The sequence below is a fragment of the Streptomyces sp. NPDC021115 genome, from assembly GCF_044333065.1.
GTDB lineage: Bacteria > Actinomycetota > Actinomycetes > Streptomycetales > Streptomycetaceae > Streptomyces.
Genome location: NZ_JBIRQF010000018.1, coordinates 115,343 through 171,868 on the forward strand (window position 1 = coordinate 115,343; position 56,526 = coordinate 171,868).

At 71.9% G+C, this 56,526-nt stretch carries 49 protein-coding genes and 1 pseudogene (2 of these 50 only partly in view); 27 read left to right on the forward strand and 23 right to left on the reverse strand.

Translation table 11 applies throughout. The features are described from left to right. The 4 genes in view from ACH4TL_RS36390 to ACH4TL_RS36405 are tightly spaced (each overlapping or abutting the next) and all read left to right on the forward strand, a layout consistent with a single transcriptional unit that may run on beyond the window. Positions 1 to 648, forward strand: partial view of a polyprenyl synthetase family protein gene (locus tag ACH4TL_RS36390; protein WP_398326697.1) — the 3' portion only. The gene continues 507 nt to the left of window position 1, outside the view; only the last 648 of its 1,155 coding nucleotides appear in the window; the start codon falls outside the window, past its left edge; the stop codon is at positions 646 to 648. Continuing rightward, a complete protein-coding gene (crtI, locus tag ACH4TL_RS36395; protein WP_398326700.1) occupies positions 645 to 2,180 on the forward strand; it encodes a phytoene desaturase family protein in 1,536 nt (511 codons plus the stop codon). Before ACH4TL_RS36390 ends, crtI begins: the two co-directional genes overlap by 4 nt. Beyond that, positions 2,177 to 3,157: a phytoene/squalene synthase family protein gene (locus ACH4TL_RS36400; RefSeq protein ID WP_398326703.1), complete on the forward strand. Its 981-nt coding sequence runs from the start codon at positions 2,177 to 2,179 to the stop codon at positions 3,155 to 3,157. The genes crtI and ACH4TL_RS36400 overlap by 4 nt, the downstream gene beginning before the upstream one ends. Beyond that, positions 3,154 to 4,149, forward strand: a complete 996-nt coding sequence (locus ACH4TL_RS36405) for a DUF5914 domain-containing protein (protein WP_398326706.1) — start codon at positions 3,154 to 3,156, stop codon at positions 4,147 to 4,149. Before ACH4TL_RS36400 ends, ACH4TL_RS36405 begins: the two co-directional genes overlap by 4 nt. Before the next feature lie 46 nt (positions 4,150 to 4,195). Here ACH4TL_RS36405 and ACH4TL_RS36410 read toward each other — a convergent pair whose 3' ends face one another. From ACH4TL_RS36410 to ACH4TL_RS36430, 5 genes and pseudogenes are all read right to left on the reverse strand, one after another. Beyond that, positions 4,196 to 5,713: an FAD-dependent oxidoreductase gene (locus ACH4TL_RS36410; RefSeq protein WP_398326868.1), complete on the reverse strand. Its 1,518-nt coding sequence runs from the start codon at positions 5,711 to 5,713 to the stop codon at positions 4,196 to 4,198. Between the two features lie 44 nt (positions 5,714 to 5,757). Beyond that, on the reverse strand, positions 5,758 to 6,480 hold the full coding sequence (locus ACH4TL_RS36415; protein WP_398326871.1) for a class I SAM-dependent methyltransferase: 723 nt from the start codon (positions 6,478 to 6,480) through the stop codon (positions 5,758 to 5,760). A 9-nt stretch (positions 6,481 to 6,489) separates the two neighbouring features. After that, a pseudogene (locus ACH4TL_RS36420) lies at positions 6,490 to 7,719 on the reverse strand (lycopene cyclase family protein); the annotation flags it as partial. A 214-nt stretch (positions 7,720 to 7,933) separates the two neighbouring features. Continuing rightward, entirely contained in the window at positions 7,934 to 8,416 is a 483-nt protein-coding gene (locus ACH4TL_RS36425; protein ID WP_398326709.1) for a sortase, read from the reverse strand. A 227-nt stretch (positions 8,417 to 8,643) separates the two neighbouring features. Beyond that, positions 8,644 to 9,213, reverse strand: coding sequence for a TetR/AcrR family transcriptional regulator (locus tag ACH4TL_RS36430; RefSeq protein ID WP_398326712.1), 570 nt, complete (start codon positions 9,211 to 9,213; stop codon positions 8,644 to 8,646). Between the two features lie 169 nt (positions 9,214 to 9,382). On the opposite strand from ACH4TL_RS36430, the gene ACH4TL_RS36435 reads away from it, so the two are divergent. Together ACH4TL_RS36435 and ACH4TL_RS36440 are read left to right on the forward strand one after the other, a co-directional pair. Beyond that, complete coding sequence (locus tag ACH4TL_RS36435; protein WP_398326715.1) at positions 9,383 to 10,846, forward strand: DUF1996 domain-containing protein; 1,464 nt, start codon at positions 9,383 to 9,385, stop codon at positions 10,844 to 10,846. A gap of 123 nt (positions 10,847 to 10,969) precedes the next feature. Then, positions 10,970 to 11,623, forward strand: coding sequence for a TetR/AcrR family transcriptional regulator (locus ACH4TL_RS36440; protein ID WP_398326874.1), 654 nt, complete (start codon positions 10,970 to 10,972; stop codon positions 11,621 to 11,623). Between the two features lie 21 nt (positions 11,624 to 11,644). Here the strand turns inward: ACH4TL_RS36440 and ACH4TL_RS36445 are convergent, their stop codons facing one another. From ACH4TL_RS36445 to ACH4TL_RS36465, 5 genes are read right to left on the reverse strand one after another with little or no spacing between them, the layout of a single operon-like run. Then, complete coding sequence (locus tag ACH4TL_RS36445) at positions 11,645 to 12,523, reverse strand: branched-chain amino acid aminotransferase (protein ID WP_398326718.1); 879 nt, start codon at positions 12,521 to 12,523, stop codon at positions 11,645 to 11,647. Further along, a complete protein-coding gene (locus tag ACH4TL_RS36450) occupies positions 12,520 to 13,800 on the reverse strand; it encodes an ATP-grasp domain-containing protein (RefSeq protein WP_398326721.1) in 1,281 nt (426 codons plus the stop codon). Before ACH4TL_RS36450 ends, ACH4TL_RS36445 begins: the two co-directional genes overlap by 4 nt. Continuing rightward, complete coding sequence (locus ACH4TL_RS36455) at positions 13,797 to 14,804, reverse strand: DMT family transporter (protein WP_398326724.1); 1,008 nt, start codon at positions 14,802 to 14,804, stop codon at positions 13,797 to 13,799. Before ACH4TL_RS36455 ends, ACH4TL_RS36450 begins: the two co-directional genes overlap by 4 nt. Then, the gene (locus tag ACH4TL_RS36460; RefSeq protein ID WP_398326727.1) at positions 14,801 to 16,069 is read right to left on the reverse strand and encodes a DUF6421 family protein; all 1,269 of its coding nucleotides are present in this window, start codon (positions 16,067 to 16,069) and stop codon (positions 14,801 to 14,803) included. The genes ACH4TL_RS36455 and ACH4TL_RS36460 overlap by 4 nt, the downstream gene beginning before the upstream one ends. Next, entirely contained in the window at positions 16,066 to 16,647 is a 582-nt protein-coding gene (locus ACH4TL_RS36465; protein WP_398326730.1) for a bacilysin biosynthesis protein BacA, read from the reverse strand. The genes ACH4TL_RS36460 and ACH4TL_RS36465 overlap by 4 nt, the downstream gene beginning before the upstream one ends. 320 nt (positions 16,648 to 16,967) lie before the next feature. Here ACH4TL_RS36465 and ACH4TL_RS36470 point away from each other — a divergent pair, with 320 nt between their 5' ends. The 7 genes from ACH4TL_RS36470 to ACH4TL_RS36500 all read left to right on the forward strand — a co-directional run bounded on the left by ACH4TL_RS36470 (position 16,968) and on the right by ACH4TL_RS36500 (position 25,846). After that, positions 16,968 to 17,471: a hypothetical protein gene (locus ACH4TL_RS36470; RefSeq protein ID WP_398326733.1), complete on the forward strand. Its 504-nt coding sequence runs from the start codon at positions 16,968 to 16,970 to the stop codon at positions 17,469 to 17,471. Next, positions 17,441 to 18,865 (forward strand): hypothetical protein, encoded by a 1,425-nt coding sequence (locus ACH4TL_RS36475; RefSeq protein WP_398326736.1) that lies wholly within the window; start codon positions 17,441 to 17,443, stop codon positions 18,863 to 18,865. Before ACH4TL_RS36470 ends, ACH4TL_RS36475 begins: the two co-directional genes overlap by 31 nt. After that, a complete protein-coding gene (locus ACH4TL_RS36480; protein WP_398326739.1) occupies positions 18,862 to 20,313 on the forward strand; it encodes a VWA domain-containing protein in 1,452 nt (483 codons plus the stop codon). The genes ACH4TL_RS36475 and ACH4TL_RS36480 overlap by 4 nt, the downstream gene beginning before the upstream one ends. Positions 20,314 to 20,361: 48 nt before the next feature. Beyond that, complete coding sequence (locus ACH4TL_RS36485) at positions 20,362 to 21,474, forward strand: AAA family ATPase (protein ID WP_398326742.1); 1,113 nt, start codon at positions 20,362 to 20,364, stop codon at positions 21,472 to 21,474. Then, positions 21,471 to 24,320 (forward strand): hypothetical protein, encoded by a 2,850-nt coding sequence (locus ACH4TL_RS36490; RefSeq protein ID WP_398326745.1) that lies wholly within the window; start codon positions 21,471 to 21,473, stop codon positions 24,318 to 24,320. The genes ACH4TL_RS36485 and ACH4TL_RS36490 overlap by 4 nt, the downstream gene beginning before the upstream one ends. A gap of 117 nt (positions 24,321 to 24,437) precedes the next feature. Next, positions 24,438 to 24,995, forward strand: a complete 558-nt coding sequence (locus ACH4TL_RS36495) for a carboxymuconolactone decarboxylase family protein (protein ID WP_398326748.1) — start codon at positions 24,438 to 24,440, stop codon at positions 24,993 to 24,995. Further along, positions 24,992 to 25,846 (forward strand): RNA polymerase sigma-70 factor, encoded by an 855-nt coding sequence (locus ACH4TL_RS36500; RefSeq protein WP_398326751.1) that lies wholly within the window; start codon positions 24,992 to 24,994, stop codon positions 25,844 to 25,846. Before ACH4TL_RS36495 ends, ACH4TL_RS36500 begins: the two co-directional genes overlap by 4 nt. 23 nt (positions 25,847 to 25,869) lie before the next feature. Here ACH4TL_RS36500 and ACH4TL_RS36505 read toward each other — a convergent pair whose 3' ends face one another. Beyond that, positions 25,870 to 26,757: a helix-turn-helix transcriptional regulator gene (locus ACH4TL_RS36505; protein ID WP_398326754.1), complete on the reverse strand. Its 888-nt coding sequence runs from the start codon at positions 26,755 to 26,757 to the stop codon at positions 25,870 to 25,872. Between the two features lie 388 nt (positions 26,758 to 27,145). Between ACH4TL_RS36505 and ACH4TL_RS36510 the strand changes: the two genes are divergently transcribed. Both ACH4TL_RS36510 and ACH4TL_RS36515 read left to right on the forward strand, forming a co-directional pair. Continuing rightward, positions 27,146 to 28,141 carry an MFS transporter gene (locus tag ACH4TL_RS36510; RefSeq protein ID WP_398326756.1) on the forward strand — a complete coding sequence of 332 codons (996 nt, stop codon included), beginning with the start codon at positions 27,146 to 27,148 and terminating at the stop codon, positions 28,139 to 28,141. A 50-nt stretch (positions 28,142 to 28,191) separates the two neighbouring features. After that, the gene (locus ACH4TL_RS36515) at positions 28,192 to 29,169 is read left to right on the forward strand and encodes a zinc-binding alcohol dehydrogenase family protein (protein WP_398326759.1); all 978 of its coding nucleotides are present in this window, start codon (positions 28,192 to 28,194) and stop codon (positions 29,167 to 29,169) included. A gap of 33 nt (positions 29,170 to 29,202) precedes the next feature. On the opposite strand, the gene ACH4TL_RS36520 is transcribed toward ACH4TL_RS36515, so the two are convergent. Beyond that, a complete protein-coding gene (locus tag ACH4TL_RS36520; protein WP_398326877.1) occupies positions 29,203 to 31,557 on the reverse strand; it encodes a transketolase-like TK C-terminal-containing protein in 2,355 nt (784 codons plus the stop codon). Positions 31,558 to 31,896: 339 nt separating this feature from the next. Here ACH4TL_RS36520 and ACH4TL_RS36525 point away from each other — a divergent pair, with 339 nt between their 5' ends. The 5 genes from ACH4TL_RS36525 to ACH4TL_RS36545 all read left to right on the forward strand — a co-directional run bounded on the left by ACH4TL_RS36525 (position 31,897) and on the right by ACH4TL_RS36545 (position 37,500). Further along, on the forward strand, positions 31,897 to 32,748 hold the full coding sequence (locus ACH4TL_RS36525; RefSeq protein WP_398326762.1) for a TetR family transcriptional regulator C-terminal domain-containing protein: 852 nt from the start codon (positions 31,897 to 31,899) through the stop codon (positions 32,746 to 32,748). A 50-nt stretch (positions 32,749 to 32,798) separates the two neighbouring features. Next, entirely contained in the window at positions 32,799 to 33,371 is a 573-nt protein-coding gene (locus ACH4TL_RS36530; protein ID WP_398326765.1) for a thioesterase family protein, read from the forward strand. Between the two features lie 70 nt (positions 33,372 to 33,441). Then, positions 33,442 to 34,614, forward strand: coding sequence for an acyl-CoA dehydrogenase family protein (locus ACH4TL_RS36535; protein ID WP_398326768.1), 1,173 nt, complete (start codon positions 33,442 to 33,444; stop codon positions 34,612 to 34,614). A 5-nt stretch (positions 34,615 to 34,619) separates the two neighbouring features. Next, positions 34,620 to 36,722, forward strand: coding sequence for an acetate--CoA ligase family protein (locus tag ACH4TL_RS36540; protein WP_398326771.1), 2,103 nt, complete (start codon positions 34,620 to 34,622; stop codon positions 36,720 to 36,722). Then, complete coding sequence (locus ACH4TL_RS36545) at positions 36,715 to 37,500, forward strand: enoyl-CoA hydratase-related protein (protein ID WP_398326774.1); 786 nt, start codon at positions 36,715 to 36,717, stop codon at positions 37,498 to 37,500. Before ACH4TL_RS36540 ends, ACH4TL_RS36545 begins: the two co-directional genes overlap by 8 nt. Positions 37,501 to 37,538: 38 nt before the next feature. On the opposite strand, the gene ACH4TL_RS36550 is transcribed toward ACH4TL_RS36545, so the two are convergent. Further along, a complete protein-coding gene (locus ACH4TL_RS36550) occupies positions 37,539 to 38,159 on the reverse strand; it encodes a hypothetical protein (protein ID WP_398326777.1) in 621 nt (206 codons plus the stop codon). A 9-nt stretch (positions 38,160 to 38,168) separates the two neighbouring features. Beyond that, positions 38,169 to 38,651, reverse strand: a complete 483-nt coding sequence (locus ACH4TL_RS36555) for a DUF3592 domain-containing protein (protein ID WP_398326780.1) — start codon at positions 38,649 to 38,651, stop codon at positions 38,169 to 38,171. 217 nt (positions 38,652 to 38,868) lie between these two features. Here ACH4TL_RS36555 and ACH4TL_RS36560 point away from each other — a divergent pair, with 217 nt between their 5' ends. The 4 genes from ACH4TL_RS36560 (at position 38,869) to ACH4TL_RS36575 (ending at position 43,802) form a co-directional block, all read left to right on the forward strand. Beyond that, positions 38,869 to 40,812, forward strand: a complete 1,944-nt coding sequence (locus ACH4TL_RS36560; protein WP_398326880.1) for an NAD-binding protein — start codon at positions 38,869 to 38,871, stop codon at positions 40,810 to 40,812. A gap of 160 nt (positions 40,813 to 40,972) precedes the next feature. Then, positions 40,973 to 42,274 (forward strand): DUF3500 domain-containing protein, encoded by a 1,302-nt coding sequence (locus ACH4TL_RS36565; protein ID WP_398326782.1) that lies wholly within the window; start codon positions 40,973 to 40,975, stop codon positions 42,272 to 42,274. 19 nt (positions 42,275 to 42,293) lie between these two features. Further along, positions 42,294 to 43,112 carry a GntR family transcriptional regulator gene (locus ACH4TL_RS36570; protein ID WP_398326785.1) on the forward strand — a complete coding sequence of 273 codons (819 nt, stop codon included), beginning with the start codon at positions 42,294 to 42,296 and terminating at the stop codon, positions 43,110 to 43,112. Between the two features lie 108 nt (positions 43,113 to 43,220). Continuing rightward, the gene (locus tag ACH4TL_RS36575; RefSeq protein WP_398326788.1) at positions 43,221 to 43,802 is read left to right on the forward strand and encodes a hypothetical protein; all 582 of its coding nucleotides are present in this window, start codon (positions 43,221 to 43,223) and stop codon (positions 43,800 to 43,802) included. Positions 43,803 to 43,808: 6 nt separating this feature from the next. On the opposite strand, the gene ACH4TL_RS36580 is transcribed toward ACH4TL_RS36575, so the two are convergent. Together ACH4TL_RS36580 and ACH4TL_RS36585 are read right to left on the reverse strand one after the other, a co-directional pair. Beyond that, a complete protein-coding gene (locus ACH4TL_RS36580; protein WP_398326791.1) occupies positions 43,809 to 45,314 on the reverse strand; it encodes a multicopper oxidase family protein in 1,506 nt (501 codons plus the stop codon). 66 nt (positions 45,315 to 45,380) lie between these two features. Continuing rightward, positions 45,381 to 45,794 carry a DUF6153 family protein gene (locus ACH4TL_RS36585; RefSeq protein ID WP_398326794.1) on the reverse strand — a complete coding sequence of 138 codons (414 nt, stop codon included), beginning with the start codon at positions 45,792 to 45,794 and terminating at the stop codon, positions 45,381 to 45,383. A 218-nt stretch (positions 45,795 to 46,012) separates the two neighbouring features. Between ACH4TL_RS36585 and ACH4TL_RS36590 the strand changes: the two genes are divergently transcribed. Next, complete coding sequence (locus ACH4TL_RS36590; RefSeq protein ID WP_398326797.1) at positions 46,013 to 46,828, forward strand: DUF5134 domain-containing protein; 816 nt, start codon at positions 46,013 to 46,015, stop codon at positions 46,826 to 46,828. 43 nt (positions 46,829 to 46,871) lie between these two features. On the opposite strand, the gene ACH4TL_RS36595 is transcribed toward ACH4TL_RS36590, so the two are convergent. Next, complete coding sequence (locus ACH4TL_RS36595) at positions 46,872 to 47,432, reverse strand: CGNR zinc finger domain-containing protein (protein ID WP_398326800.1); 561 nt, start codon at positions 47,430 to 47,432, stop codon at positions 46,872 to 46,874. A gap of 37 nt (positions 47,433 to 47,469) precedes the next feature. Further along, a complete protein-coding gene (locus tag ACH4TL_RS36600) occupies positions 47,470 to 48,489 on the reverse strand; it encodes an alpha/beta fold hydrolase (protein ID WP_398326803.1) in 1,020 nt (339 codons plus the stop codon). A gap of 524 nt (positions 48,490 to 49,013) precedes the next feature. Between ACH4TL_RS36600 and ACH4TL_RS36605 the strand changes: the two genes are divergently transcribed. Then, positions 49,014 to 50,198, forward strand: a complete 1,185-nt coding sequence (locus ACH4TL_RS36605) for an ROK family protein (protein ID WP_398326806.1) — start codon at positions 49,014 to 49,016, stop codon at positions 50,196 to 50,198. 71 nt (positions 50,199 to 50,269) lie between these two features. Here ACH4TL_RS36605 and ACH4TL_RS36610 read toward each other — a convergent pair whose 3' ends face one another. Together ACH4TL_RS36610 and ACH4TL_RS36615 are read right to left on the reverse strand one after the other, a co-directional pair. Beyond that, positions 50,270 to 52,231, reverse strand: coding sequence for a hypothetical protein (locus ACH4TL_RS36610; RefSeq protein WP_398326809.1), 1,962 nt, complete (start codon positions 52,229 to 52,231; stop codon positions 50,270 to 50,272). A 31-nt stretch (positions 52,232 to 52,262) separates the two neighbouring features. After that, complete coding sequence (locus tag ACH4TL_RS36615; protein ID WP_398326812.1) at positions 52,263 to 53,537, reverse strand: DUF6924 domain-containing protein; 1,275 nt, start codon at positions 53,535 to 53,537, stop codon at positions 52,263 to 52,265. Positions 53,538 to 53,809: 272 nt separating this feature from the next. Between ACH4TL_RS36615 and ACH4TL_RS36620 the strand changes: the two genes are divergently transcribed. Further along, positions 53,810 to 54,169: an ArsR/SmtB family transcription factor gene (locus ACH4TL_RS36620; RefSeq protein WP_398326815.1), complete on the forward strand. Its 360-nt coding sequence runs from the start codon at positions 53,810 to 53,812 to the stop codon at positions 54,167 to 54,169. A 73-nt stretch (positions 54,170 to 54,242) separates the two neighbouring features. On the opposite strand, the gene ACH4TL_RS36625 is transcribed toward ACH4TL_RS36620, so the two are convergent. The 3 genes in view from ACH4TL_RS36625 to ACH4TL_RS36635 are tightly spaced (at most 13 nt apart) and all read right to left on the reverse strand, a layout consistent with a single transcriptional unit that may run on beyond the window. Continuing rightward, complete coding sequence (locus ACH4TL_RS36625) at positions 54,243 to 55,253, reverse strand: ABC transporter ATP-binding protein (protein WP_398326818.1); 1,011 nt, start codon at positions 55,251 to 55,253, stop codon at positions 54,243 to 54,245. After that, positions 55,250 to 56,308 (reverse strand): ABC transporter ATP-binding protein, encoded by a 1,059-nt coding sequence (locus ACH4TL_RS36630; protein WP_398326821.1) that lies wholly within the window; start codon positions 56,306 to 56,308, stop codon positions 55,250 to 55,252. Before ACH4TL_RS36630 ends, ACH4TL_RS36625 begins: the two co-directional genes overlap by 4 nt. A gap of 13 nt (positions 56,309 to 56,321) precedes the next feature. Continuing rightward, a protein-coding gene (locus ACH4TL_RS36635; RefSeq protein ID WP_398326824.1) for a GntR family transcriptional regulator crosses the window boundary here: on the reverse strand, positions 56,322 to 56,526 show its 3' portion. 491 nt of this gene lie beyond the right edge of the window; 205 of the gene's 696 nt are visible here — the last part of the coding sequence; its start codon lies beyond the right edge, outside the window; it ends in the stop codon at positions 56,322 to 56,324.

The window sequence follows — 56,526 nt, forward strand, 5'->3', positions numbered from 1 at the left end:
CTCGGTGCGCCCGCCCGCGAGCGGCTGCTTCCGCTGTGGCGGACGATGCGCATGGAGATGGTGGCCGGACAGTACCGCGACCTCAACCCCTCCGATCCCGCGTCCTGTTCACCGGGGCGCGCGCTGCGCACCGCCTTCCTGAAGAGCGCGCTGTACTCCGTTGAGCGCCCACTCGCCCTCGGCGCCGCACTGGCCGGGGCCGACCGTGCCACCCGCCGTGCCCTGCGCGACGCGGGGCGTTGCGCGGGCCTGGCCTTCCAATTGCGCGACGACCTCCTCGGCGCGTTCGGCGACCCCGGGGTGACCGGCAAGCCCTCCGGCGACGATCTGCGGCGGGGGAAGGCCACCTATCTGGTGGCGGTCGCCCGCAAACGCGCCCGGGAGAGCGGAGATACGGCCGCCCTGCGCGTGCTGGACCGGGCCTGCGGCGACCGGTCCCTCTCAGCGGCGGGCCTCGATCGGGTCCGCGACGTGCTCACCGCCACCGGCGCCCCGGCCGCCGTGGAGACGCGCATCGACCGCTTGGCGGACCACTGGGCGGCCCGGCTGCACGGGGCCGGGCTGGACGCGGTCCCGCTGGCCCGGCTGCTCGCCGTACTCGACACGGCCGCGGGCCGCCGGGCCCCCGACGGGGGCGGGCGCCCATGAGGACCGTCGCCGGTCCCACGGGCCATGTCGTGGTCGTCGGAGCGGGCCTGTCCGGGCTCGCCGCCACCCTGCACCTGCTCGGCGCCGGACGCCGGGTGACCCTGGTGGAGCGCGCCGCCGGGCCCGGTGGCCGGGCCGGCCGGCTGGAGCGCGGCGGCTACCGCTTCGACACCGGACCCACCGTGCTCACCATGCCGGACCTCCTGGGCGAGACGCTGGCCGCCGTGGGGGAGGAGGTGTCCGACCGGCTCGACCTGGTCGCGCTGCACCCCGCCTACCGGGCCAGCTTCGCCGACGGCAGCAGCTTCGACGTCCACACCGACGCGGACGCGATGGAGGAGTCCGTACGCGCCTTCGCCGGGCCGCGGGAAGCGGCCGGGTACCGGCGGCTGCGGGCCTGGCTGGAAGCCCTCCACCGGGCCCAGATGCGCCGTTTCATCGACGCCAACTTCGACTCGCCGCTCCAGCTGCTCCACCCGGACCTGGCCCGGCTGGCCGTGCTCGGCGGCTTCGGACGGCTCGACCCCGGCATCGGCCGCTTCGTCCGCGACGAGCGGCTGCGCCGGGTCTTCTCGTTCCAGGCCCTCTACGCGGGCGTGCCTCCGGCCCGCGCACTGGCCGCGTACGCCGTCATCGCGTACATGGACACCGTCGCGGGCGTGTACTTCCCCCGTGGCGGCATGCACGCCGTGCCCCGCGCGCTGGCCGCCGCGGCCGCCGACGCCGGTGCCGACCTGCGCTACGGCCAGCGGGCCACCGGGCTGGAGCAACGTGGCGGGCGGGTCACCGCCGTCCTCACCACGGCCGGACGCGTTCCCTGCGACGCCGTCGTCCTCAGCTGCGAGCTGACCGAGGCCTACCGGCTGCTGGGCCGCGCCCCGCGCCGTCCGCTGCGGCTGCGGCGTTCACCCTCGGCCGTCGTCCTGCACACCGGCACCGACCGCACCTGGCCGCAACTGGCCCACCACACCCTCTCCTTCGGCGCCGCCTGGCGCGCCACGTTCGAGGAGCTGACCGTGTCCGGACGGCTGATGAGCGATCCCTCACTCCTCATCACCCGGCCCACCACGCACGACCCCGGACTCGCGCCGCCCGGCCGCCATGTCCACTACATCCTCGCGCCCTGCCCGAACACCGACATCGGGCCCGGCCCCGCAGCGTGGCGCACCCTGGGTCCGCGCTACCGGGACCGCGTCCTCACCGAGCTGGAGCGCCGCGGTCTGACCGGACTCGGGTCGGCCATCGAACAGGAATGCCTGGTCACCCCGGCCGACTGGACTGCCCAGGGACACGCCGCGGGCAGCCCGTTCTCGCTCGCCCACACCTTCGGCCAGACCGGGCCCTTCCGCCCGGCCAACCTCGTACGCGGCACGGAGAACGCGGTGCTGGCGGGCTGCGGCACCACCCCCGGGGTGGGCGTCCCGACCGTGCTGATTTCCGGAAAGCTGGCCGCCGCCCGCATCACCGGCCACTCCCGCCCCGATGCCCGCCGCACCCGGCCGCGGGCCCTCCACCGGCAAGGACGCCCATGACCCGACACGAACTCGATGCCGCGGGCATCCACGACCCGGCCCTGCGCGCCGACTATCTGCGGTGCAGGCTGCTCAACGCCCGTCACGGCAGGACGTACTTCCTGGCCACCCGCCTCCTGCCCGCGGCCCGGCGCCCCGCCGTGCACGCGCTCTACGGCTTCGCCCGCCGGGCCGACGACCTCGTGGACACCCCGGGCGGCACCGCCCTGCCCGAAGCGCGCCTGGACCGGCTCGCCGACGAACTGTCCCGGGGCCTGCGCACCGGCCGCAGTGCGGAGCCCGTCGTACGGGCACTGGCGCACACAGCCGCCACCTACCGCATCGACCACCGGCACTTCACCGACTTCATGGCCTCGATGCGGGCCGACCTCACCGTCACCGACTACCCCACCTTCGCGCACCTGCGCCACTACATGCACGGATCGGCCGCGGTGATCGGGCTGCAAATGCTGCCCGTGCTCGGCCACGTCGTACCCCGCGAGGACGCCGAGCCGCACGCGGCGGCGCTCGGCGTCGCCTTCCAGCTCACCAACTTCCTGCGAGACGTGGGCGAGGACCTGGACCGCGGCCGGATCTATCTGCCGGCCGACCTGATGGCCGCACACCGAGTGGACCGGGAACGCCTGCTGTGGTCCCGCCGCACCGGGCGGCGGGACTGGCGGATCACCGCCGCACTGCGCGAATTCGCCGCCCTGACCCGTGGCTACTACCGCCGGGCACTGCCCGGCATCCCGATGCTCGACCAGGTGGCCCGCCCCTGCATCCGTACCGCGTACGTGCTCTACGGAGGCATCGTCACCGCCGTCGAGCGCGACGGTTACGCGGTACTGCACCAGCGCTCGGTGGTGCGGCGACAGGTACGGGCCGCGGTCGCGTTCGACGGACTGGTCCGGGTCGGCGCCGCCCGGCTGCTGGCCGCCCGCGGCGCACGCACCGCCCCGTCCGGACGGCCGCTCCCCGTCGAGGGGGCCGCATGAGGCCACCCCCACCCCGCCCGGGCCGTCTTCCGTTGTCCCTGCGCCGCCGCGGCCTCCCCTGGGACCGGCAGCGACCCACCTGGCGTGAGGCCAGGCCCGCTCGGATCGCCGCGGCCCTGAAACGGGCGCAGGACCGCCCCTCGGGCAACTGGTACGTGCTCGGCGCGTCCGCCGCCGTCGCTCCGGGCCGTGCCTTCGGCCGCACCGTCGCCGGGACCGAGGTGGTGGCCTGGCGGGACACCGCCGGACGCCTCGTCGCCGGGCCCGGTGCGTGTCCGCACCTCGGGGCGCCGCTGAAGGACGCGGCGGTCAGCCGCGGCAGGCTCATCTGCCGTTGGCACGGCCTCGACCTGAACGGGAGCGCCGCCGCGGGCTGGTCCCCGCTGCCTGCCCATGACGACGGCGTCCTCGCCTGGGTCCGGCTCGACGCGGCCGGCGGCGAGGAGCCGCTGGAGAGCCCGGTGCTGCCGTCCCGCCCGGCGGCCGGGGCCACGGTCGCCGCCGTCCACGACGTCACCGGCACCTGCGAGCCGGCCGATGTCGTCGCCAACCGCCTCGACCCGTGGCACGGCGCATGGCTCCACCCGTATTCCTTCGTCGATCTCACCGTCGAGGAGCCGGACGGCGAGGACACCCTCGCCGTCCAGGTGTCCTTCAAGCTCGCGGGACGCGTGGTCGTCCCCGTCCGTGCCGTCTTCTCCGCATCCGGGCCCCGTACGGTCGTCATGCGCATCACCGACGGCGAGGGCCGCGGCTCGGTCGTCGAAACCCACGCCACTCCGCTCGCCGCCGACCACCGCGGCCGCCCCCGCACCGCCGTCATCGAGGCGGTCCTGGCCACGTCCGACCGCCCCGGCTTCGCCGTCGCCCGCGCGGCCGCACCCCTGCTGCGCCCCCTGATGCGCGGTGTCGCCGGGCGACTGTGGCGCGACGACCTCGCCTACGCCGAACGCCGCTGGGCCCTGCGGGAGACCGGGCGCTTCCCGGGCTGAGCCGTGGCGTCGCCCCGTGCGCACGCGCGTACGGTGCGCGGGCGGGTCAGCGGCCGGCCGCCGGTCGTCTCCGGCGTGTCGCGAGCAGCCGGTGCACACCACGCAGCACGGCCGTGCGGCCGTGGCGCGGGACCGTCCACAGCCGCTGGCCGCGCACACCCCAGCGGGCGAGCAGCGCGTTGGCGGCCAGGAATCCGCTGGTGGCCGCCCGTTCCATCAGGGCGACCGGCAGATCGGTGCGGACCAGATCCCCGGCCAACACCACCGCCGGGTGGGGTGTGCGCACCGTGGGCCGGTCGCGGTAGCCGCCGACCGGGAAGGCCGGGCAGTCGGCGTGCCACTCATGGCGGATGTCCACCACTTCGGCACCCCGGGTCTCGGGGTAGACCCGGGCCAGCTCCGCCCGCAACCGGCGCTGCACGGCGGCCCGGTCGGCTGCCGGGTCGACGGCGTACGCGTGCAGTTCCAGCACCGACCCGCCGGTGGCCGCCGCCCAGCGGGCCGCTTCGCCCTCCCACCGGGAGACGACGCTGACGTTGTCGAGCGGCCCGTAACCGCTCGTACCGAGGAAGCCGGGGCGGTCGGGGGCCGTAGGTGTGTCCAGCCACAGGCGGGAGACCAGGAACGGCGGCGCGGTCCGCAGGGCCGCGAGCCGGTCCCGCCACCTCGGATCGCCCAGCCCGGGGGAGTTCGCGACCAGCCCGCGCAGGCCCGCCGTGTCCAGGGCCAGCACCACCCCGTCGTACGCCTCCCCGTCCACCGCCACCCTGCCGCCGTCCAGCGGGCACACCGACTCGACGGCGGCGCCCAGCCGCACCCGCGTGCCGTGGCCCTCCAGATAGCGCCGCAGGGGTTCCCAGAGCGCGTCCGGGAACGGCTCGCGCACCACGTCGAACAGCAGCCCCTCGCTCGACCCGAGGAAGTAGATGTGGAACATCACCGCCAGCTCGGCCGCGGACAGTTCGCCCGGGTCCACGAAGAAGCTGCGGGAGAACACCTCGAACGCCAGGTGCCGGGCCGCCGTCGGGAAGCGGACCGCGTCCAGGAACTCCGCCGCGCTCAGCGCGTCCAGCCGCTCGTGAATCCACGGCAGCCGGACGTCGAACAGCGGCAGGGCGGCCACCGGGTCCATACCGGCCAGGTCCCGCCAGCCGAACGACGGACTGCGCGCGGCGAAGCCGAGCGCGGACCACGGCGGGACGCGCGGGACGCCCGTGAAACCGTCCCGCAGACCGGAGCCGTGCCACAGCGGATAGTCCGGCAGCCCGGTGAGCATGCTCAGACCCGGGTCGATGCGTCGCAGCAGCCCTCGCAGGTTGTAGTACTGCCGGAAGAACGCGTGGAAACCGCGGCACATCGTCACCGCCGACCCGTCCGCGAGCGTCGTCGGCCACCCGGCCAGCCGCCCGCCGAGCACCGCGCGGCGCTCGTACAGCACCACCTTCGCCCCGCGCTCGGCCAGCCCGGTCGACGCCGCGAGCCCCGCGATCCCGCCCCCCACCACCGCGACCCTCGGGGCACACCCGGCGGGGACCCGGGCCCGGCCCGCCGCCACCGGCAGCATCTCGGCCCGCCGGTCCCGCCCCCGGCGGGCCGCCACCGCGGGTGTCACGGCTCCCGCCGCAGCGGCGCACGGCCGGTGACGGTATGCACGATGCCGGTCTGCCACCCTGGCACCGGCAACACCCGGACACCGGTGAAGCCCGCTCTCGCCATCCGCTGTGCGAACACCGGGGCGGTGTCGAACTCCAGCACGCTGCGCCGCAGACGCCGGTAGCGGCCACGGTCGCCGGTCAGCGTGGCGGCCGGTTGGACGACGGCCGTGCACACCGCGTTCCACACCAGCCGGTGCGCGCGGCGTCCGCTCAGCGTGTACTCGTGCACGGCGAGCCGGCCACCCGGTGCCAGCAGGTCCCGCACGGTGGCGAGGGCGGCGTCCGGGTCGGTGACGTCACGGAACAGACAGGACGCCAGAACGGCGTCGAACGGGCCGCGCACTCCCGCCTCGGCCAACCGCTCCACCCGCGCGTGCACGAACTCCACCCCCGGCGGCCACCTCTTGCCCGCGGCCCGGGCCGGCATCCCCGCGGAGGCGTCCACCGCCGTGATCCGCGCCTTCGGCGCCACGGCGAGCAGCGCGGCCGTCGAGGCGCCGGTCCCGCACCCCAGGTCCAGCAGCCGCAGCCCGGCCCCGCCGTCCGTCGTCCCCAGCCGTCGTGCGGAGCGGCGCAGTGGGGCCCGGTGCCCCGGGGTGATCAGGCTGCGCCGGTCGTGCCCGGTCGCCGCGCCGTCGCACGCGGCGTGCGGCTCCGCGTCCCGCGACGGCGTCATGTCCGGCGCTCTCCCCGGTCCCGCGGACCGTGGCGAGGGCTGCCGTGACCGGTCGGCGTGCCGTCGGAGCCAGGGCAGCTCGGCCACTGTCCAGAGCATGGGCGCCACCGGTGTCCGCACACCGACCATGACGTCCTCCGCGAGGCCGGTGCGGCCGTCCAGGAAGCGCAGCAGCCGGTCGGCGGGGACGTGGCGGAAGAGACCGGTGAAGACGTCGGCGCCCACCCGGCCGGTTGCCAGGGCGCGCAGCATGGTCGCGTCCAGGGCGAGCGCGCGGGCCGGGTAGGGGGCGGGCGGCACCGGGCGGCGGCCGGCGGCGAGGGCCGCCGCCACCGCGCGGGACTGCCGCTGCACCGCGGCGAACGTGTAGCCGGTGGCGGGGCGGGTGGCGCCGCCCGCGGCGCCGATCCGGAAGACCGCGGAGCCCGCGTGGCGGAGGAAGCGGGCGTCGGTCATGGGGATGACGCCCTGCTCGGTGGAGAGCACCCGGAAGGGTGGCAGCCGTAGTACGGCCCCGGTGTAGTGGCGCAGGGCCGCCTCGTACGCGCCGGCGACCGGCAGGGCGGACGAGAACTCGGTGTACTCGACCAGCGCCTCACGGTCGCTCAGCGGCAGCACATAGCCGAAGGACAGGCCCCCGTCCGGCGGCTGCGGGGTGCGGAAGTCCATCAGCTCCGCCACCGCGGGGTCCAGGGCCGGGGAGTCGCAGCGGATGAACCAGCCCCGGAAGTGCTGGAGCAGAGTGGTGCGTGCCGGTGGCAGGGTGGCCGCAGGGCGGGAGTCGAAGGCCCACCGGGTGCGCCAGACGACCGGGCGGCCGTCGGCGCCGGTGCCCCGCACCACAGCGCCGCCCGCGTCGCCCACGGCGTCGCGCACCTCGCTCACCACCGCTTGGACCCGCCGCACCGAGGGCGACGCGTCGAGCCGGGCGCCCACCCAGCCCTCGAAGTCGCGCGACCGCAGCATCTTGTAGACGAAGGGCGCGAGCTCACGGACCAGCGGGCGGCCGTCGGCACCGTGCACCCTGACCCGGTCCCAGCGGGCCGCCAGCGCCACGTCGAAGTCGCCTCCCGGCTCCTCCCACCAGCACCAGGTGCGCTCCGGTGGACGCAGCGGCCCGTCCGGGGCCTCGACCAGCAGCACCCGGGGCGGGCAGGGCAGCGTGGCGAGCCGGTGGGCCAGCGTGAGACCGCCCGCGCCCGCTCCGACGACGGCCACGTCAGCGTCCCACGCCACCATCGGCTCCGCGGATCCGCCGAGTAGCCCTAGGGGGTGTCTTGCCGATCATGCCGGGCTCCCGACGTCTGGTGCGGCACCTCGCGGCCCCGCGCTCGTCGCGCGCAGCGCCGCTGCGCTCTCCTCACGCGGGTTGCGAGCTACCGAGCCCCCAGCTACCGCTGGGAGGTGCCCCCTGACGCCGCTCGCTGATCCGGCCTGATCGACAAGACACCCCCTAGCGCCGGACGCCGCGGTGGCGGCGCATCAGGAGCACACCGCCGGCCGCGACGGCCAGAACGGCGCCGCCGAGGAGGGTCGGCTTGTTCTCGGCGACCGCGGCGGGCCCGAATCCGGCGTGGACGCCACCACTGGGGTGGCTGCGCAGAACCTCGACAGCATCCGTGATCTTGATGTTCGGCGGACACTTCACGATGACCTCGTGGCTGCCGGAATCGGCGTCCACCGGAATCCGGAATTGGCCGGTGAGCACACCGGTGTGGTTGTCGTCGAACAGGTGGAACTCGTCCCCGCTCGCGGAGCCCTTGCCGTAGGTCTCCGAGCCGCAGGCGGCCGTACGGACGGTGACCGTGGAGCCCGGAGCGCCGTACCTCGGACTGATGTTCAGCTGCGTGTCATCGGCGGCGGCCGCCGCCGGTCCTTGCAGCGCGAGGGCGCAGAGGGCCAGGCCGATGCCTGCACCGGCGGGTACGTAACGCATGAAGTCCTCCAACGGAGCAGTGGCCGACCCGGTCGCGCGGCGCCGGTGAGGTGTTCCGTTCATGAGCCAACCGACAGTCCGCCACCCCCGCAACACGAAGCGTGACCCCACGGCGCCATGCCCACCGCTCCGCTTGATCGTTTACCCAGGTCACCGGAGCGCGCCCGAGCGCGGAGCGGGAGCGAGCGGAGGCGGACGAATGGGCTATGAGCCTCCCGGCGCGGGGCTCAGGGCGCGGGCCAGCCGCGCAGCAGGGCGTCGAGCGCGTCCAGGGTCCGGGACCAGGATTCCGCCGAATCGGGGGCGCTGTGGCTGAACCCGCCCGCCAGTTCCAGGCTGACGTAGCCGTGGAAGACGCTGCCGAGCAGCCGGACCGCATGCGTCTGGTCCGGCTCCGTCAGGTCGTAGCCGCGCAGGATCGCCCGCGTCATCTGCGAGTGCCGGCCACCGGCGCTGGCGGCCGCCGCCTCCGGGTCGAGCCGGAACTGGGCCGCGGCGTAGCGGCCGGGGTGCTCGCGCGCGTAGTCGCGGTAGACGTTGGCGAAGGCGACCAGGGCGTCCTTCCCGGCCCGCCCGGCCAGGGCGTCGGCGGCCCGGTCGGCCAGTTCCTCCAGGGCGAGCAGGGCGATCCGGGTCTTGAGGTCGTTGGAGTTCTTCAGGTGCGAGTACAGGCTCGCGACCTTGACGTCGAACCGCCTGGCCAGCTCCGACACGGTCACCTGGTCGAAGCCGACCTCGTCGGCCAGCTCCGCTCCGGCCCGTGTCAGCCGTTCCGCGGTCAGCCCTGCGTACGCCATGCCCTCCCTCTCCGTCGGCGGAGGTCATTATTCGGTCGCCTAAGACCTTTAGGCAACCCGGTCCCCGGCGCCATATGACGGATCGATGACGTGATCCACCCCGGTGCCTCCGGCCGGTCGCGTGGCTATAGCCTTCCGTCGAACGCGTCCGACATGACAGAGGAGTTCCATGCGACGCACTACGCGTAGACGGTCGAAGACTGCGAGACGGGCGATCGTCGCCACCGCCGCACTGGCCCTGGGGGCGGGCGGCCTGGTGACGGTCAACATGTACGCCTCGGCCGACGCGGGCGACTCGCAGCAGAGTGACACCCGCGGCAGGGCGTTATCCGCCCAGGCATCCACCATCGACTGTCCCGACGTCGGCCAGCGCCTGAGCGCGGTGCCGCAGCGGGCCAGGGCCGAGGTGGACCGGGAGCTCGCCCTGCTGGACAAGCAGGTGGCCGAGGCGTACCAGCGGCTGGCCGGTTCCCAGCGGGCGATCCAGCAGGACGCCAACTTCGCACAGAACGCGATCATGGGGCCGCTGAAGGACAAGCGCACGGCGACCATCGACCGCATCTCGATCGCCATCGGCAGGGTGGCCACCGCCCCGCAGGGCTTGGGCGGGCTCGCCTCCTGCACGCTGAAGGCCTCCGGCAACCAGCCCGGCGGTGGCCAGGGCGGGAACCAGGACGGCAACCAGGGCGGCAACCAAGGCGGCGGTCAGGGCCAGAACGGCAACGGCCCGGTGGCCGCGGACTTCGTGGACATCACCACGGTCCAGCCCAACGTGAGCACACCGCGCCCGGCGCGGAACGCCTCCAAGGGCCTCTTCGCCACCAAGTGCGGCGTCAACGCCAACAAGCTCTACAACACCGACAACGTCATCGTCGCGCCCGGCGTGTCCAACGGGGCGCACCACACCCACGACTACGTCGGCAACCAGGCCAACAACGCCTTCGCGGACAACAACACCTTCGCCCGCGGCCGCACCACCTGCCAGAACCAGGGCGACAAGTCCACCTACTACTGGCCGGTGCTGCGCCTCCAGGACGGCAGTCGCGAGTTCGACGCGGACCGGCAGGGCGGTGGCGCGGAGGGCAACACCGGCCGCATCCTGACCGCCAAGAAGGTCACCCTGGAGTACACGGGCAACGCGCGCGGCAAGGTCGTGGCGATGCCCAGGTTCCTGCGCATCATCACCGGCGACGCCAAGGCGTTCAGCAACGGGACGGCGAACGCCAACGCCTCCTGGAGCTGCACCGGATTCGAGAACCGGCAGCTGAAGGACAAGTACCCGATCTGCCCGCAGGGCAGCGACGTGGTGCGCACGTCGAAGTTCCAGAGCTGCTGGGACGGCAAGAACGCCGACAGCGCCAACCACCGCTCCCATGTGGCGTTCGCGGACGCCTCCGGCGCCTGCCCGAAGGGCTTCGTGGCGATTCCGCAGCTCGTGCAGCGCCTGGTGTACGACGTCGACGCGCCCAGCCTGAAGGACAACGGCAAGACCCGGCCGTTCTTCGCCGTGGACGGCTTCCCCGAGCAGTTGCACAAGCCGGTCACCGACCACGGGGACTTCATCAACGTGTTCGACGAGCGGGTGATGAACGAGATGGTGCGGTGCATCAACACCGGACGTACCTGCCGCTGAGGCGTGTCCCTGCCGGTGGTGACCCCCGCCGGTGGTGACCATGGACACCACCGGCGGGGCGTGTGCGACCGCCCGGCGTGACACCGGGTATGCTTTAAAGCAGTGGATTGATATGTGGTGATGATGACGGCCAGGACACGACAGGACGAGCGGGTCAGCGCGACGCGGGAAGCGCTGCTCACGGCAGCGGAGCGGCTGTTCGCCGAGCACGGGGTGCACGCGGTCGCCAACCGCCAGATCAGCGCGGCCGCGGGGCAGGGCAACAACGCCGCGGTCAACTACCACTTCGGCACCAAGACCGACCTGGTCCGCGCCATCGTCCGGCGGCACGCCGAGCGGATGGAGCGGATCCGCGCGCGGATGCTGGCCGACATCGGCGACTCCACCGAGCTGCGGGACTGGGTGGCCTGCGCGGTCCGCCCGACCACCGAGCACCTGGCCGACCTGGGCCACCCCAGCTGGTACGCGCGGTTCATCGCCCAGGTCACGGCCGACCCCGCGCTCCAGGCGCTCACCACCGAGGAAGCCTTCGCCGCCGCCCCGTCGCTGCACCCGATGCAGGACGGGCTGAACCGCTGCCTGCCCGATCTGCCCTCCGAGGTGTACGCGGAGCGCGGCGCCATGACGCGCCACCTCATCACGCAGATGACCGCCGAGCGGGAGCGCGCGCTCGCCGACGCCGCCCCTACCTCCCGTACGACGTGGCACGACACCGCCACCGGCCTCATCGACGCGATCGTCGCCCTGTGGCAGGCCCCGGTCACCCAGGAGCCGTGACCGGGACCGCTGCCCAGGTGCTTACGCAGCGCCGCGCACCAGCCGGGCGTACGCCTCGGCCAGCGCCGTCGTCACCTTGCCGACGCCGTACCGGTGGCCGTCCACCCCACGCACGGGCTGCACCTCGTAGGCGGTGCCGGTGAGGAACACCTCCTCGGCTTCCGCGAGCGCGTCCGGCTCCAGTGGCCGTTCATGGACCGGGATGCCCAGGTCATGGGCGAGGCCGATGACGGTCTGGCGGGTGATGCCGTTGAGGAAGGTGTCCGGGACGGGGGTGTGCAGCGCGCCGCCGATGACGAGGAAGAGGTTGGCGCCGGTGGCCTCGGCAAGCCACCCCCGGTGGTCGAGCAGCAGGGCGTCGTCGTAACCGGCGGCCTCGGCCTCGTCCCGGGCGAGCGTGCAGATGTTGTACAGCGACGCGGCCTTGGCGTGCACCGGAGCGGTGTCGGGCGGCGGGCGGCGCCAGCGCGAGGTGCCGAGCCGGATGCCCTCCTCCTTGGTGGCGTCCCCGAAGAGCCGCGGCCACTCCCAGGTGGCGATGGCGACGTGGACACGGTTGCCCGTACTGGAGACGCTGAGCTGCTCACCGCCCCGCCACGCCACGGGCCGGACGTAGCCGTCCGCGATGCCCTCCCTGCGCACGAGTTCCCGGCCGGCCTCGGCGAGTTCGGGCACGCCGAAGGGGATGGCGAAGCCCAGGGCTCGCGCCGAGGTGTGCAGACGCTCGGTGTGTTCGGTGAGCTTGAAGATGGCGCCGTCGTAGACGCGCATCCCCTCGAAGACGCCACCGCCGTAGTGCAGTCCGTGGGAGAGGACGTGCAGCTTCGCGTCGCGCCAGGGCACGAAGGCGCCGTCGTACCAGATGACGCCGTCACGGTCGTCGAAGGGGAGGGAGGTCATCGTTCACTGCCTTCCGGGGCGTACTCGATGCGGATGGCGGTCTCCAGCGCGCGGTGGAACTCCTCGGCCTCGGCGGTGGTGGCGTGCCGGGACAGGACGAACGCCGGGTATCCGGTGAAGTCCGGGTAGGGCCGCACCACATCGCCGGGGAAGAGCATCTGCACGATGTGGTCGACCCGGGGGTCCTCGCGCAGCCCGTCCAGGCCGTGGATGGCGGTGATCCGGCCCGAACCGCCGCACGGCACGATGTAGTTGGCCGCCGCGCCCGCGGCGGCGGGCGCCGGGTCGCCGCCGAAGGACCGCGGCGGCTGCCCGGTGGCGATGCGCAGCGCGTCCGCGGCGAAGTCCCGCCCGGTGACGTTCCGGGCGATGTAGCCGGAGACCCCGGAACCGCCGATGCGGGCCCCCAGCTCCAGCAGATACGGCCGCTCGCCACCGCGCAGCCGCAGCTCGGTGTGGGTGGGGCCGTCGGTGATGCCGAGCGCGGTGTGCGCGGCGGTGACCTCGTGGCGGATGGCGTCCGCCACCGCCTCGGGCAGGACGGCCGGCGCGCGGTAGACGCTCTCCTCGAAGTAGGGGCCCTCGGGTTCACCCTTGTAGCCGATGGCGCACACCGTCACCTCGCCGCGGTGGGCGAGGGATTCCACGGCGAACTCGGGCCCGTCGAGATACTCCTCCACGATCAGGCCCGCGGTCCGGTCCCCGGCTCGTCCCAGTGTGCCGCGGCAGATCTCCGCCACCTCCTCGACCACGGCCTTCAGCTCCTCCGGGCGCTCCGCCTTGGTGACGCCGAGGCTGGAGAAGCCGTGCGCGGGCTTGACCACGACGGGGAAGTCCAGATGCGCGGCGTCCTCCCAGGCGGCGGGGTCCTTCAGACCGACGAAGCGGGGCACGTTGAGCCCCGCCGCGGCCAGCCGCTCCCGCATCACCCGCTTGTCCTGCGCGCCGAGCGCCGCGTCCCGCCCGATGCCGGGCAGCCCGAGGAGTTCGGCGGCCTCCGCGACGAACGGCACGGCCGGGTCGTACAGGGTGCAGATGCCCTGGAACGGGGCGCTCTCCTGCCGTTCCCGCAGCGTGGACAGGGCCCCCGCGCGGTCCCCTTCGATGTCCAGGCGCAGCACCTCGGCCACGGCCGGGGGCAGCCGGTCTTCGGACACGGTCTCGTCGGGGCGGGGGACCAGGACGATACGTATCCCCGCGCGCTCGGCGCTGTCGAAGACCCAGGGCAGCGTCGTCCGCTGGTACACCAGGACGACGCTGGGCGCTTGTGTGCTCACGATGTTCCTCGCATCCGTGGTACTCCGGCCGGTTCGCCGGTGTCGTCGGTCGTGCCGGACCCGGTGTCCGGGGGCGGCACCCGGCGGGGGCCGCCCACCGTCAGCCACACCCCGGCCGAGCAGGCGACGATCAGGACGAGCACGAGCGGTCCCGGTGGGCCCGCCCAGCCCAGCGCCCATTCACCGAGCCGGATCAGGAACGGCACCACCAGGGCCACGGCGGAGGTGTACAGCGGGCCCTTGCGCAGGATCAGTTCGTGCGAGATGAGGAAGACCGGGGCGGTGAGCCCCGCGCCGAGCAGCGCCACCCCGCCCCAGTCGGCCACGGTCACCCCGCCCAGCGGTACGAAGAGGGCGGTCGTCAGCCCCAGCATGACGGCGCCCGCTCCCGTGATGGCGGGCAGCGCCGCCAGCGGTGAGATGTCCGCCATGCGCTGCCGGTAGACATAGCCGTAGAGGGCGTACGTGAACGTGCCGCCCAGCGCCAGCAGCACACCGGCCAGCAGCGTGGCCCCGGCCACCTCCGCCGCGCCACTCGACCCGTCCGCCACCGCGTAACCGCACGCCGCGGCCACCGCGAGAAGCGTGCCGCACACCTTGCGGAGCGTCCCGCGCTCACCGAAGGCCACGATGCCGATGACGAACGTCACGCACGGCAGCAGCGAGACGATCAGGCCCACTCGGGAGGCGCCGATCCGGCCGATGCCGAGCAACGTACCGGAGTAGTACGCGAAGAACCCGAGGAACGCCAGCAGCAGAAACCCGCCCGGGCGGCCGAACCCCTTCCGGACGTCCGGCCAGCTGCGCGGGCGGAGCGCGGCGATCACGGAAATGGCCAGAAAGCTCGCCGCCGTGCGGCCGCTCGCCACGGCGAGGGCGGGAACACCGTCGACCAGACGGGCGGACATCAGCCATCCCGCGGCGAGCAGCAGCACCATGAGCACCGACAGCGCGGGCACCACCAGCGCGCCGCCGTGCCGCCGCGGGACCGGTGCGACGGTCACCACTGCGCGAGCGCGAACGTCAGCGGTGGCAGCCGGTCCAGGCTCTGCCGGGCGCGCAGCAGCACCCGCTGGTCGTCGGTGAACCGGTAGCGCTGCTTGGCCTCCCCGGCGGGCAGATAGTCGCGCACCAGCGCCTTGGCTGCGGCCCGGTACTCGTCGTCGGTGGTGACCTCGGCCTCCAGCTTCTCGACCGTGGTGATGTAGTCCCGCAGCGCGCCCAGGGCGGCGTCCCGGTCCAGGCGCAGCAGCCCGCCGTCCGCCACGGAACCGGTGAGTGCGCCGCGCTCCCGCAGCCATGAGTAGAGGAAGACACCGGTCCCGGAGTCGAAGTTGCGGGTCGCGTCGGTGGCCTGGGGGTAGCGGAAGACACGTTCCAGCAAGATCATGGCGATCTGCTCCTCGGCGTAGGGAACCCCGCCGTCGGCGCAGGCCAGGACGGTCTTCGCGTCCACCTTGATCTCTTCGAGCAGGCCGACGAACCAGTTCATCTTGAGCGCGATGTGTTCGTCGAACGGCCACAGACCCTGGAAGTGCATGGAGTCGTGGAGATAGCCCCAGATGGCGCGGGCCTCGTAACACACGTCCGGGGCGAGCCCCGTGGAGGCACGGGGCACCGACTCCGGGGTGAGCACGGCCGCGGCGCCGGGGAGGGCGTAGGTCTCGTGGATGGCGCGCATCTTGTTGAAGAAGAACATGGCGTACGACTGATCGGTGATCTTGTCGTGCGCTGCCACGTTCTCCGGGAAGACCACCAGGCAGTTGCCGCGCGCGAAGCCCTCGCTGCCCGCGGTGAGGATCAGGGACTGGCAGTTGTTCTTCGGGTGCGGGTAGGTGACGGCCAGCTCGGGCAGCGCCTCGGGCTCCTTGCGCAGCGCGTAGAAGCAGTCCAGCCGCTTGCCGACGGGCGGTGCGCTGTTGGTGGTCTGGAGCGGCGCCAGGAAGAACACCATGTCGCCGTCCTCGGGCGGGCGCAGCGCGTCCCGGGAGCGGGCGAAGTGCGGCGGGCTGTCCAGCCCGGCGTCCAGCCATCCGGCGACGTCGGCGTCCAGCGCGTCGGCCTGGTGGGCCATCCCGTTGCGCCGGTACCAGGCGCACGCCTCGTCCCTGATCCCGGCGAGCAGCGCGCGGTCGTCCGCGGTGGGCGCGGTGACCGTGCCGTCGTCGGCCTGGCGGACCCGGAAGCGGTTGACCTTCGGGATGAGCGAATCGGTGAGTATCCGGGCTTCGGCCAGGTACTTCGGGGCTATGGGTGCTCGAGAGGTCACAGCGCCACCGCTCCCGCCGTCAGGGGCTCTTCGGCCCCGGCGTCCACGGTGAGGACCTGGTGGACGGTGAAGACCATGGGGACCGGGCCGAAGTCGCGGAGGACACGCAGTCCGTGCCGCTCGGCGGCCACGATCGTGGTGATGCAGCCCTCGACCTTGCCCGCGGCGCAGTCGATGGCGGCCTGGGAGTTGCTGAGCACCTCGTGGACCTCGGCCGAGTCGGGGACGAGCCCCCGGGGGGCCGGATGCGAGGCGACGGTGGCGGGGTGCGGCGTCCCCGCGGAGGCGAGCACCATGTTGTGCGTCGGCATGATGAAGCTGTCGACCATCCGTAAGCGGTGGAGATTGCCGAACACCAGGGTGTGCAGGGCCGGGTAGACCGCGCAGGCGGTCAGGGCGTGCTGCCCGTCGGCCGGGACGGCTTCCAGCGCCGATTCGATGGAGGAATGCAGATGAACCGTTCCCTCGACACCGCGTCTGCGGAGCCATTCGTGTGACGCGGCCTCCAAGTTGGTCCCGTGCGGACCGAGTGTGTGCAGATTACGGACACGGTCCGACCCGGCATGGAAATGCCGCATGATCCCCCCATGTTCAAGTTCTGGTGGTTCCCGATCAGCTTCGACGGGGCTCCGTGGAAGCTGAGAGGATATAAACAGGAGTAAACGGCAACAAACAAGGGTCTTCTGTAAAACATTCCATATGGCGAGATCCGAAGCCTGTTCGATGGCGCTATTCGGCCAACTGGTCCGCGCTGAAGCGGAATAGCGCACTCCGCGCCCTCTCCGTCCTCCCGCTCCGAGCGGCCGTTGTCAGTGGGTGGCCGTAGGTTCATTCGTGCCGCGCCGACATGGCGAGCGGCAGTCCCTGAACCACCCCTGCCCGCAAAGGAGATGACGCGTTGTCAGACTGGGAGAGGTCGAGCACGGCGCGGGTGATCCCGCCCGCGCGGCCGCGCAAGCTCGCCAAGGTCCCGTTCGTCGAGCTGGCCGACGGACGCCTCCAGGGCGTGGTGTCCAGCGGCTCGGACATCGGGCGGGTCTACGTCTCGTCGGTCGCGGCCACCACGTACGCGTTCGCCTGCAGCACCAACAACAACCGGCCCTGCGGCGGTGCGCGTGGCTCGTACTGCAAGCACATCATGGCCCTGATCAGCGAGGCGGTGCTCCAGTACGGCGCCGAGCGGGTCGGCCGCTATCTGCGGGTCGAGTCCGCGGACGGGGAGCCCACTGCGCTGTCCCTCTCCGCCGACATGGCCGCCACCTCGCCCGCGCAGGCGGACGCGCAGGCCGCCGCGTCGGTCTTCAGCCGGTTCCTGCGCCATCTCACCTACCTGGAACTCGCCCCGGTCACCGCGCCGTTGCCGGAGATGCAGTGGTTCCCGTCGACCAGGGCGGTGGCGTGATGCGCGCCGATCTGCTCGCCGAGCCCATCGCCGACCTCGACGAGGCCCTGACCGCCGTCGACGCCTTCGACCGGGTGCTCGTCGCCGGTCTGCTGCGCCCCCAGCCCGGGCAGGCCACCGGTCTGACGGAGCTGGCCCGGGCCGTGGCGGGCACGCCGCTGGCCGCCAGGGCCGCCGAGGCGGCCGAGAAGGCGGCGGCCGGAGCCGCGGGTGAGGACCACTTCGTCGCCCTCGCCGCCGCCCGCACCGCGCTGCTCGGTTCCGTCCACGACGCGCTGATGGCCCGGATCGAGGAGGCGACCGGCCGGCCGCGCGGCGAGGAGACCGCCACCCCACCGGCGCCGGACGGGCCCGAAGCGGTGAACCTGCTCGCCGCCGCCCGCTCCTGGCTGGCCGACCTGGCGCGCGCCGGATGGCAGGGCATCGACCACGACGTGGTCTCCGGGGCGGCGCGGATCGTCTCCGCGATGCTCACGGACCCGGCGTTGCGCCGCCCGGCGACGCTCCTCGACGGCTTCGCCGCCGAACTCGCCGCGTCCTGCCCGGGCGCCGCCCTGGACCGCGTACCGGCGCGCCGCTGGGCCGACCTGTGGGCGCGGGCGCTGCTGCTGATCCTGCCCGGCGGGGCCGCCGCACCGGGGACCGTCGCGGCCACCGGCCGTCTGCTGCCGCTCGGCGTCGATGTGCAGGAACACGCGACCGCGGCACAGGCCCAGGTCCACGCGGTGTTCGAGCCCGCCGACGGCGGCACATCCCGCCTGGTGCGGGCCAGCGTGTCGGTCCCCAAGCCCGATACGGTCGTCGGCGTCGGCATCTGGCAGCTGCTGCGGCCGCACATGTCGCTCCTGGCCGCCGTCAGCGAGGGACGCGCGATGGACCTCACCGACATGCCGCTCACCGCCGAGGGCGACCTGCTCTGGAGCGACGAGCACGCGCGTCAGGGCGAGCCCGCCGACCCCTTCGCCACCGCCCGCGTCGCCCTGCCCACCGCCGCCGACGCGCCCACCGCGCCCCTGGACCGGCATCCGGCACGCATCGCCGTCCCCGTCTTCCTGGAGGGGTACACCTCCAAGAAGGCCGACGGCGCGCTGACGTTCACCGTCGCCGGGCACCCGCTCGCCGTCGACACCGACCGCGTTCCGGTCGCCGGTCCGCTCACCCCCGAGGCCGTCACGGGGTCGAGCGCCTGCATCGGGCTGCTCCGCTGGGACGCCGGGGCGTACCGCGTCCAGCCCCTGGCCGTCGAGAAGACCGTGCGGAAGAAGGCCGTCGTCCTGCACGCCGGGGGATGGGCCGGGGGTACGGACGACAAGGCCGGGGTCAAGGCCGAGAAGGCCGCCACCGACGCCGTTGCCGCGCTGCGGGAGCGGGCAGGGAGGCTGCTGCGGAAATGACGGAACACACCACCTCGGAGACGAACGAGGACCCCACCCCGCACCCGGCCCACGACAACCGCCGTCAGGTCCTGTACTGGCGGCTGCTCGCCCGCCTCTTCGGCCCCGAGGAGCAGGCCACCCTGGAGTCGGCGAGCCTCGCCGTCGTGGAGGACGTCGGGCTGCCGTCCGCCCTGCTGGACCCGGGGGCGTCCGTCGACTCGGTCGTGCAGCGCCACCCGGAGCTGGCCGAGGAGTTCGACGGTCTGATGACGCCCGAACCCGATGCCGACGCCGCCGACGGGGCGCGCGACCGGGCCGCCGAAGTACGGCGCGCCGCGCTGGCCTCCAAGGTCCTGCTCAACGTCTTCGCCCGGGGCTCCGGCACGGTCACCGCGGGACAGCTGGCGCGCTGGCAGTCCGACGCGGGCTGGCTGGAGCGCGCCCTCGGCTGCAAGCCCGGCGAGCTGCGCGGGGGCCGCTCCGGCGGGAAGCCCGCCATCGGGGCGGCCGGGCCGGGCGTCAGCCCCACTGGCACCGGCGGCCCGGGCATCACGCCCGACCTCAGCAGGCTGATCCCGGAGATCGGCCCGGAGCTGGGCGCCCTGGAGGCCGACCTCGTCAAGCGGATGCGGCTGCGCGAGGTGCTGGCCGACCCCGCGCTCGCCGCGCAGCTGACCCCGAGCATGTCGCTCATCGAGCAGCTGCTGCGGGACAAGGACAACCTCTCTGGCGTGGCCCTCGCCAACGCCAAGGCCCTGATCCGCCGCTTCGTCGACGAGGTCGCCGAAGTGCTGCGCACCCAGGTCGAGAAGGCCACGGTCGGCGCCCTGGACCGCTCCGTCCCGCCCAAGCGGGTGTTCCGCAACCTCGACCTCGACCGCACGATCTGGAAGAACCTCACCAACTGGAGCCCGGAGGAGGAGCGGCTGTACGTCGACCGCCTCTACTACCGGCACACCGCCCGCAAGACGACGCCGCAGCGGCTGATCGTCGTCGTGGACCAGTCGGGCTCGATGGTCGACTCGATGGTGAACTGCACCATCCTGGCGTCCATCTTCGCCGGGCTCCCCAAGGTGGACGTCCACCTTATCGCGTACGACACCCAGGCGCTCGACCTGACGCCCTGGGTGCGCGACCCCTTCGAAACCCTGCTGCGCACCAACCTCGGGGGCGGCACCGACGGCACGGTCGCCATGGCCCTGGCCCAGCCGAAGATCGCCGAACCGCGCAACACGGTCGTGGTGTGGATCTCCGACTTCTTCGAATGGCAGAGCGAGCCGCTGTTCGAGAGCATGGCCGCCATCCACCGCTCGGGAGCCAAGTTCATCCCGGTCGGCTCGGTGACCAGCTCCGGACGCGGCAGCGTCAACCCGTGGTTCCGGGAGCGCTTCAAGGATCTCGGTGCGCCGGTGCTCTCCGGCCACATACGCAAGCTCGTCCACGAGCTGAAGACGTTCCTCGGCTAGTTCCCGCTTGCGTTTCCCGCTTACTTTCCTGTTCAGAAAGGCCCTGTGATGTCCGACCTGTTGCGCGCCCCCGCCGAGATCAAGTACGCCGAGGAGCTGGACTGGCTGGAGTCCGTCGACGACGGCCCCAAGCCCTTCTCCTGGCGCCTGTCCCCGAAGATGATCCGCCTGTTCATCCTGGGCTCCGAGCGCTCCGACGGCCTGGACCGGGAGATCGCCCAGAAGTGGTTCGGCGACCGCAGCTTCGTGGAGCGCTCCATCGTCACGCTGGCCTCCGACCGCGGGCTGCTGCTCATCGGCGACCCCGGCACCGGGAAGAGCTGGCTGGCCGAGCTGCTGTCCGCCGCCATCTCCCGCAACTCCACGCTGGTCGTGCAGGGCACGGCCGGTACCACCGAGGACCACATCAAGTACTCCTGGAACGTGTCCATGGTGATCGCCAAGGGCCAGTCCAGGGAGTCGATGATCCCCTCGCCGATCATGACCGCCATGGAGACCGGCGCGATCGGCCGCTTCGAGGAACTCACCCGTTCCACCAGCGACGTCCAGGACGCGCTGATCTCGATCCTGTCCGAGAAGTACATCTCCGTACCCGAGCTGGACAGCGACGGCATCGTCTTCGCCAAGCCCGGCTTCTCGGTCATCGCCACCGCCAACAGCCGCGACCGGGGCGTCAACGACCTGTCCTCGGCGCTCAAGCGCCGCTTCAACTTCGTCCGCATCCCGGTGATGACGAACAAGAAGAGCGAGGCGGAGATCGTCCGCTTCCGCACCGAGGAACTGCTGCGCCGCCACCGGATCGAGCTGGACGTGCCGCCGACACTGCTCGACGTCCTGCTCCAGAGCTTCGCCGATCTGCGCGCCTCGGCCGCCGCGGCGGGCAGCGACGACGAGAAGCTGGAGTCCGCGCTGTCCACCGCCGAGCAGATCGGTGTGCTGGAGGACGCGATCCTGCACAGCAACTTCTTCGGCGCGCGCGCCCTGACCGCCCACACCCTCGCCACCTCGCTCGTCGGATCGCTGGCCCGGCGCGAGCCCGAGGACCTGGCCATCCTCAACAAGTATCTGCACGGAGTCGTGGAGCCGCGCAGCAAGGAGGAGGGCGGCTCCTGGCCGGAGTTCCTCGAGGGCGGCCGCGACGCGATCGCCACCCTGTCATGAGCGGCACCCACCAGCAGACCGGCGGCACCCACCAGGAAACCTTCGAGGCGCTGCGCGGGCAGCTGCGCGAGGCCGCCGCGACGTTCGCCGACGGGCCCGACGCCCTGGAGTCCATCCTGCTCGGCCTCGTCGACGACGTCGACCGCGCGGCGGGCGAGCCACTGGAGATCTTCCCCGTCTGCCACCACTCGCCCGCCTCGGCGCTCGCGATGGCCCGCCGCCTCCGCGAGAAGCAGCCCAAGGTCGTGTACCTGGAGCTGTGCGAGGACATGGCGCCGCTGCTGACCGAACTGCGCAACTGCCGGCTCCCGGTGGCGGTCCAGGCGTTCGCGGCCGCGGTCGACGGCTTCCCGCCCGAGTGGTCCCCGCTGTCGGTGGTCGCACCGGTCACCGAGGCCTCGGCCGAGTACCAGGCGATCGCCTACGCGCTGGACACCCCCGGGGTCGAGCTGGTCCTCGTCGACCGTTCCTCGGACCACGTCTTCCAGTGGGACGCGCGCGGAACGCGCTCCGAGGAGCCCGCCACCGAGGGCGAGCCGGACGCGCCCGCCGCCGAGGAAGAGGCCGCGCTGCACGGCGACGCGGTCGGCGTGGAGATCGGCGACCTGCGGCCGCGCTTCGCGGAACTGGAGGAACACCTGCTGCGCCACGGCAAGGTGCGCCACTGGTCGGAGTGGTGGCACCAGTACGTCGAGCTGCCGCTCGGCGACGGCGACCACGACACCTACCGCCAGGTCATGTTCCTGATCGGCAGCCTCTTCCGCCGCCTCGCGCCCGGCGACGCGCACCGGGTGCGGGTGGACGAGGACCGCGAGCGCTGCATGTGGACCAGGATGCGCGAGCACCTGGCCGCCACCGGCACCGATCCCGCCGACTGCCTCTATGTGTGCGGCGCCTTCCACGCCGCCAGCCGCGTCGAGGAGTTCGGCGTCCACGGCGCCGACACGTATCGGATCAGCCCGCGCACCGCCACCACCTGGCAATACGGACTGATCCCGTCCAGCCACGCGGCGATCGAGGCGCAGTTCGGCCTCGCCGCCGGTTCGGTGTCCATCGCCGCCACGGTCTGGGCGAAGAACGTCAAGCGCACCCGGGTGGAGCCGTACCGCCTGGCCGGGCAGGCGGGCACGCAGAAGACCAGGCCCCGCAAGAACACGGCCGCTCCCGCGCCCGGCGGAGGCGGGCCCCTCGCCCCGGCACCGGCCTCCGACAAGCTGACCGGCTTCCTGCGGCAACCACCCGTTCTGGACCGGCTGGACGAGACCGAGCTGCTCGGCTGGTCGGTGGAGATCGTGCGCGCCGCACGCCGTAACGGCTATCTCGCTTCCACCGCCGACGCCATCGCGGTGTTCGAGACGTCGATCCTGCTGGCCGGGATGCGCGACCGCGCCAAGCCCACCCCGTACGACTTCCAGGACGCGGCCGTCACCTGCATCGAGAAGGACACCGTGCCCGGACGGCGCGATGTCCGCCGCCTCGTGGAGATCATGATGGGCGGCGACCGGATCGGCAAGGTCGGCTACGAAGCGCTGCCACCCCTGGCCCGCGATGTGCACGACCGGCTCGCGCCGCTGAACCTCAAGCTCCAGCAGCGCGGTGTGCAGCGCGCCCTGCTGGACATCGCCTCCCGGCCCGAGCTCCAGCAGTGTTCCGACGTGCTGTGGATCCTGCGCTACCTGATGCCGCACGGCACCGCCCGGCCCATCATGGGCGAGCGGACCCTGGGGGAGCGGCCGATCCAGGAGTCATGGGACGTGGCGCTGGGCACCCATCAGCGTGCGCTCATCGAGCTGGGCTACGAGGGCGTCAGCATCGAACAGGTCCTGGAGCAGCGGCTGCGCCGCACCGCGTACGACCCCCAGGCCACCGCGGCGACCGTCCTCGAAGCCGTCGAGGACGCCACGCTGTACTTGCGCAGCCGCCGCCTCGCCGACGAACTGGGCACCCGTGCCCTGGAGGTGCTGTCGGCCGAACGCAGCGTCGACGGGGCACCGGAGGTGCTGCGCCGGGTGCGGCGGCTGCTGGCGTACTACCGCACCAGCGAGCCGGTTCTGCCGCCGTGGATCGAGTCCTTCGCCACGACCGGATACGCGCACTACTGCACCCTGCTGCCCACGGCGTTCAGCGACGACGACGCCACCGTCCGCCATGTGGCGGCCACACTGGGCTTCCTGTTCAGCATGGAGAGCCTGGCGCTGTCGCTGGGCTGTGACCGCACCCAACTGGAACTGGCCGTCGCCCAGTCGCATCCGAAGGACCCGCCGAAGACGGCGCTGCTGTGGGCGGCACAGCAGCACCTCGGCCACCTCTCGCGCGCGGACCTCCGGGCGAGGTGCGACGAACTGCTGGCCAACCCGATGGTCGTGCCCGCCTATCCGCGCTACCTCAGCGGCTTCGTCCACGCCCTGGAGCCCGTTCCGGGTCTCTCCGACTTCGTCGTGGAGGCGGTGTCGAACGCCTTCGGGCGGCTGCCGGACGCGGTGCTCCTGCCCTGGCTGCCGACCCTGATCACCGCCCTGCGAGCGGACGGCGCCGAACTGGCCCCGCTGCTGATCCGCGAGGCCGGACGGATCTTCCCCGGCCGCCTGGCGGCACTGGACGCATGGGTCCCGCCGTGGCGGGCGCAACCGGAGCCCGGGACCGCCCACCCCGCACCACGCGCGGCCGGCGGCCACCGCGGCGCGCTGCTCGCCGCCCACCCGGCGACCTGCGACGCGGTGGCGAACCTGCTGGGCTGCGACGGCACATGGGCCACCGCGGACTCCCCCCACCCGGCGGGCGCGGCCCTGGCCGCTCGCCACCCGGAGACGGCCACGGCCCTGGAGGCGCTGCTGACCCGGGTCTGATCACCTGGCCCGCCGGATGTCACGCTCCGGCGGGCTGCCTTGTCACACCTCCGGAAGCCTTGGAACGACCCGCTCGACCAGAAGCGCGTCACGGATACGACACGAGGAGAAGCCGCCATGGCCCGGATCTCGCTCACCCCGCCCAACACCCTGCTCAACCGCGTCGGCGCCTGGTATTCCCGGCGCACCTACGGCAAGGTGCTCGATCCCGGTCTGGCCGTCGGCCACAACGGGCGGGTGCTGCTCACCTACGTACGGCAGGAGCGCGGTGCCGCCAAGTGGAACCGGCTCGACCCGGGCCTGAAGCACCTCGCCGTCATGGCCGCGGCGGCCAGGATCAACTGCTCCTGGTGCATGGACTTCGGGCACTGGGAGGCTGGCACCCTCGGACTGCCCATGGACAAGATTTCCAAGGTCCCGCAGTGGCGCGACCACCAGGAGGATTTCACCGATCTTGAGCTGCTCGTCCTCGACTACGCCGAGGCCATGACCGAGACCGAGCCCCGCGTCACCGACGAGCTGGCCGCCGCTCTGATCGAACGGCTGGGCGAGGCCGCGTTCGTCGAACTCACCGCCATGATCGCCCTGGAGAACTACCGCTCGCGCGTGAACAGCGCCTTCGGCCTGACCAGTCAGGGTTTCTCGGACGCCTGCGCGGTACCGTCACGGATGTGATCGACGCGACCGCCTTCGAACAACACCGCCGCATGCTGTTCGGCATCGCCTACCGCATGCTCGGCAGTGTCGCCGACGCCGAGGACGTGGTCCAGGACACCTGGCTGCGCTGCAGCCAGGTGTCCACCGCCGTGGACAACCCGGCCGGCTATCTGACCCGTACGGTCACCAACCTGGCGCTCAACCGGCTCACCTCGGCCGCCGCCACCCGTGAGCAGTACGTCGGGCCCTGGCTGCCCGAACCGCTGGTCACCCAGCCCGACGCCGCCGAGGAGGCGGAGCTGGCCGAGTCCGTCTCACTCGCCATGCTCGTCGTCCTCGAATCCCTCTCCCCACTGGAGCGGGCCGTCTTCGTGCTCAAGGAGGTGTTCCGCTTCTCGTTCAAGGAAATCGCCGGAATGCTGGAGCGGAGCGAGGCATCCGTACGGCAGGTCGGCCATCGCGCCAGGTCACACGTCCAGGCCCGGCGGCCGCGCTACGACACACCGGCCGAGGTGCGGCGACAGGTCACCGATGAGTTCCTGGCCGCCTGTGTCGGCGGCGACCTCAACCGGATGATGGAACTGCTCGCCCCCGATGTGACGGCCTGGAGTGACGGCGGCGGCAAGGTGAAGGCCGCGGTCCGCCCGCAGCGCGGTGCGGACAAGGTCGCCCGTTTCCTCGCCGCCGTCGTCACCCAGCCGATGGACGACCCCCGGGTGCACGCGGTCGACGTGAACGGGCGTCCGGGAGTGCTGCTCACCGTCGCGGGCCGACCGGACACCGTCGCCTGCGTGGAGGTCACCGACGGCCGGATCACGGAGATCCGGATCATCCGCAACCCGGACAAGCTGCGGCACCTCTCGGCGTAGCCGCGAGCGCGACGGACTGAACCTCATCGGTTCTCCTCCGCACGGGCCGGGGCGGGCCCGGGGGCGGAGGGGGCGTTCCAGCTGGCGAGCAGGGCGAGGGCCTCGGCGGAGGGCGAGCCCGCTTCCGCCGTGTAGAGGCAGAGGGTCTGGTCGGGGTCGGCGGGGAAGGCCAGGGTCTCGTGGTGGAGGGTGAGGCTGCCGACGGTGGGGTGGCGGAAGCGCTGGGCACCGTAGACGCACTGGGCGACGCGATGGGTGTCCCACCAGGCGCGGAACTCGGGCACCTTGACGAGGAACTCCCCGACGAGTTCGTTCAGTTGGGAGTCGTCGAGGTGGCGCGCGGAGGCCAGCCGCAGATCGGCGACGACGATCTCGGCGACCTCGTCCCAGTTCCCGTAACGCTCGCGGGCGGCCGGATCGAGGAGTACGAAGCGGGCGAAATTGCGCTCCCGGTACGGCAGCGCGTCGAAGTCGGTGATCAGGGCGCGGGCGAGCCGGTTGGAGCCGATCACGTCCTGGCGGTGGTTGGCGACGAAGGCCGGGGTGACGTCGTTCAGGACGTCGAGCATCCGGTGCACCGCGGGCCGGGCCCGCTCGGCACGGGGCGGGCGGCGGCGCCGTGGGCCCGCGGGGCGGGGGCGGGCGAGGGCGAAGAGGTAGTCGCGCTCGTCGTCGTCCAGCCGCAGGGCGCGGGCGACGGAGGCCAGCACGGTCTCGGAGACGTGCGGGTGACGTCCCTGCTCGAGGCGCGTGTAGTAGTCGGTGCTCACACCGGCGAGGAGCGCGACCTCCTCGCGGCGGAGCCCGGGCACGCGGCGGGCACCGGGGCCCGGCGGCAGCCCGGCGATGTCGGGGGTGAGGCGTGCGCGACGGGAGCGCAGGAAGTCGCCGAGTTCGCTGTTGTGCTCCATCCCTCCAGTATCGAAGGGCTACGTGCGGCCCGCCGGGGGTGAGGGTGGCCCAGCTGGACCCAGGTTCGGCTGAGCCAGACCGGGGGGCGGGTCAGGGGCGTGAGCGTGGCCAGAGTGGAGTGGTCCCCTTCTCGCGCTGATCCTTGTGGAGCGACCCTCACCATGCCTTTCGTCATCTATCTCATCGGGTTCGGAACGTTCGCCCAAGGCACGTCCGAGTTCATGCTCGCGGGACTGCTGCCGTCCATGGCACGCGATCTCGAGGTCTCGCTGTCGCATGCGGGGCTGCTGGTGTCGGCGTTCGCCGTCGGCATGGTGGTGGGCGCGCCACTGCTGACCGTGGCGACGCTGCGGATGCCGCGCCGCGGCCCTCGTCGGCTTCCAGACGGTGTTCATCGCCGGGCACATCGCGGCCGCTCTCGTGCCGCACTTCGGTTTCCAGCTGGTGATGCGCGCGGTCACGGCGATGGCGTACGCCGGGTTCTGGGCCCTGGCATCGGTGGCGGCCGTCTCGGCGGACAAGCGGGGCAAGGCGGTCTCCGTCGTGGTGTCAGGGCTGAGCCTGTCCATGATCGTCGGGGTTCCGGCGGGCACCGTGCTGGCGCAGTACGCCGGGTGGCAGGCGGCGTTCTGGGCGGTGGCGGGGGTGACGGCCCTCTCCGCGATCACGCTGATCGGCGCGCTGCCCGGCGGGCACGACGACACGGCGCCACGCCTGGAGCTCCGTACCGAGCTGCGCTCGCTGAGCGTCCCGCGCCTGTGGGTCGCCTACGCCACGACCGCGCTGACGATCTCCGCGACGATCGCGATCTTCTCCTATCTGGGCGCCTTGCTGGAGGACGTCACGGGCCTGCCCGAGCGCTTCGTACCGGCAGTACTGGGCCTCTACGGGGTGGGTGCGCTGGTGGGCCTGAGCGTGGGCGGGCGCATCGCGGACCGTAGGCCGTTCGCCGTGCTGGTCGCCGGGATGGTCGCGACGGCCGTGATCGCCGTCGCCATCGCACTGACCGCGCCGACCGCCCGGGCGGTGATTCCGCTGTCCATGCTCCTGGCCGCGGGTGGCTTCGCCACCAACCCGGCGGTCAACGCCCGTGTCTTCGGCATCCTCGGCCACACCCGCACGCTGGGCGGCGCGCTCAACATCGCCGCCTTCAACGTCGGCATCGCCGTCGCCCCGTATGTCTCCGGCCTGGTCATCGACCACGGCCCCGGCCTGGCGGCCATCGGATACGTCGGAGCCGCCTTCGCCCTCGGCGCCCTCGCGACGGCGCTGCGGGACGGGGCACTCACCGCGCGGGCCGGATCCGAGGGCGTTGCCGAGGACCGTGCCGAGGCCGGTTCCGGTCAGCGGCCGTCGGCCGCCCGCGCGCCCGCCGACCACTGAAAACACCCGAACCCCCGGAACCACCCGCCCCCGACGACAGGAGCATCCCCATGAAGGCGATCGTGACCCGCCACTTCGGCACACCAGCGCGGATGGCCGTGGAGGAGCGGCCGAAGCCCGTGCGCGGCCCCGGCCAGGCGCTGGTCGGCATGCGGGCGGCGACGATCAGCCCGTACACGGCCACGGTGCGCTCCGGCGCCTTCGGCCCCGGCTACGCCACCGCCCCGCTCGTCCTCGGCAGCGAGGGCGCGGGCGTCGTCGAGGAGGGCGAGCGGTTCGCGCCGGGCACCAGGGTGGCCGTCTACGGCGGTGGCGAGCTGGGCACGGCCGCCGATGGCCTGTTCCAGCAGTGGGTGGCCGTCGACGAGGACCGGCTGCTCGCCCTGCCCGACACCCTCGACTGGGCCGAGGGCTCGGCGCTCACCGTCAACTACCTCACCGCCTACCTCGCCCTCACCGACGTCGCGCACGTCGAGCCCGGCCGGACCGTGCTGATCTCCGGCGCCACCGGATCGGTCGGCCACGCCGCGATCCAGACGGCCTCGGCCTTGGGAGCGCGTCCGATCGCGCTGGTGTCGTCCCCGGAGAAGGCGCGGCGGGCCGAGCAGGCGGGCGCGTGGGCGGTGGCCGACCTGTCCACCCGGGATCTCGGCGCCGCGGTCGCGGAACTCACCGGGGGCCGGGGAGCCGACCTGGCGCTCGACCCCGTCGGCGGATCCCTCCTGGGCGAGCTGCTGCACGTCCTGCGCCGTCACGGCACGCTCGTCTCGCTCGGCTTCGTCGGTGGCATGCGGGCCGAGGCGGACGTGATGGACCTGATCGGCGGCGAGAAGTACGTCACCGGCTACTCCCTCTTCTCCCACGCCACCGAGGACATCGCCCATGCCCTGCGCGGTATCGGAGAGCTGGCCGCCGCCGGCAAGCTCCGGCCCGTCATCGACAGCCGGGTCCCGCTGGACGATTTCGAGGACGGCTACGCCCGCCTCGCCTCACGCCGGGCGATCGGCTCCGTCGTCGTCGAGCTGTGACGACGACGGAGCGGGCGGACCGTGCCGGGGGCTTCAGTCGATGAGGTCGAGGGCGGCGGTGACCACGCTGTCGCCGTCGATGCCGTGGTAGCGGTAGACGTCGTCCAGGGCGCCGCACTGGCCGAAGCGGGTCACGCCGAGCGTGGTGACGGGCACCTGGTGCACGGTGGCGAGGAAGGCCAGCGTGTGCGGGTGGCCGTCCAGCACGGTGACCAGCGGGGTGGCGCGGTCGGCGGGGAAGACGCGGTCGAGGATCCAGTCCGGGTCCTCCGCCAGCCCGCGCCGGGCCTGGAGGGCGCGGAACAGCAGGTCCGGGCTGGTCACACACACCACGTCGGCGCCGTGGCCGAGGGCGTCGAGCCGTTCGGCGGCGGCCAGGGCCTCGGGGACCAGGGCGCCCATGGCCGCGATGGTCACCACCGGCTCGGCGTGGCGCCGCAGCCGGTACGCGCCCGCGACCACCTGGCGCCGCCGCCGTTCGCGCGCGGCGGGGTCGGTGGGCACGGCGGCCAGGGACTGGTCCACCGGGCGGGTGGACAGCCGCAGATACGCCGAACTCCCTTGCGGGCGGCCGAGGTTTCCCAGGGCGGAGAGCAGACACCATTCGGTGTCGAGGGCGAAGGCGGGCTCGTACGACACACATCCCGGCTGCTCGATGCCGAGCGAAGGGGTGGTGATCGACTGGTGTGCGCCGCCCTCCGGGGCGAGCGTGACCCCGGACGGGGTGCCCACCAGGATGGACTGGCCGCCCGCGTACATGCCGAAGGACCACGGCTCCAGCGCCCGGTTGACGAACGGGTCGTACACCACGCCGATGGGCAGCAGCGGCTGCCCCCAGCGACTCCAGGTGGCGCCCAGCTCGCCCAGCAGACCGACCAGGTTGGTCTCGGCGATGCCCAGCTCCACATGCTGGCCGGTCGGCTTCTCCCGCCAGTGGAGGATGGTCTCGGCGTCGTCGGCGAACCAGTCGGTGCCCTCGGTGGCCGACCACACGCCGACCTTGTTGAGCCAGCCGCCCAGGTTGGTGGTCGAGCTGACGTCCGGGCTGACGGTGACGATCCGGCCCGCCGCCTCCGGCGCCCGGCGGGTGAGGTCCAGCAGGGCCCGCCCGAGCGCCTGCTGGGTGTGGCCGGTCCCGGTGGGCGCAGGGCGGCCGAGGTCGGCCGGAACGGCGGGCGGCGCTTGCGGCCCGCGCTCGGGGCGGCGCAGCCGGTGTGCGGCGGCCGCGCACAGGGACGCCTCCGCCGAGCCGTCGGGGAAGAGGGCCCAGGGGCGGTCCAGGTCCGCCCCCAGCCGCTCGGCCAGCGGGCGCATCTGGCCGGCGGTCAGCAGCGAGGAGTGGTTCTGCGGATGGCCTTCGGTGGGCAGCCCGTGGCCCTTGACCGTGTACGCGAAGATGACGGTCGGCCGGGTGTCGTCGATGGCGTCGTACGCCTCCAGGAGGGCGCCGAGGTCGTGCCCGCCCAGGTTGCGCAGCGCGGCCAGCAGCGTGGCGTCGTCCAGTTGCGCGATGAGCCCGGCGATGGGACCGGCGGTGGAGCCGGTGCCGGGCAGCCGCTCGCGCAGCTGCCCCGCGGTGCAGCGCAGCAGCCGCTGGTATTCGGGGTTGCCCATGGCGTCGATGCGGGTGCGCAGGGCTTCTCCGCCGGGCCGGGCGAACAGCTCGTCCAGCAGATGCCCGTACTTGAGCGTGAGCACCTGCCAGCCCGCGGCCGTGAACATACCCTGGAGACGTCCGGCGGCGATGCCGGGCACCACGCGGTCAAGCGACTGCCGGTTGAGGTCGACGATCCACGTCACCTCGCCGAGCGACGACACCACCGGGTCCTGGACCGCTTCCCAGATCGCCCCCTCGTCCAGCTCTGCGTCACCGAGCAGGGAGTACTGCCGCCCGGTCCCTGCGCCGCCGAAACGGCCCTCCACATAGCGCCGGGCGACCGCGCCCCACAGGGGAGCGGTGGCGCCGATGCCGACCGAGCCGGTGGAGTAGTCGACCCGGTCGGGGTCCTTGGACCGGCTGGGGTAGCTCTGGAGGCCGCCGAACGCGCGAAGCGTCGTCAGGTACGACTCGTCCAGCTCGCCGAGCAGGTAGTTGATGGCGTGCAGCACCGGCGAGGCGTGGGGCTTGACCGACACCCGGTCCTCGGCGGTCAGCGTGTGGAACCACAGCGCCGTCATGATCGTGCTCATCGACGCGCTGGACGCCTGGTGGCCGCCGACCTTCAGCCCCGTGGGGTTCGGCCGCACCCGGTTGGCGTGGTCGATGATGGCCGTGGACAGCCATAGCACCCGGCGTTCGACCGCTTCCAGCGTGCCGAGCGGCGCGGGGTGTTCCCTCCCGGCCGGGTCCCTGCCCGGGGCACCCGAGAAGGTCGCGTCCATGACCACATTGACCACCTCCACTGCCTGGACCTCGCGTCCAGGAATGCTGTGTGATGCGAGAAGTAGACAGAGCCCTCACCTTCTGCGCAACATGTCGCCTTCCGACTGGGCAATCTGCCCAGTGTCGCGGGAGACGGGACGCCCTCGACTGGCCAACGTGCCCAATCGCCGGGCACTCGACGCCACCACCGACGTACGCGGCCCTGGTCCGTGGCGGACCGCGTTGCGATTCGATTGACGAGTCAGTCGGTACGGATGATTCAGCCCGCGCGCCGCAGGGAAGTTCGCGATTTCACCTCGTCCCGACCATTGCGGGTTTCGCAACACGCCCCTAGGGTCGGCCGCATGCTGCACACCGCGGACGCGACGCGTCAGCGAGTGCGTGAGGTGCTGCGCGGATACCCGGGCAGTCAGCGCGCCTTCGCCGACGCCATGGGGCTGGACCCCACCAAGCTGTCCAAGTCGCTGACCGGGACCCGGCGGTTCACCCCCGCCGAGCTGACCAGGATCGCCGAGATCGGCAACGTCACGGTGAACTGGCTGATCAACGGCAGCGACGAGGCGGACACGGTGTCCGCCGTCCCGCGGCGCAGCGCGCGGCGCCCCGTACGCGGCGGGGACACCGGCCGGTACCGGCAGATCCTCGACGCGGCCTGGCGCCTCATCGCCGAGCGCGGCTACCACGCGGTGCGGGTGTCGGACGTCGCGGAGGCGTGCGGGACGAGTGCCGCCACGATCCACTACTACTTCCCGGGCCGCGACGGCCTGCTCACCGAAGCGCTGCGCCATTCCGTACAGCAGGCGTTCGACCGCCAGGTCGCCGGGCTGCACGGCATCGAGGACGCGCATCAGCGGCTGCTGCGCCTGGTCGAGCTGCAACTGCCCACCCCCGGCGCGTTGCAGAGGGAGTGGTCGATCTGGTTGCAGGTGTGGAACGAGACCGCGCTGCGCCCCGAACTGCGGGCGCTGCACACCGATTCGTACGCCCGCTACCACGAGACCGTCGCGCGCACGATCGCCGAAGGGCAGGCCCAGGGCGTGTTCACCGACACCGATCCCGAGGAGCAGGCGGTGTCCCTGACGGCCCTGATCGACGGCCTGGGCGTCCAGGTGCTCACCGGCCGCCCGGGGCGGACCGTCGAGCGGATGCGGCGGATTCTCTACGACTTCGTGCAACGCGAGATCGTCCGGAGCTGAACGAACCCCGAGAGCAGGACCGCGCAACACCGTCAGAACAGGAGCCGGGCATGGCCGATGACGACGACAGGGCCGAGGAGAACCGGGGCCGGGTGGTCACGCCCTACGAGGGCACCGGCCATCGCACCTGGGACGACACCGCCGACATCCCCGCACCGCTGTCGTTGCACCACACCACGGTCAGCCCGGCCTGGGTGGACTACAACGGCCACATGAGCGAGTCCTGCTACCTGCTGGTCTTCGGGGACAACGCGGACGCGTTCTTCCGCTACATCGGCATCGACGAGCGCTACCGGGCCGGGGGCCACTCGCTCTACACGGTGGAAACGCATCTGCACAACCGCCGCGAGGTGGCCGAGGGCGAGCCGATCCGGCTGTCCCTCCGCGTACTGGACCACGACACCAAACGTGTGCACATCTTCCACGACATGCACCACGGCACCACCGGCACGCTGCTCGCCACGGCCGAACAGATGTTGACGCACGTCGACATGGAGCAGGGGCGGTCGTGCCCGATGCCGGAGGCCCTGCTCCAGCGGCTGGCCGCGATCCAGCAGGCGCACGCCGCCCTGCCCCGACCGGCGGTCGTGGGCCGCCCGATGGGGATCCGCCGCCGCGCCTGAAGCCCCGTGCCGTCGCCTGAAGCCCCCGCCGCGCCTCAAGCCCCTTGCCACGCCGTCCTGAGGAGCCGCCATGGATTTCGAACTCACCGACGAGCAGCGCATGATCGTGGAAACGGTGCGCAGGTTCGTCACGACCGAGCTGGAACCGCACGAGGACGAGGTCGAGCGGCTGGACGAGGTCCCGCCCGCCCTGGCCGAACGGATCCGCCGCAAGGCCCTCGACGCCGGGCTCTACGCGGCCAACATGCCCGAAGAACTCGGTGGCGGCGGCCTGGACGCCACCAGCATGACCCTCGTCGAGCGAGAGCTGGGCCGCACCGGCTACGCCCTCCAGATGCTCGTCGCCCGGCCGAGCAACATCCTCCAGGCATGCCAAGGCGAGCAACGCGAGCGCTATCTGCTCCCGGCCATCCGCGGCGAACGCCATGACTGCCTGGCCATGACCGAACCCGGCGCCGGATCCGACGTACGGTCGATGACCACGCGCGCGGTGCCGGACGGCGGCGACTACGTCATCAACGGCACCAAACACTTCATCAGCCACGCCGACACGGCCGACTTCGTGATCCTGTTCGCCACCACCGGCCCCGTTGACGCCGTGCAGGAATCCGGGCGCGGGCGGAAGAACCCGATCACCGCGTTCCTGGTGGACCTGGACACCCCGGGCCTCACCGTCACCCGTGGCTCGGCGTGCGTATCGCACCGCGGCTACCACCAGTGCGAGCTGTCGTTCACCGACTGCCGGATCCCCGCGGGCCAGCGCCTCGGCGACGAGGGGCGCGGCTTCGACCTGATGGGGGAGTGGCTGGGCGCCAGTCGGCTCAGCGTCGCCGCCACCAGCGTCGGCCGTGCCCGGCGCGTACTGGACCTCGCCACCGGATGGGCCGCCGAACGCAGCCAGTTCGGGCAGACGATCGGCCGGTTCCAGGGCGTCGGCTTCCCGCTGGCTGACATGGCCACCGAACTGGACGCCGCGGAACTGCTGACCCTGCGGGCGGCGTGGAAGCTCGACCAGGGCACCATGACCGACCGGGACGCGGCGATGGCGAAGCTGTACGCCTCCGAAACGCTCGGCCGGATCACCGACCGGGCGGTGCAGATCTTCGGCGGCATGGGGCTGATGGCGGAACTGCCGGTCGAACGCTTCTGGCGGGACGCCCGCGTGGAGCGCATCTGGGACGGCACCAGCGAGATCCAGCGCCACATCATCTCCCGGTCCCTGCTGCGCCCCCTCGGATCGTGAGGAGCGTGAGGATCGTGACGGAGCGGATGGCCACCACGGACAACCTCCGGCGCCTGCTGAGCCCACGCCACATCGCGGTGTTCGGCGGCGACACCGCCGCCGAGGCGATCCGGCAGTGCCGCCGCGCGGGCTTCACCGGGACGATCTGGCCCGTCCATCCCAGGCGTACGAGCCTCGAGGGCCTGCGCTGCTACCCGAACGCCACCGCGCTGCCCGAGCCACCGGACGCCTCGTTCCTCGCCGTACCGAGGGATGCCACCGTGGAGGTGCTGGCGGAACTCGCCGCACGCGACGCGGGCGGAGCGGTCTGCCACGCGTCGGGCTTCGCCGAGGACGGGCCGGCCGGCGCCCGGTGGCAGCGCGCGTTCGTCCGCGCCGCGGGGGAGATGGCGGTGATCGGGCCCAACTGCATCGGGATGCTCGACTACCTCGACGGTGCCGCGCTCTGGGCCGACCAGCACGGCGGGCGGCGGGTGGACCGTGGCGTCGCCGTCATCACGCAGAGCGGCAACATCGGCCAGAACCTGACCATGCAGCGCCGTTCGCTGCCGCTGGCCCGGCTGGTGACGGTCGGCAACGCGGCCGTGACCGGGGTGGCCGAACTGGTGGAAGCCCTGCTGGATGACTCCCGGATCACCGCGATCGGCCTGCACCTGGAGGGCATCGACGACCCCGCGAGCCTGTCCCGGGCCGCCGTACGCGCGCTCCGCCGCCGCGTCCCGATCGTCGTGCTGAAGACGGGCCGCTCGGAACTGGGCGGCCGGGCCAATCTGAGCCACACGAGTTCACTGGCGGGCTCCGATGTGCTCTGCGACGCCTTGTTCCGGCGCCTGGGAATGGCCCGGGTGCGCCAGGTCGCCACCTTCCTGGAGACGCTGAAATACCTGCACGTCCACGGGGCGCGGCCCGGGGCGCGGATCGCCTCCGCGAGTTGTTCGGGAGGCGAGGCGGCGCTGCTGGCCGACCTCGCCGACGACCACGGGGTCGAGCTGCCACCGTTTCCGGACGCCACCGCCCGGCGGCTGGGGGAGGTGCTCGGTGACCGCGTATCCGTCGCCAACCCCTTGGATTACCACACCTACATCTGGGGTGACGCCGAAGCGCAGCGGAACTGCTTCCGCGCGTTCCTCACCACCGGTTTCGACATGCATCTCCTGGTGCTGGACTTCCCGCGCGCCGACCGCTGCTCCCCGGACACCTGGCAGACCACCGTGGACGCCTACCTGGCCGCGCACCGGCACACCAACACACCTGCATGTGTGGTGAGTTCGCTCCCCGAGGGGTTGCCGGAGCCGGTGCGCACCCGGCTGCTGGACGAAGGTGTCGCGCCGATGCAGGGGATCGCCGAATGCCTGACGGCCATCGCGGCGGCGCGCCACGTCGGCCTGTCCCAGCAGACGGCCGATACGGTCCTCCCGCTCACCCCGGCCACCACGCCTGTGTCCGGCGCGCTCCCGCTGGACGAGTGGAACGGAAAGCGGATCCTCGCCGAATGGGGTGTGCCCGTCCCGGAGGGCATCGTGGCCACCGCCGAAACCGCGGCCGAGGCGGCCCGGGACATCGGATTCCCCGTGGTGGTGAAGGCGGTGTCGGAGACGATCGCGCACAAGAGCGACATCGGCGGGGTGCACCTCGGGCTGACCACGGAACAGCAGGTGCGCGACGCGGTGGCCGTCATGGCGGGGCTCTCGGACCGCTTCCTCATCGAGCGCATGGTCCACGGCGCGGTGGCGGAACTGCTCGTCGGGGTCCACCGGGACCCGCAGTTCGGCCCGGCGCTCACCCTCGGCGCGGGCGGCACCATGGTCGAACTCCTCGACGACGCCGCGACCCTGCTGCTGCCCGTACGGCGCGACGAGATCCACGCCGCCCTGCACCGCCTGCGGATCCGGCCACTGCTCACCGGCTACCGGGGACAGCCCCCGGGCGACATCGACGCGGTCGTCGACGCCGTGGCGGCCGTGGCCGACTACGCCCGCGGCCACGCGGACACACTGCTGGAACTCGACATCAACCCCCTGCTGGTCCTTCCCGGCCACGGCGGCGTGGTCGCCGCTGACGTGCTGATCAGGCTGGCGGCCGACGAACGAGGAGAACCGGATGACTGACCCGGTACGCACGGAGGTCGACGGCGGCATCCTGGTGGTGACCCTCGACCGCCCCAAGGCGAACGCGATCGACGTGGCCACCAGCCACGCCCTCCACGCCGCCTTCGACAGGCTGGCCCGCGACGAGACGCTGCGCGTCGCCGTCCTCACCGGCGCCGGGCAGCGGTTCTTCTCGGCGGGCTGGGACCTCAAGGCCGCGGCGTCGGGCGAGGCGATCGACGCCGACCACGGCCCGGGCGGCTTCGCCGGGCTCACCGAACTCTTCGACCTCGACAAGCCCGTCATCGCAGCCGTGGGCGGCCTCGCCCTGGGCGGTGGCTTCGAACTCGCCCTGGCCGCAGACCTGATCGTCGCCGCCGACCACGCCGAGTTCGCCCTGCCGGAGGTCACCCTCGGCATGGTCCCCGACTCCGGCGGAGTGCTGCGGCTTCCCCGTCGTCTCCCCCCGGCGGTGGCCAGGGACCTCCTGCTGACCGGCCGCCGGATGCCCGCGCGGGAGGCGGAACGATGGGGCCTGGTCAACCGCGTCGTCGAAGGCCCCGACCCCTTGGAGGCGGCCCTGCACCTGGCACACGACATCTGCGCCGGGGCACCGCTGGCCGTGGCGGCCATCAAGGAGATCCTGCGCACCACGGCCGGTTCCACCATCGAGGAGGGCTACGAACAACTGCGCCACGGCCACCTCCCCGCCTACCGGGCCATGCTCACATCCGACGACGCGGTGGAAGGCCCCCGAGCCTTCGCCGAAAAACGCCTCCCCCGCTGGACCGGCCACTGACCGCCGCGGCGCCACCAACGCATGCCGCGGCCGCGCGGTCAGACCCTGGGCCGCACCTGGATACCCGCCCGGTCGTACGCGCCGTACGTGATCTCGTCCTCGGCGACCAGCAGCACCACCCAGGCGTCCCCCCGCTCCCACACCAGCCACTTGTCCCATCCCGCCTCGGCTCCCAGGGGCTGGCAGACATCTTCGGGCAGCGGGTCACCGAGCCGTTCGCGCAGCATCCCGGACACCCGTCGGTACTGCGCCGCGAAGTCCTCGGCGGTGGCCTCGCGATCCACATCCGCCCGGCTGTGGAACGGGCCGAACTCGTTGTCCCACTCCTCCGGGTCGCTCGGATCGGTGAAGTACGCGAAGGGGTGCTCCACGAAGCAGTCCGTCCGGCAGTCGGGATGGTCGCAGACCACGGTCGGGTCTGCCTGACGACGGCAACCGGGAGCCTCCCCGAGCAACAGCCACCAGTCGTCGTACAACTCCTCCCCACTGATCCACCACGGTTCCTCCCACCCCACACCCGGCGCCTCGGGATCCTCGCCGTCCCGCCACCCGTTGCGCCCGAAGGCGTCCTCGAACGCCTGCCGACTCCAGGGCAGGCCCGCGAGTTCGATCATGCGGTCCACCAGGGAGCCGTCGAAGGGGAGAAGCTGCATCGCCATGGTCGAACGCTATCCCGCCGAGCGCCGCCGTCCCACGACGGCGACGGCCGTCCCGACTCCGGCGAACAACAGCCCGAGCCCGCCGAAGATCAGCGGCAGCAGCCACAGGGAGGCGAATCCGTTGATCCGCGCGTCGTCGGGGGAATCGGCCTGGTACAGCACCTCGACGCGCTCACCCCGCTCGTACGAGGGTGGATTGGAACCCATGGAGCTCCGGAACGTCCTCGGGGTGCCGTCCGCTGACGTGAACTCGACCACCGGGTAGGCCGCGGGCCCGTTGCTCGACGACCGCCTGCGCGATGTGCTGTCGTGGTCGTCCCGCCACTCCAGCGCCACCACGGTGCCCCGGGCGTGTTTCGCGTCCGACAGGAAAGAGATCGACACCCCGGCCAGGATCAACCCGATGACCAGGAACAGCGTGCCGAACGCGATCGCCCCGAACGCTATCCACCGGCGGGCACCCCGCCCGCGCGCACGCACCTGAAACCGCACAGCGTCCCCCTTGTTCGTTGAAGTGAGAGGGACGTTATCCCAGGCAGCCGGGGTGCGGTGCGGCCGCCCCCACCGCCGTGGCCGTGACACCCGCGCGCCGGATAATGATGTGGCCGCGGCACTTCACGCTGAACTGACCTACGCATCAAGGACCAACGGGGGCTTCGACGTCGTGTTCTCCTCATCCACCGCACCGCCCGGCCCGAACGCGCCGCACATGGTCGTCTGCGGGGACGACGCGCTCGTACACCGTCTCGCCGCCGAGCTCCACGACGTCTACCGGGCAGGGGTGACGGTCCTCATCCCGGGCGGCGTTCCCCTGGCGGAGCCCGCCGGGCAGCGGCAGAGCGTGGCGGGAGGCCGTACCGCCGCGCTCTTCGGCCGGTTCACCGCGGCTGTCGGACGGGGGCCGCTGCCCCGGCCGTCCGCGGCCGATGGTGGGCCGGGCGCCGGGGTGCGGGTCATGGAGGCCCCCGCCCTGGACGACGACGTGCTGATCGAGGCGGGTGTCGAACATGCGGCGGCGCTCGCCCTGGTCCATGACGACGACGAGATCAACATCCACGCCGCGCTGCGCGCCCGCCGCCTCAACCCCCGTCTGCGGCTGGTCATCCGGCTCTACAACCGCAAACTCGGCCAGCACCTGGAGGAGCTGCTCGACCAGGCCGCCCGCGTCGCCGACCCCGGCATGGACCCGGCCGAACTGGACGCGGCCACCACGGTCCTGTCGGACGCCGACACCGTGGCCCCCGCGCTGGCGGCCACCGCCGTCGCGGGCACCAGCAAGGTGGTGCAGGCCGACGGGCTGCTGCTGCGCGCGGCCGAGCGCACCCCGCCGGGCCGCGACGAGGTGGCGGATCCCGGGCTGTGCACCCTCGCCCTGCTCTCGTCCACCACCAGCGACCCGGACGGCAGCGAGGGCTCGGACAGCAGCGGGGACGACGGGCCCCGGCTGCTGCCGGGCGACGACGAGGTCGCCGCCGCCACCGGGCGCGGCACGGTGGTGCTGGAAGCCGTCTCGGCCACCGGCCCGTCGCTGCCGTCACGGCGGCTCGGCAGCCGCAGGGTGCCGCTCGCTTCGCTGCTCTCCCGACGGCTGCGCTGGTCCGTCGCCGGGGCGGTGCTCGCCGTGCTCGCGCTCGCCATCGCCACCTGGTACTTCACCGGAACCGACCCCGTCCACGCGGCCTACCTCACGGTGCTCGACGTGCTGGCCATCGACGACCCGGCGCTCGACGAGCCGACCGCACGCAAGATCCTCCAGCTGCTGTCCGGGCTGACGGGACTGCTCCTGCTGCCCGTCCTGGTGGCCGCCGCGCTCGAAGCGCTGGGCACGTTCCGTACCGCGTCCGCGCTGCGCCGCCCGCCGCGCGGGCTCTCCGGCCATGTCGTCCTGCTCGGCCTCGGCAAGGTCGGCACCCGCGTCCTGGCCAGGCTGCGCGAGCTGGACATCCCCGTGGTGTGCGTGGAGGAGGACCCCGGGGCGCGGGGCATCCCGCTGGCCCGCAGGCTGGGGGTGCCGACCGTCACCGGCGATGTGACCCAGGAGGGCGTCCTGGAGGCCGCCAAGATCCAGCGGGCACAGGCCCTGCTCGCCCTGACCAGCTCCGACACCATCAACCTGGAAGCGACGCTGTACGCCCGCTCGGTCGAACCCCGGCTGCGGGTGGGCCTGCGCCTGTACGACGACCGCTTCGCCACCGCCGTCTACCGCACCCTGCGGGTGGCCCACCCGCAGGCGGTGACCCGTAGCCGCAGCGTCTCCACCCTGGCCGCACCCGCCTTCGCGGGTGCGTTGATGGGCCGTCAGATACTGGGCGCAATACCGGTCGAGCGCAGGGTGCTGATCTTCGCCGCGCTGCATGTCTCCGGCCATCCGCAGCTGCAAGGGCGCACCGTCGCCCAGGCGTTCGAGCCGGGCGCCTGGCGGGTGATCGCGCTGGACACCGCCGAACCCGCGGACCGGCAACGCGACCTCGCCGCGGCGCCTCCGTACGACGGGGCCGCCCGGGAGCCCGCCCTGGTGTGGCAACCGCACCCCGGTTACGTACTGCGGGCGCAGGACCGCGTGGTGCTCGCCGTCACCCGCCAAGGGCTGGGCGATCTCCTGGCGGGCCACTCGCCCACCGGAGCCCGCGGACCCGAGGGCGCGGACGGCTGAGAGGGCAGCCGCCCCCCTCCGCGTTCGCGGAAATCCCCTACAGGTGTGTGATATCCGGGCCACAGGCCCGCCCCAGCTTCCCCTCATACGTCGTCCCTAGCCTCCTTCCCGTCGGCGGGCCATCCGGCCGGTCGTGAGGCACACACGCGAAGGGGTTGGGATGACGGAAGAGCACGTGGGGGCGAACCGGCGCGCGTTCATGAAGCGACTGATGATCGCCAGTGGGGCGACGGCCGTGGCCAGCATGGGAGGGGTGGCCACGGTCCAGGCGATGGCCGACGACGGTACGGGGACGGGCGCCACGCCGAGCGCCGAGCCGACCGCGGCCCCCACCGGCGGGCCCGGCGGTCCGGGCGGGCCCGGCGGAGGCCCGGGGAACCTGGCCGTCACCGACGACTTCTTCGGGCTGACCGCCGACGGCACGAAGACCGACGGCCTCTTCACGATCCGTTCCGAAGGCGTCGCCACCGCCCCGGTGACCGCCGCCGCGAAGGCGTTCCTGGCCGGGCTGAGCGACGCACAGAAGAAGGAGACGCAGTTCACCATCCACTCCCTGGAGTGGCGCCAGTGGTGCAACATCGACTCGTACGAGCGCAACGGCGTCAGCCTCGCCGACCTCTCCGACGGTCAGAGGGCCCTGGCCACCGCCCTGTTGAAAGCCTCCCTCAGCGCGGAAGGACTGGAGACGACCGAGAAGATCCGCAAGCTCAACCAGGCGGCGGGCGAGGCCATCGGGAACACCAAGTCCTTCAACGACGAGGCGTTCTACTTCACCGTCATGGGCGAGCCGTCCGCCACCGCCCCCTGGGGCTGGCAGATCGACGGCCACCATCTGGTCATCAACTACTTCGTGCTGGGCGACCAGGTCGTCATGAGCCCCTGTTTCTGGGGCTCCGAGCCCACCACGATGGTGATCGACGGGACGAAGGTCAGCGTCTGCCAGGACGAGATCAAGGCCGGTCTGGACTTCATCAACTCCCTGACCAGCGAACAGAAGGCGGTCGCGATCGCCTCCGCCGACAAGTCGGGTGAGTCCATGGTCGCGGGCGCCTTCGCGGACAACGCGGTCCAGGCGTACACCGGCGTCCAGGGGTCGGAACTCACCGCCGCCCAGCGGACCAGGCTGCTCGCCCTCGTGGAGAGCTTCGTCGGCAAGGCGAAGGCCGACGTGGCGCGGGCGAAGATGAAGGAGGTACGGAAGCATCTTGCCGACACCCGGCTGACCTGGGCGGGCGGCACCGCGGCCGACTCCGCCTTCTACTGCCGGGTGCACTCCCCGGTGATCTGGATCGAGCTGGACTGCCAGTCACCGGGCCCGCTGGCGGGGGCGTACGGCGCCAAGCAGGGTGACCCGGCGACCCAGATGCACGTCCACGCCGTCGTCCGGACACCCAACGGCAACGACTACGGCAAGGAGTTGCTGCGGCAGCATTACCTCACCTCGCCCCACCACGCCCACTGATCTGACTAGGCTGCCGGGTATGACCTGGCAGGACGCCTTCCCCGCCCCGAGCAGCCCGCGCCCCGGCGAGGGGGACGCCGATGTGCTCGGCCCCGACGTCCCCATCCAGGTCCAGCTGTACCGGCAGCTGCGCGCCGAGATCCTGGACGGGCTGTGGGTCGGCCGCACCGGCTTCCCCGGCGAGCGCGATCTCGCGGAGCGGTACGGGGTCAGTCTCATCACCTCCCGGCGCGCGCTGGAGCGGCTCGCGCGGGAAGGGCTCGTGGTACGGGGACGTGGCCGGCGCGCCACGTCCCCGTACGTCCCACCGGAACCGCCCGGCAGCGGGCCGGTGTGGTTCGTCCTCGACAGCGAGGGCTCCCCGGACGCCTTCCGGCCGCTGCGCGTGGGCGTCGAGACCGCCCCGGCCGACGCCTGCCGGGCGTTCGGGCTGGCGCCCGGCAGCACGCTGTGGCAGTGCGTGCAGTCGCACGAGCGGGCGGGCAAGCCCCTGCTCGTCTCCCACCACGTACAGCACCCCGAGGTCGGCGCCCGGCACACGCTGGAGGACCTGCGCACCCGGCAGATGCTCCAGATCCTCTCCGGCCGGTACGAGATCACCGCCGTGCGCCGGTCGCTGCGCGCCGGCAACCCCTCGCCACTGGTCCGCCGCCACCTCGGGATCGCCCCGGACACCCCGGTGCTCACCGCGGTCATCCGCGTCCACGGCGGCCCGTCCGGCGGGCTGCTGGAGTGGGTCCGGCTGACCGCCCACCCCGACCTCCCGCTCCCGGACGACGCACTGGACCTGACGACGGGACGGTGGGCGCAATCCGGCACCAGCGGCGGTCGGCCGTGACAGGTCGGGAGCCGGGCCACCGGTAACGGTCCTGACGGTAGATCGACGGGCAGTTGGTGGCGCATGATGGAGGCGCCCGTCCCGTCAGAAGCGAGGTGCCGCGTCCTCATGAAGCGCAAGAGCAAATTCCTCCTGGCGGGCCTGGTCTCCGTGGGCGCCGTCACCGCCGCGGGCATGCTGCACAACCGCCGGCCTGACCGCAGGGAACTCCTCCACGCCACCGTCTTCAGCGAGCCCGGCTACCGGGGCCGCAACCAGACGCTGACCTGGGACGGCGGTGAGCGCGAGGTCGTTCCGCTCAACCGGATGCAGCTGCCGCGCATCGGCTCGATCACGCTGGATCGGCTCGTGTACCGCTTCAAGCCCGATGTGCGGCTGCCGAACGTGTACTTCCTGTGGCACGCCCTCACCGAGCGCCCGGACCGCACGGACCCCGAGGGCGGCGTGGCCAGCTTCATCGCCATGCACCAGCTCGTCGGCATGTTCTCGATGGGCTGGTGGGAGCCGGTCCGCGAGTCCGAGGCGCGGTCGGGCGTGCGGCTCTGGGCCGGGCGCCCCGGCGAGGCGGCCGCTCCCGGAGCCGAGCCCTGGCACGATGTCCTGGCCAACACGTCCGACCTCGGCTCCTGGAGCACCCGCACCCGCTACCTCGAACTCGGCTACCACGGCGGAAGCGGCCCCCGCGGCTGACGGCCGTCAGGCCCGATAGGCGACCAGCGCCATCATCCCGGCCTCACCGTGGTAGGCGTTGTGGCAGTGGAGCATCCACCGGCCGGGGTTGTCGGCGTCGAAGACCACGGACACCTTCTTCTTCGGCAGCACGATCGTGGTGTCCTTGCGGGGTCCTGAGTTCCCGAGCTGGTACGTGTGGCCGTGCAGATGCATCGGGTGCCACATGTCCGTGCGGTTCGTGAAGTCGAGCCGCACGCGCTGCCCTTGCTCGACCACGAGGGGCGCGGCCGTGGGATCGTTCATGTCGAACGGCTTGCCGTTGATGGCCCAGTTGTACTTCGCCATGCCACCGGTCAGGTCGACGCGGTGCACCCGGTCGGCCTTCTTCGACGGCAGCCGGACATCGTCCGCCGCGTGGAGCTGGGAGGCGGTCACGACCGTGCCGTTCAACTCCCTCGGGCGGACGGTGGCTTTCGGGGCCCTGCCGGAGCCGGTACGGACCAGGGCCATGCCGGTGGCGTTCTTCCCCTCGGCGAGCGCGACGAGCGGGAAGACGCCGTCGGCGAGGGTGACCAGCACGTCGTAGCGCTCGCCCATGCCGACCAGCAGGGCGTCGGTCTGCCGGTGTTCGACGGGGAAGCCGTCGGTGTGGGTGATGGTCATCGTGTGGCCGCCGAGCGCGACGCGGTAGGCGGTGTCGCCGCCCGCGTTGATGATCCGCAGGCGGACCCGCTTGCCTGGCTTACCGGTGTGGACGTCCGGGTCGGCCGGGACACGGCCGTTGATCAGGTGGTACGGGTACTTCACGTCGCCGGCGTCCCCGCCGAGCAGCTCGCTGTCGGCGCCCATCAGCATGAACGAGTCCCCGCTCATGTCCATCCCGCCCATGCCCCGCCTCAGCTCGGCGAAGACCTCGTCGGGTGTGCCGGTGACGCCGTCGACCCAGTCGTCCAGGACGACGACCCATTCGTCGTCGTAGGACAGCGGCTCCTTCGGGTCCTCCACGATCAGTGGCGCGTACAGCCCGCGGTCGAGCTGGACACCGACGTGGGGGTGGAAGAAGTACGTGCCGGGGGTCTCGGCGATGAAGCGGTAGGCGAAGGTGGATCCGGCCCGTACGGCGGTCTGGGTGGCCGGGGGAACGCCGTCCATGTCGTTGCGCAGCGCGAGGCCGTGCCAGTGGAGGGACGTGGCCGTCTTGTGCGGCAGCTGGTTGGAGAGTTCCGCGGCCACGGTGTCACCGGCCGACACCCGGACCTCCTTGCCGGGGGTCCGCCCGGCGAAGGCCCAGCTCTTGGCCCTGACGCCACCGCCGAGGTCCAGCGTGGCGGGCGCGGCGGTCAGGGTCAGCTTGCGCACCTTGCCGGTGCTGGTGCGCTTCTTCTCGGTGGCGGCCACGGCCGGGTCGGACGGCTTGACCAGGGCGGTGGCTCCGTCGGAGCCGCCGGAGCCACCGCAGGCGGCGAGCGCGCCCGCGCCCGCGACGCCGAGCCCGGTGAGCAGGACGGAGCGCCGGTTGATGCTGTTCACGATGATGGTGTCCTCTTCTCGATATGCCTTCTGTCAGGTCGCACACGGAGTTGCCGTGGAGGCGGCCTACAGGAGCAATCGGGAGAGAACGGAAAGGTCGGGCGGTGCCCGGCTCACCGCGCCGGGAACGAAGCGGCCCGTCGGGGTGGCGTGTGCGTCGCCCTCGCGGCCACCCCAGGGTTCGCTCGGTGGCATGAACGACACGGCGTCGACACCGGCGGTCGAGCAGTGCTGCATGGTCATTCCGGAACAGGGCCCACCGTCATGGTGCGCTGCCGGGGCGGAGGCCCGTGCGGTGTCGTTGTGCCCACTTCCGTGCGCGGACATCGCCATCCCGGTCATGGCGGTGGCGGGCGCCGAGGACGGCATTTCGTGGTGGAGGAGCACGGCGAGCGTGGCGAGCAGTACGACAGCGGCGCCCCGCACCCAGCGGACGGCGCCACCGCGGGCGCGGTCCCGCCCGGACCCGGCTGTCGTCATGGCTCCCATCCCTGTTCCCGGTGAGCGACTCCGCCAATATACCCGGTAGGGGTAATGCTGAACGTTCTCCTAAGCTCCTACGTACTCAGGGCTCAGCAGTCGATGCCGCACGAGGCGCCGAGGCCGCACTCGGACGGAGAGGGAGAGCAGCGATGGAGACTCTGAGTTGGTCCGCGGCGGCGGTCGCCGCGCTGGTGGCCGCCGTCAGCTCGGTCCGCATGATGACCACCGAGGGGGAGGCCCGCTTCGCCGCGGGGGGCGATGCCCTGATGGGCGCATGCATGGCTGTCATGGCGTTGCCCCCGACGACAGCCTGGTACGCCGGTCACGGCATGTGGTGGGCAACGACATTCGCCCTCCTGGGACTCGGCGGCGTGACCATGGCCGTCAAGCACACGCGTGCGAGCGGCTGGAGCCACGGCCGCCATTGGGGGCACTTCATCGTCGGCAGCGCCGGCATGGTGATCATGACACTCGCCATGACGAGTACGTCCTCCGGGCCGGTACTGGCACTGGGCGGCTCGTCCATGGCCGGGATGCCGGGGATGGAGAACATGCCCGGGATGGACTCGGTGCAGGGAATGGACGGCATGAAAGGCATGGAGGGGATGCAGGGCATGGGAGGGATGCACGGGATGAGGACGCCGGGCATGGCCACCGCGGCCGACTCCACCTCAGCGTCGTCTTCGGGGTCCTTCTGGCGCTACGTGATCGCGGCGCTCGCGGTGTACTTCCTGTTGTCCATCTGCGCATCCGTCTGGGCCCGGGTCCGGGGAACCGAAAGGGAGAACCTGCCCGCCGGCCGCGACAGCGGCCGAAGCCGTACATGGGGGCGTTGGCTGCTCGCCATGCCGGACACAGTGGTGGTGTTCTTGGTGTCGCTGACCATCTCGGTGTGGGACAAGGCCCGTACCGTGGAGCGGGAGAGCCACGGCCGTCGGCGCAGGGTCGGCGCGGCGCCGGACGCGGCACTGGCCGCTCACATCGGTATGGGCGGAACCATGTCCGCGATGCTGCTCATGATGGTGGTGTGAGCCGATACTTCCTCCAGGTCGGGCGGTCCCGTCCCGTTGTCTGTCAGGGGGAGGTGGCGGGCCCGGTCTTCTTGCGGGCGCGGTACGCGGCCGCCTTGATCCTGTTGCCGCAGGACTCCATCCCGCACCACTGCCGCCGCATGCCCCGCGAGCGGTCGATGTAGACGCGGGTGCACTCCGGGTTGCCGCATTCCTTGAGCAGGGGAACGTCCGCCCCGCTCAGCAGCTCGATGGCGTGGCGCGCCACCGTGGAGAGGGCTTCCTCCAGCGTGGCGTGTGTCCATCGCCCCGACGGCGTGAGCCGTGGCGCGGCAGGTGGTGTGCGTGCCGCGTCGTTCACCACGGTCAGCGCCGCCCCGTCGTACTCCTCCCCGAGCCGACGGGCGGTGACCAGCTGGTACACGGCTTCCCTTACGGCCGTCGCCCGCTCGACGTCGGCCTCCTCGCCAGGGGAGACCGCGTCGACGATGCCGGACTCCACGTACCACGCGTTCAGCCGGGCCGGGGTCGTGAACATCTCGAAGCGCAGCGAGTGGCGCGCTCGGAGCGTTGCGGCGAAGTCGAGCGCCGGGTTTCCGCATACGAAAACATGATCCATGTCCACCGCACCATTTTGGCAGGTGACTGCCGTGACCGGGCCGTCAGTCCACGTCGGCGACGGCCTGGGCGAAGGCGGTGGGCGCCTCCTGGGGCAGGTTGTGGCCGATCCCCGGCAGGGTTCGGTGCTCGTACGGGCCCGTGAACCTGTCCCGGTACGAGGCGCCGTTGTCCGGTGCGGTGAAGGGGTCGCGCTCGGGGTCGAGGGTGATGGTGGGCACCTCGATGACCGGCCGTGCGGCGAGCCGCTTCTCCAGCTCGTCGTAGCGGCGCTCACCGTCGGCGAGGCTCAGCCGCCAGCGGTAGTTGTGGATGACGATGTCCGCGTAGTCCGGGTTGTCGAAGGCTGCCGCGGTGCGGTCGAAGGTGGCGTCGTCGAAGTCCCATGTGGGGGAGACGGTCTCCCAGACGAACCTGGTCAGCTCGCGGCGTCGGCGCTCGTCCTCCATGGCGTGCCGTCCTCGCTCGGTGGCGAAGTAGTACTGGTACCACCACGTGTTCTCGACTTTCGGCGCCGCGGGTTCGCGGTTCGCCCGGAGGTTGGTGATGAGGTATCCGCTCACCGACACGAGGGCCTTGCAGCGTTCGGGCCAGAGCGCGGCGACGATGTCGGCGGTGCGTGAGCCCCAGTCGAAGCCCGCCAGAACCGCCTTCTCGATCTTCAGGGCGTCCATCAGGGCGAGGACGTCGAGGGCGATGGCCGACTGCTGGGCGTTCCGGAACGTCTTCTCGGAGAGGAAGCGGGTCGTGCCGTGGCCGCGCAGATACGGGACGATCACCCGGTAGCCCTCCTCGGCCAGCAGTGGGGCGACGTCGACGTAGCTGTGGATGTCGTACGGCCAGCCGTGCAGGCAGATGACCGCGGGCCCGTGGGCGGGGCCCAGTTCGGCGTAGCCGACGTTCAGCAGGCCGGCCCTGATCTGTTTCAGTCGCGGAAAGGCAGTGTGCGCTCCAGGGGTGACCGTGGGGACGGTCGACGCCGCGGACGCGGCCTGCGGGCCGGTCAGTGGGATGGTGGCCGCGCCTAATCCCAGGGCCTTGCTGAAACCGCGTCTGTCGATCACGTGCATCACTCCCTGTGGTCAGTGAGCCGCCTTCTGTGATGGCCTGACTGTCCCACGAGAGGCGTCACCGGTCAAGGCGGTGACGGCGAACCGCCGCTCGGCGAGCCGGCGGCGCCCTGGCCATTCACGGCCAGGGCCCGTCACCCGCGCTGGCCACGGTGTCCGCTGTCAGCGGCTCGTGTACGCCGCGTTGTCGGCCGTGCCGGGCTTGTGCTCGATGACGACTGTCCTCGGGGGAGATGGGCCGAGGTGCTCCGCGAGTTGCAGGATGGGGCCCGGACTAATTGCCGCCGCCACCGGATTAATCGCAAACCGTCGCCGGACCGGATTCGGTGGGCGCGCGAATCGCGACGCTCTGAGCCACCAGGTGGGCGTCACAGGAATCCCACAAAGTCATGTCCTACGGTCCCGGCTCCGGAGCCGCTCAACTCATGGAGGATCGCATGCCGCGCGTCCCGGAGCCACTTCCGACGAGGCCACCCCTCATGCCGTCGGCACGAAAAGCGATGCGATCCTCCCCGCCGATGGATACGGCGTGGCAGCGAACCGGTGCGTCGCGGTCGCGAAGGAAGCACGAGAGCCTGATCCTGGGGCTGCTGCGCAAGCACGGTCCGCTGACGCGGGGCGAGTTGGGGGACCTGTGCGGACTGTCCCGCACCACGCTCTACGACGTGGTCGGGGCGCTCATGGACAGCGGCACCGTGATCGCCTCGGTGTACAAGACCGCCAGGCGCGGGCGTGGCCGCCCGGCGGAGAAGCTGTCCCTGAACCTCCGGGCCGCCGACCTGCTCGGCATCGACCTCGCACGGCAGTCGGTACGGGTGGCGACGATGACCACGCTGCACGGCAGCATCCGCAGCGCGAGCGAGCGGCACGGTCCCGACGCGTCGTGGGAGGAGCGTATCGACGTCGCGCGACGGCTGACCGGCACGCTCACGGGCGGCGCGCCGAGGCCGGGCGCGCTCCAAGGCATCGGCGTGGGGGTGACCGGCCCGGTCGGTGCACCGGAGGACGACTCACCCGGCGCGCTCCACCCGGACGCCGTGACGGCGCTGGTGCGCGAGAGGTTCGGCATGTCGGCATGGCTCGACAGCAACACACGCCTGGCCACCTTGGCCGAGCGGACCTGGGGCGCGGCCGTCGACGAGCAGGACGTCCTGTATCTGTCCCTGTCGCACAGTGTCGGTGGCGGTCTTGTCGTGGGTGGAAGGCTGCACCGGGGTGCCCACGGGCTGTCGGGGCAGTTCGGTCACATCTCCGTCGACCCCGGGGGTGAGCCCTGCTCCTGCGGTCGCGTGGGGTGCCTGGAGACCGTGGCATCGGTCGGGGCCGTGCTCGACGCCCATGGGTCCGCCACGGACCTGCCGCAGCTGGTGGCCGCGCTGGAGGCGGGCGACCGGGCCGCGTACGCGGCGCTGGCGCGGGCCGGAACCCATACCGGCAGGGTCCTGGCCGACCTGTGCAACGCGTTCGGTCCCGGTGTCATCGTCCTGGGCGGTGAGTTGAGCGCCACAGGCCCGGCTCTGATGGAGCCGCTGCGGCGCGAGTTGGACGCCAACGTGACCTGCCGGGGCTCGCGGACGCCGCTCGATGTGCGTCCGGCCAAGCTCGGTGACGCGGGCGCCGCGCTCGGCGCCCTCGCCCAGCTCCTGCACCGCCAACCCGCCACCACCGGGCGGCCGGTGGCGCTGTCGTCGGCGAGTCTCTGAAGTCGCCCGGTGCCCGGGACCGCGTAGCATGACGGCCCCGGAGCGCCGGGATCCTCGCACGACCGCCGTCCTCAGCGTGCGGCGGGGAAGCGCAGCAGTGTCACCGAATGTGCCTTGAACGCCCAGTCCAATGTCTTCCCACGCGTCGTGGTCCGTGATTTTTCGATCTTGATGGAGTTCGGCCGCTGTTCGCTGTTGAAATCGTCAAAGGTTCTTCCGGCGACCACGGAAACGTCGACGGTTCCGGCAGGTGTGAAATCTTCCGGCGCGACGTGCGCCTTGATGTCCTTGTCCGGTGAGCGATTCACCACGAGGACGTTGAGGGCCCCGTCCCGGTCGATCGAGGCCGTCGTCACCAGTGCCCGGTAGGAGGAGCCCAGCGGGGTCTCGTCGGTGGTCACGTCGACGTTGTCGTTCACCGTGCTGTCAACGACCTCTCCCCCGCCGTGGAAGAAGTCGCGGAGCTGCTCGCGCGCGATGGCCTCCGGCATGCGCATGAAGCCCGGGGCGCCTCCGAACACGGTCCGCGCGGTACCGGGTTCGGGGCTCAGCAGGTCGTTGCTCGCCGTCCAGGCAACGCCGGAGTTGCTGAAATGGGCCCACTGGGATGCCATGTAGAGCACATGGGACATCGCGAAGGCGTACTGGGGATAGGATTGCGCGCCGCGTTCACCGCCGAAGAAGAGCGCGCCGCATTCGGCGACCGCGACGTACGGGTTCTTCTTGCCGTACTTGCGCATCTCGTCCATGAGGTCGGTGACCATCGTGGCGGCCGCCGTCTCTCCCAGCATCTGAAAGTCGTGGCCTGCCCGCCTGTCGGGGAATCGGGTGATGTGCAAGTCTCGCGAAAAGTTCGTGTAGGGGTGGATGGCCATGCCGTCGTAGTCGTCGCCGTGGCCGTGCTCGGCCATGAGCCGGGGAAAACTCATGGTGCCGGTCCTGAGCTTTCCCCGGTCGATGGATGCCCAGGCGGACAGGACGTCGATCGTGGGGTCGACCTCCTTCATCGCCTTGTAGTAGTCCACGAAGCCGGCGTGCGGGCCGGAGTCGTAATCGGCGGTTATCTTCGCGCCCTTCGGGGGGATCGCGCCGTGCCGGCCGTCACCGAAACGGATCGTGCCGCTCTTCGGCTCGAAGGCGTATACCTCGTCGCCCGCACCCGTCGGGGACAGTTCCGGAACCCGGCGCCACTTGGTGCCGGAGACGCGGATCACCTGGCTCCCGGGCACCACGGGCGGGTACCAGACGGTGAAGCTCTGACTCGGCTCGCCGCCGCTGACCGATGCCTTGGGGCTGTGATCCGTCGGCTGCCCGACACGCTGGCCCCGCTGCCTCTGCGTGCCGCCGAACGCGTACTGCTTGATGGCGGTGTCGTCATCAGCGCTCATCCAGTAACGCTGGTGTTTTCCGAACAGCTCGTTACCGATCTCCCAGCAACGCACGCCGTAGGGCTCGGGGTGGCCGTTCTCCGCCCGCACGTCGCCCCACTTCGTGCCCTGCGGGGCGTTCATGTACGCCACCCAGTCCGCGATTTCCCGCGGCGTCGAATTCGCGAACGGCGCCATGATCTGTGGTGTACCGTCGATCTTCTTCATCAGGGCCATGTACTCGTCCGGGCCGTATGTGCTGTCGACCTCCTCCCCGTGCTTCCCCTCGAGCTGGCGGCTCCGGCTCGACTGGGGCCCGATGGCCCCCTTCCAGTTGAACAGGTTGGATGACGTCCCGCCCGGATACCGTACGAGGGTGATACCGCTCTGTTTCATCTTCTTGACGGCATCCGGTTCCGGCGCGTCGGCTTTGGCGTCCCACAGTCCGTAGGCGTCGTCGTACCATTTGGCGCCGTTGACCCCCACCATGATCGGGCTCACCTCGGCCAGGGCTCGCTGTGCGTTGACAGCGATGACCGGACCGGCTCCGGCTGCCACTTGCTCCTCTTTCTCCTCGACGGCCTTGGCGGAGCAACCGGCGACGGTGACGCCGACCGTCAGGGCCGTCGCTCCGTGCAGAAAGTCGCGTCGCTTGAATACACTCATCTGTATCTCTGTGCCTTCTGGGAAATGATGGTCACGATCGCAGGGTTTTGTCCGGCTCATGGGCCGCCTCATAGGCGAATTCCCAGAAGTCCAAGTGCCCGATGGCCAGGTTCACGTGCATCTGATTGACCAGCGGAGGCAGCAGGCGGAACTCGCGTCCGAGCTCTTCCGCGTTGTCCCCGTCGATTTCATCGTCCAGTTCCTCGCGTCTGGTCGAGACCGCGAGCAGGGAATGGTCCCCCCTCATCGTGGCGGCATCGGCCAGGTACACCACTTCGAGTCCGGGGTCTCCGGCAAGGGTGGACAGCACCACCTCATCCGGGCTCGCCCCGGAGAACGCGCGGTCGTCGACTACGTGGGTGCGTACTTCCCCCTGACCGTCCGGCTGATCGAGTAGGTCGACCACTGCCCGCCACGCTGCGTCGTCCGAGTAATCCGTGCGCACGACGAGGGCATCACTCTCGAAGTCGTACCCCGTGCGGTCAATTGCCGGTCGCGTTTTGTTCGGCTCCCGGGGGAGACGTACGCCGTGCCACGACCAGACGGCGAATCCGTCGGGGTAGGCGATCGCGGGTCCGGTCTCGCAGTGCAGGCGGCCTTGGCCGTCACGGTGCACCACGGTGGGGCGCTCGGTGAGGACAACGGCGTGTTCGAAGGGCCACCACCGTCCGGCCGACCGCGCGACGCGCATGATGCCGCCGAGTGGGTCTGCCTCCGTGACGGACCAGTGGGCACGGAAGTAGTCCCAGCCTGCCAGCCACTCGACATCGTGCTGGCCGGGTAAGGACCTGGGGATCTCCGTCCCGAACTGCTCCCGGACCTGTGCCCTGACCTGGTCCCGGACCCGCTCCCAGAACCCCTCGCCGTGGACACGATCCCAGACCTGATTCTCGTCGAAGGCTCCGGCCACCCGGCCCTCGAACCCCTCGCGGAGCAGCACCCGGACCTGCTCCCCGACCTGGTTCCGGATCCGGGTCCAGAGCCGATCCCCGGTCCCGGCTGCGCTCCGGTCCCGGATCTGAGCCCGGACCTGAGCCTCGATCCGAGCCCGGACCCGAGCCTCGACCTGGGGCCGGGGGCCTTCCGCGCCGGCCAGCATCCAGGCGCCGACGGCTCCGGCCAGGGGCGAGTCGAGCCAGATGATCAGCATGGGAGGCTGCAAGCCTGCCGCGCGATAGGCGTCGACCACCCCGGCCTCGGCCTCGGTGCGGTCGGCGGGGGCGGTCGCGAGGCCGTGGGCGAGCCAATCGTCCTTGACCTTGTCCAGAGCATGGATTTGGGCGTCGGTAAGCTTGTTGATCTTCACGTGGGCTGTCCTGTGTTTCGGGTGGCAATAGTTTGCAGAGCGCAGTCAGGCAGCCACAAGAAGAAAAGCGCGGACTAATTCACCCGCTCGCCGGAAGAATGCATGGCGTCCCGGTCGCGGGCGCGAAAGATGCATTCTTTGGTGCAATTTCTCCGGCGTCCGGCACCTGTCTTGTTGGTGATAGGGGGAGGGGGTATGTAGTTGCCCGCTCCCGTGGCCACCTGCCCGGCCCGTGCCCTACCCCCGCGCGGCCTGGACTCTACGATGGGTGCATGCCGGTGAGTGAAGAGTCCGCGACCGCGGCGACAGCGCATACCCATCCCAGCGGTGCCGCGCAGTTCTCCGCGGCCGCCAACGTCTTCTCGCTGCTCTCCGATCCCACTCGGCTGCATCTGGTGTGGTCCCTTGCCCGGGGCGAGGCCGATGTGAACACCCTGACCTCGGCCAGCGGAGCCGCCCGTCCGGCGGTGAGCCAGCATCTGGCCAAGCTGCGGCTGGCCGGGCTGGTCGAGGTGCGCAAGGAGGGGCGCCGCTCGGTCTACTCCCTCCACGACGGCCATCTGCGCCGCCTGGTCATCGAGGCCGTCAACCATGCCGATCACATGATCACCGGAGCCCCGTCCCACGACTGAGGGCGGACGGTTTATGAGCGGTCACGCGCTGCGGCGTACGGCGACGATCTCGGCTGCCGTTTCGGGACGGCGCTCAAGCGCTCGGGTAGTGGCAGGAGACGAGGCGTTCCGGGGGGCCCGCGCTCAGTGCGGGCGCCTGGGTCCGGCACCGTTCGAGGGCCTGGGGGCAGCGCGGGTGGAAACGGCATCCGGAGGGCGGGTCCACCGGGCTGGGCGGCTCGCCGCGCGGTGCGTCGAAGGTGCCCTCCCCGTTGGACGCTTCCGGTAGCGAGGCGGTCAGCAGCGCCTGGGTGTAGGGGTGGGCGGGGCGCTCGAACAGCTCCTCCCGGGAGGCCACCTCCACGATCTCACCGAGGTACATGACCGCCACCCGGTCGCAGATGTGCCGTACGACGCGCAGGTCGTGCGAGATCATCAGCAGGGTCAGGTCCAGCTCGTCCTTGAGCTCGATGAGGAGGTTGAGGATCTGGGCGCGGACCGAGGCGTCCAGCGCCGAGGTGGGCTCGTCGCAGATCAGCAGGCGCGGTCGGAGCAGCAGGGCACGTGCCACCACGATCCGCTGGAGCTGGCCCCCGGAGCATTCGGCGGGGCGGCGGCCGAGGAACGACTCGTCGAGCCCCACATGCTGGAGTGCCTCGAGGATGCGCTCGTGGCGCTCTTCCCTGGTGCCCAGGCCGTGCTGGGCGAGCGGTGTCTCGAGGCTGGTTCCCAGGCGCATCCGGGGGTCGAGCGCGGCGAACGGGTCCTGGAAGACGAGCTGCATCGACCGGCGGAGGGCCTTGCGCTCGCGGCCCGTGGTACGGGCGACATGGACACCGTCGAACAGCACGCGTCCGGAGTCGACCGGAGTCAGTCCGAGCATGGCCCTGGCCAGCGTGCTCTTGCCACAGCCCGACTCGCCCACCAGCCCGAGCACCTCGCCGGACGCGATGGTGAACGAGACGTGGTCGACCGAGTGGACGCGCTGCGCGCGGCCGAACCCCCGGCCCTTCAGCGGGAAGTGTTTGACCAGATCCTCGACGACGACGAGCGGTCGGCGCGCCGCGGAGCCGAGCGCTTGGCCCGCGGCCATGGGTGCCGTCATACGCCCACCCCTCGGCCGACGTGTCCGGTGCTGTGCGGGAACGCCCAGCAGCGGCAGCGGTGCTCGCGATTGCAGGTGTGCAGCGGCGGCTCGTCGCCCGAGCACCGGCCGGTGATGCCCAGGTCGAGGGCGAGCGGACATCGGGGCTGGAACCGGCATCCGTGGTCCAGGCCGCGGGACTGGGTGGCGTTGCCCGGTATGGAGAAGAGCCTGCCGTGCTCGGACTGGAGCAGTGATGCCTTGAGCAGGGCCCGGGTGTAGGGGTGTTCGGGCGTGTCGAAGACCTCGTGCACCGATCCTTCCTCCACCACACGTCCCGCGTACATGACGGCCACCCGGTCGGCGATCGAGGTGACGATGGTGAGGTCGTGCGTGATGAGCAGCACCGACATGCCGGATTCCCGCTGTTTGCGGCGGAGCAGCCGCAGGATCTGGGCCTGCACGGTGGCGTCGAGGGCCGTGGTGGGTTCGTCGGCGATCAGCAGCCCGGGATCTCCGGCGAGGGCGGCCGCGATCATCACGCGCTGGGCCATGCCGCCGGAGAGCTGGTGCGCGTATGCCGAGGCGCGGCGCTCGGGTTCGGGGATGCCGACGTCCCGCAGGAGTTCCACGACCCGCGCCTTCGCCTGGTGGCGGCTGAGCCCCTGGTGCAGGCGCAGCGGTTCGGCGACCTGGCTTCGTACGGTGGCCGTGGGGTCGAGCATGGCCTTGGGCTGCTGGAAGAGCATGGCCACCCGGCGGCCACGGATGCGGTCCATCCGCTTCGGCGGCAGGGTGGCGAGGTCCTCGTCACCCAGCTGGATCCGGCCGCCGGTGACCCGGGCGCCGGGCGGCAGCAGTCCCATGACGCCGAGCGCCGTCAGGGTCTTGCCGGAGCCCGACTCGCCGACCAGCGCGACGATTTCGCCGCGCCGGACGGCCAGATCGAGTCCGTCGACCGCGGGGGTGGTGGTGGCGTCCCGGGTCTCGGAGAACGCCACCCGCAGGTTCCGGATGTCGAGCGCGGTGTCGCCGGCGGCCGTGTGGCCCGGCGGGGGGCGGTGGGTCAGGCGCATGTCCGGGTTCCTTTCAGCGCCGTACCGCGCGAAGGCGTTCTCGCACGGCCACGGTGGCTACTTCGAAGTGCTGGGTGAGGGCGGTCAGAGCGGCGTCGATGTCGTCGCCCGCGATCAGCCCCGCCAGTTCCCGGTGTTCGTCCAGGAGGTCCAGCCGTGCGGGGTCGGCATCGGCCACGAGACTGAGGCACAGCCGGGTTTCGGTGATCACGGTGTCG

Bases quoted from the DNA above. Each gene is read 5' to 3' on its own strand.
- ACH4TL_RS36480 (WP_398326739.1), top strand. From the start codon at position 18,862: ATGACGGAACACACCACCTCGGAGACGAACGAGGACCCCACCCCGCAC.
- ACH4TL_RS36610 (WP_398326809.1), bottom strand. From the start codon at position 52,231: ATGAGTGTATTCAAGCGACGCGACTTTCTGCACGGAGCGACGGCCCTG.
- ACH4TL_RS36525 (WP_398326762.1), top strand. From the start codon at position 31,897: ATGCTGCACACCGCGGACGCGACGCGTCAGCGAGTGCGTGAGGTGCTG.
- ACH4TL_RS36415 (WP_398326871.1), bottom strand. From the start codon at position 6,480: ATGACGCCGTCGCGGGACGCGGAGCCGCACGCCGCGTGCGACGGCGCG.
- ACH4TL_RS36495 (WP_398326748.1), top strand. From the start codon at position 24,438: ATGGCCCGGATCTCGCTCACCCCGCCCAACACCCTGCTCAACCGCGTC.
- ACH4TL_RS36515 (WP_398326759.1), top strand. From the start codon at position 28,192: ATGAAGGCGATCGTGACCCGCCACTTCGGCACACCAGCGCGGATGGCC.
- ACH4TL_RS36620 (WP_398326815.1), top strand. From the start codon at position 53,810: ATGCCGGTGAGTGAAGAGTCCGCGACCGCGGCGACAGCGCATACCCAT.
- ACH4TL_RS36410 (WP_398326868.1), bottom strand. From the start codon at position 5,713: ATGCTGCCGGTGGCGGCGGGCCGGGCCCGGGTCCCCGCCGGGTGTGCC.
- ACH4TL_RS36490 (WP_398326745.1), top strand. From the start codon at position 21,471: ATGAGCGGCACCCACCAGCAGACCGGCGGCACCCACCAGGAAACCTTC.
- ACH4TL_RS36445 (WP_398326718.1), bottom strand. From the start codon at position 12,523: ATGACCTCCCTCCCCTTCGACGACCGTGACGGCGTCATCTGGTACGAC.
- ACH4TL_RS36400 (WP_398326703.1), top strand. From the start codon at position 2,177: ATGACCCGACACGAACTCGATGCCGCGGGCATCCACGACCCGGCCCTG.
- ACH4TL_RS36435 (WP_398326715.1), top strand. From the start codon at position 9,383: ATGCGACGCACTACGCGTAGACGGTCGAAGACTGCGAGACGGGCGATC.
- ACH4TL_RS36575 (WP_398326788.1), top strand. From the start codon at position 43,221: ATGAAGCGCAAGAGCAAATTCCTCCTGGCGGGCCTGGTCTCCGTGGGC.
- ACH4TL_RS36405 (WP_398326706.1), top strand. From the start codon at position 3,154: ATGAGGCCACCCCCACCCCGCCCGGGCCGTCTTCCGTTGTCCCTGCGC.
- ACH4TL_RS36465 (WP_398326730.1), bottom strand. From the start codon at position 16,647: ATGCGGCATTTCCATGCCGGGTCGGACCGTGTCCGTAATCTGCACACA.
- ACH4TL_RS36630 (WP_398326821.1), bottom strand. From the start codon at position 56,308: ATGCGCCTGACCCACCGCCCCCCGCCGGGCCACACGGCCGCCGGCGAC.
- ACH4TL_RS36565 (WP_398326782.1), top strand. From the start codon at position 40,973: ATGACGGAAGAGCACGTGGGGGCGAACCGGCGCGCGTTCATGAAGCGA.
- ACH4TL_RS36425 (WP_398326709.1), bottom strand. From the start codon at position 8,416: ATGCGTTACGTACCCGCCGGTGCAGGCATCGGCCTGGCCCTCTGCGCC.
- crtI (WP_398326700.1), top strand. From the start codon at position 645: ATGAGGACCGTCGCCGGTCCCACGGGCCATGTCGTGGTCGTCGGAGCG.
- ACH4TL_RS36440 (WP_398326874.1), top strand. From the start codon at position 10,970: ATGACGGCCAGGACACGACAGGACGAGCGGGTCAGCGCGACGCGGGAA.
- ACH4TL_RS36550 (WP_398326777.1), bottom strand. From the start codon at position 38,159: ATGGCGATGCAGCTTCTCCCCTTCGACGGCTCCCTGGTGGACCGCATG.
- ACH4TL_RS36530 (WP_398326765.1), top strand. From the start codon at position 32,799: ATGGCCGATGACGACGACAGGGCCGAGGAGAACCGGGGCCGGGTGGTC.
- ACH4TL_RS36505 (WP_398326754.1), bottom strand. From the start codon at position 26,757: ATGGAGCACAACAGCGAACTCGGCGACTTCCTGCGCTCCCGTCGCGCA.
- ACH4TL_RS36605 (WP_398326806.1), top strand. From the start codon at position 49,014: ATGGATACGGCGTGGCAGCGAACCGGTGCGTCGCGGTCGCGAAGGAAG.
- ACH4TL_RS36430 (WP_398326712.1), bottom strand. From the start codon at position 9,213: ATGGCGTACGCAGGGCTGACCGCGGAACGGCTGACACGGGCCGGAGCG.
- ACH4TL_RS36570 (WP_398326785.1), top strand. From the start codon at position 42,294: ATGACCTGGCAGGACGCCTTCCCCGCCCCGAGCAGCCCGCGCCCCGGC.
- ACH4TL_RS36625 (WP_398326818.1), bottom strand. From the start codon at position 55,253: ATGACGGCACCCATGGCCGCGGGCCAAGCGCTCGGCTCCGCGGCGCGC.
- ACH4TL_RS36560 (WP_398326880.1), top strand. From the start codon at position 38,869: ATGGTCGTCTGCGGGGACGACGCGCTCGTACACCGTCTCGCCGCCGAG.
- ACH4TL_RS36535 (WP_398326768.1), top strand. From the start codon at position 33,442: ATGGATTTCGAACTCACCGACGAGCAGCGCATGATCGTGGAAACGGTG.
- ACH4TL_RS36545 (WP_398326774.1), top strand. From the start codon at position 36,715: ATGACTGACCCGGTACGCACGGAGGTCGACGGCGGCATCCTGGTGGTG.
- ACH4TL_RS36590 (WP_398326797.1), top strand. From the start codon at position 46,013: ATGATGACCACCGAGGGGGAGGCCCGCTTCGCCGCGGGGGGCGATGCC.
- ACH4TL_RS36585 (WP_398326794.1), bottom strand. From the start codon at position 45,794: ATGACGACAGCCGGGTCCGGGCGGGACCGCGCCCGCGGTGGCGCCGTC.
- ACH4TL_RS36485 (WP_398326742.1), top strand. From the start codon at position 20,362: ATGTCCGACCTGTTGCGCGCCCCCGCCGAGATCAAGTACGCCGAGGAG.